This is a genomic window from Halosolutus sp. DAT137 (assembly GCF_059736405.1).
This window is the reverse complement of record NZ_JCAQID010000007.1, coordinates 339,462-394,299: the sequence shown is the minus strand read 5'-3', so window position 1 is coordinate 394,299 and position 54,838 is coordinate 339,462. Positions and strand designations below refer to the sequence as shown.

The window sequence follows — 54,838 nt, the reverse complement described above, 5'->3', positions numbered from 1 at the left end:
TGAGCGTGACGGGCGGACGATCGTCGAACACTACGGCCGCCCGGAGCGAGCCCACCGCGCCGTTCGAAACGGCGTCGGTCTGATCGAGGCGGCCTACGGCGTGCTCGTCGTCGAGGGGGACGATCGCGTCGAGTACGTCGACAACGTCGTCTCGAACCGAGTTCCCGACGAGGACGGCCAGGGCTGCTACGCGCTCGTGCTCGACCCGCAAGGCGGGATCGAACTCGAACTCTACGTCTACAACGCCGGCGAGCGACTGCTTCTCTTTACGCCGCCGGCCGAAGCCGAGGACCTCGCCGAGGAGTGGTCGGAGAAAGTCTTTATTCAGGACGTCGATATCCGCGTCGCGACGGACGAGTACGCGATCTTCGGCATTCACGGCCCGACAGCCACCGAGAAGGTCGCGAGCGTCCTCAACAAGGCCGGTTCACCCGATCGACGCTACTCGTTCGTCCGCGGGTCGATGGGCGACGAGGGCGTCACCGTCATCCGCACCGACGCGCTCACCGGCGAGGAGAGCTACGAAGTGATCTGTGCGATCGACGACGCCGAGGCCGTCTACGACACCCTGCTCAATCACGGCCTCAACGCCGCCCCCTTCGGCTACCGGACCTGGGACACGCTCTGTCTCGAGGCCGGATCGCCGCTCTTTCACACCGAACTCGAGGGAACCATCCCGAACGTGCTCGGCCTGCGCAACGCCCTCGACTTCGAGAAGGGCTGTTACGTCGGCCAGGAGGTCGTCGCACGGGTCGAAAACGTTGGACAGCCGAGTCGACGGCTCGTCGGCCTGACGATCGACCGCGATGGTGACGACGATGCCGACGACTCGCACGTTCCCGACGCCGGTGCGGCGGTCTTCGATGGTGACGCCTCCGTCGGCGAGGTGACGCGGGCCGACAGTAGCCCGCTGCTCGAGACGCCGATCGCGCTCGCGATCGTCGAGTACGATCTCGAGAGCGACGATGTGGCGGTCCGGGTCGATGGCAAGGAGGTGCCCGCGACGGTGACCGATCTCCCGTTCGTCGAGGGGTCGGACCGGTCCGACCGGCTTCCCGAGTACTGAGCGGCCTGCCGGTCGAACGATCGGATGGATCGTCTATCGACACTGCGAGAGAAGTCATCTGCCGACACGAATGTAAGAAGAGATGATTCTCTCGAATAGATATATTTTCAACAGTTCAGCCCGACAGTACTGTATGTTCGAACCCCTATCCATACTACTCTCGCTCGTTCTCGCAGTCGCCGGACCGCTGGGCGCACTCAACGGCTATCGACTCTACACGACCGACCAGCGAGAGCGCGAAAAGCGCCTCTGGACGGGCTACGTCGTCGGCTCGCTGCTCGAAGGGGTCGTCGGACTCTGCAGTCTGGTCTGGATACTGACGTGGGGGCTCCCGTCTGTGTGGCTCTTCGCGGCCCTCACGTGCGTTCCGCTCCCCGTCGTCCTCGTGCAGTGGCGTATGCACGAACGAATGGGGCACACCGGCTGGCTGGACGGGTGGCTCGCTGATCGAACGTCCTGAACGGTAGTCCCGCACGGTCCGCGTCACATCGCGGATACCGGAACTGGCCGACCGTCCGCGGTCGTAGATTGAACCAGTACCGCGTTCCGGCGCATCGTCTGCCAGTCATGTCTGTGTCATTGATAGTCGTGTCCCGTAGCTGACTGCTTTATCATCGCTGCGAGCGTACCTGAGTCATGGTAACAATCGGCAGAACGCCCGGCGAGAAGACGATCGACGAACTTCCAGCGGACGCCCTCGCGTCGTTCGAATCTGCCTTCCGCGGCGACATCATCGTCCCGTCGGACGAGACGTACGACGCGGCCCGCGAGATTTGGAACGGCATGATCGATCGGTATCCGGCGATCGTCGCCCGCTGTTCGGGCACCGCCGACGTCGTCGCGGCGGTAGCTTTCGCCCGCGAGCAAGATCTCGAGGTCGCGGTTCGCGGCGGCGGCCACAACGTCTCCGGAACGGCCGTCTGTGACGGCGGACTCGTCGTCGATCTCTCCGCAATGACCGGTGTCAGGGTCGATCGCGAGGCCCGGACGGTTCGCGTCGAAGGCGGGGCGACGCTTGGCGAGGTCGATCGCGAAACGCAGCTGTTCGGGCTCGCGACACCGCTCGGGGCCGTCTCGCAGACGGGCGTCGCGGGACTGACGCTCAACGGCGGCTACGGCCACCTGAGCCGGGAGTACGGGCTGGCGCTCGACGCCCTGCGAAGCGTCGACGTCGTGACCGCAGACGGCGCGGTCCACACCGCGAGCGCCGACCGAAACGCGGACCTGTTCTGGGGGCTTCGCGGCGGGGGCGGGACGCTCGGGATCGTCACCTCCTTCGAGTTCGACCTCCACGAGGTCGGTCCCGAAGTGTACGCCTTCTTCCCGTGGTTTCACGCCGACGACGGGGCGGCACTGATGGCCCGGTTCCGCGAGTGGACCGAGACCGCGCCGCGAACGGCGGGTGCACTCGCCGTCGCCGCACACGTCCCCGAACTGGAGGAGTTCCCCGAAGAGCGGTGGGGCGACCCCGCTATCGCCATGCTCGGCTCCGCTCGGGGCGACCCCGACGAGGCTGCCGACGTTTTCCGCCCGTTCTACGAGATCGCGACGCCGATCGCGGATCTCAGCGGACGGATGAACTACGTCGACCTGCAGTCGATGCTCGACGAGGACTACCCCGACGGCCTCCGGTACTACTGGAAATCGATCTACCTCGAGGCGGTGACCGAGGACGTGATCGACGTCATGTTCCGATACACCGAGTCGGCACCGTCACCGCTCTCGACGATCGATCTCTGGCACCTCGGAGACGCAGTGAGCGAGGTTCCACAGGACGAGACCGCCTTCTGGCACCGCGACAAGCCCTACATGCTCACGGTCGAGGCGAACTGGGAAGAGTCGAGCGAGGACGAGGCGAACGTGCGGTGGAGCCGCGAGGCGATCGACGAACTCGCCGCACTGTCGATCGCATCCGGCAGCTACGGCAACTTTCCGGGACTGCACGAAGACCCCGTGAAACGACGCTTTGGCGACAACTACGATCGACTGGTGGATCTCAAAACCGAGTACGACCCGACCAACCTGTTCGGCGGGGACGGGACGATCGAACCGCGATCGACCGCAGAGTGAGCGCGGGCGGCGAGGATTACGAGGTGAGACGCACACTCCTCGATCGGCGGCGGCAAGCCGTCGATCAAAGCTGGGTCGCTTCGATCGCGGCGAGTCCGTCGTTCTGTTCGACCTCCCAGACCCGGAGTACGAGATGAGCCTTGCAGTAGTACTCGACCGTTCTGTTTCCGGTTTCGAGGTTCCTGAGGACGAGCTGGCAGTGCTCGTCGCTCGTACAGTCTGGGGAGAGTTCACACATGGTCGATATACATCCTACAGTTCTTGCCGATAAGTCTCTGTTGGTCACCGTAATCGATACCGACGCGGTCCGGCCCCGCTGGGTCCAGAAACGCCGTTTTTGCCGTCTTGCCCCGACTCGCTGGCCGAGAAGTCCCCGATTCGAGTCGGCGGACGGTCGGATCGCGTTCACCTCCGCGAGAGTAGTGCCTTCAGGTGCTCGGTCGAGACCAGCGATGTCGGTCGGTCCATGTGAACGCCGATCTCGCCCGAGAGCGCGCCGAGGCCGACGCGCTGGATCGGTTCTGGAACCGAGTACGCCCGGCGAAGCCAGTGACCCAGCGCCTGCTCGCGTTTCAAGTCCTCGCGCCAGGCGTCCTCGTAAGCGGCCAGCGTCGCAGGCCGATCGGGTTCGATCGTCCGGGCGGCGTGGTCGGCGCTTGTCATACCGTAGAGGATGCCGCCGCCGGTGAAGGGCTTGGTCTGGGCGGCCGCATCACCGATCAGAAAACCCCGGCTGCTCGTCACCCGGTCGGCCGGCCCGATCGGGATCGCCCCCGAGCATCGGTGGGAAACGTCGATTTCGTAGCCGTCTATCAGCTCCTCGAAGTGTTTGGTCACCGCGACGCCCGGCGGTGCGGCGAGTCCGTACTCCACGCCGGTCCCACCGCGCGGGATGCGCCACGCGAAGAACGTCGGCGCGGTGAGGTGGACGTCGACGAAGTTCTGGTGGTCGTCTTCCTCGGAAAACGCCAGCACGCCGTGGAGTAACTCGTCGGGTTCGGGCAACCCGAGTCCGTCGCGGACTCGCGACCGGGGGCCGTCACAGCCGGCGACCATCTTCGCTTCGAACTCGACGGTGCCGTCGGGACCGTTCGCGACCACCTCGACGCGATCGCGACGCTCGATCACTTCTGTGACAGTATGTCCTTCACGCACGTCCGCTCCCGCCTCGCGGGCGAGATCGGCCAGGTGGCGATCGAGACCGACCCGATCGATGACGTTCGAGGCGACCTCGCGCTTGTAGAAGGGGTAGGCGTCGCTGTGTGGCCCCCCGACGTGGAATCGCGCGCCGTAGATTTCGTTCTGGAACAGCGCCTCGCGAGCACCCTCGCCCGTAAACTCCCAGATGTCCGTACTGACGTGGCCCGAGCAGGCCAGCGGCGTGCCGACGGTTCCCTTCTCGAGGGCGAGCACGTCGCGCCCGTTCTCGGCGGCCCGGCGGGAAAACCGCGCGCCGGCGGGACCGACGCCCACGACCACGAAATCGTACATGTCCGCTACTGGAACGCGGGCGGGCAAATATACTGCGGAGAGTTCCGGTCCGTGAGGCGACATCGGTCTCGATCATCCTCGGGATCCGGAACTCCTCGTTCGAACGCCCCTGTTGGGCGATCCAGGCGATCGCTTCCGGTGCCCGAGCCGTTTTTCCGACCGCACCGATAGGAGCGGTATGCTCCTGTTCTGGCACCGGCGCGATCGGCGCACGGTCGACAATCGCGGGCTCGCCGCCGCGGCCGGAGCCGGCGACGGTCCCGTACTCCCGGTGTCCGTCTTCGACCCGGCCGTCACCGAGGACCTCGGGGAACGAAAGCGCGCGTTCGTCGGCCGGACCGTCGAGGCGCTCCGCGAGCGCTACCGTGCTCTCGGTAGCGACCTCGTCGTTCGGTCGGGTTCCGCAGCCGAGATACTCGCCGGGCTCTGTACCGAGTACGACGTCGATCGAGTGGTCACGAGCGCGTGTTACGAACGGAACCGGCGAGCACAGACGGCAGCGGTCGAGGCCGCGATCGACGTTCCACTCGAGTCCCACGTCGATACGGTGCTGGTCGATCCAGCCAGCCTCGAGCCCTCCTATCCCACCCACAGTCAGTTCGCCAACGACTGGCGCGATCGACCGAAGCCCGACCCCGCACCGGAGCCGGACGCCGACGCCCTCGCGTCCGTCACCGACGACGGCTCGATTCCGATCACCGAGACCGATATCGACCTTCCGGAGCCGGGCTACGAGGCCGCCCGCGATCGACTCGACGCTTTCTGCGAGTCGGGACTCCGAAGCTACCGTGACACCCGCGACGATCTCGCGCTCGCGGTCGAGCAGCCGACGACGGCCGTCTCGCGGCTCTCCCCGTATCTCGCCGTCGGCGCGATCGGCATTCGCGACGTCTGGGCTGCGGTCACCACGATCCGCGAGGTCGCAGACGGGCAGGAACGGGCGAACGCCGACAAGTACGCCGACGAACTCGCCTGGCGGGAGGGAAACTACCACTTGCTGTACTACAACCCCGATCTCGCGAGGACGAACTACAAAACGATCCCCAACGACATTCCCTGGCGGACCGACGAGACGGCGCTCGCGGCGTGGAAACGCGGCGAGACAGGCTACCCGCTCGTCGACGCCGGCATGCGCCAACTCGAACGCGAGGGGTACGTGCACAACCGCCCGCGCCAGGTCGTCGCGAGTTTCCTGACGAAACACCTGCTGATCGACTGGCGGATTGGGGCGGCTCACTTCCGCGATCGACTGATCGACCACGATCCGGCCACGAACGCCGGGAACTGGCAGTGGATCGCGTCGACGGGAACCGACTCCGTCGACGTTCGAATCTTCGACCCGGTCGCCCAGGCCGCGAAGTACGATTCGGAGGCGGCGTTCGTCCGCGAGTACGTCCCCGAACTCGCCGCCCCCTCGATTCCCGCCGAGCGGATCGTCGAGTGGCCGACGCTCTCGGCCGGCGTTCGTCAGGAACTCGCACCCGACTATCCGGGGCCGATCGTCGACCGAGACGGGGCCTACCGGCGCGCACAACGGGTGTTCGAGACGGCGCTCGGAAAACGAGAGGGGTGAACGCGATCGCTGAGACGGAGGGTGGATGGACCACTGAGACGAAGGATAGACGCAACCGCTGAAACGGTGAGAGTCGATACCCCAGAGACGCTCAGTCCCGATCGAGCAGTGCCCAGAACCGATCGGAATCGCCCTCGAACCGATCGAGTAACGCCCGAATCTCCGATCGGTGGTCGTCGGACACTCGCACGTGAACCATCCCCTCGTCGGGCTGGCCGTAGACGACGCTCGCTCCCTCGGGTGCGGCGACGATCGCCGGCAGCACGAGCAGGTCCTCTTCACCGTCGATCAGGATCGTCGTCGGCTCCCTGCGAGCGATCGCTTCGAGCAGCGCCGCCAGTGCGTCCGCGGAAATCTCGGCGGGCGGGTTGACGGCCTCGAGGTGGGTCTCCTCGGTGACGGTCTCGCGAATCCCCTCGTCGACAGCGTCTCGTTTGGTTCGCTCGTCGACGATCGCGACGTCCGGCTGGCGGCCAGCCTGCAGAAGGTGATAGGTGACGACATCGCCGACCGCGATCAGCGAGCCGTCGACCTCCGCGAGCAGGGTTTCGGCGTCGGTCTCGACCGGCCCGATCGGTGTTTTGAGCTCTGCTCGTAACTCGTCGGGAAGAACTAGCAACTGCTTGTCGGCGTCGGTAGCAGGGTCGGCGTTGCCAGCCGTCTCGGTGTCGGCTCCCGTGTCGATGTCTTCGGACGACTGGTGTGGCTCGTCGTCGCCGGTCACGGTTACCGAACTTTGAGCGCGTATGCGCCCGCCTCGGTGACCTGCATCTCGGTTGCGATCTGGCTGTCTTCGGGGTGGGCGATGACGACGTAGCCGGCCCAGTCCTCGGTCAGCGACGAGGAGTTACAGCTCTCGCAGGTGTCCGCGTCCGCGTCGTTGACCCGGTGGCACTCTCGACAGACGAGACGATCGGCCGCCATCGTTACTCACCCGCGGCCGCTTGGCGCTTTTCGAACTCTTCTTTGAGCCAGCCGTGTTTGCCGAGGCCGGGCTGTTTCGCGGTGAGTCCGATCTTGGAGTCACGTGGGTTGCGCTCGTCGATACTCTTGGTGACGATGCGGGCCCGGACGGCGTCGTCGACGCCGAGGGCCCGGTTCGACTCGTTCGAGGCGAGTTGCTGGTTTTCGCCGTCGAAAGCGAGGTACTCGTCGCTGATCTGGGAGACGTGGAGCAACCCGTCGACGGGACCGATCCCGACGAACGCGCCGAACTCCACGACTTCGACGATCGTGCCGTCGACGACTTCCTGCATCTGCGGATCGAACGTCACGGCGTCGAACTCCGCCTCGTAGTAGACGCCCGGTCGGTTCGGGAGGACGGCTCCCTCACCGATGTCGTGGACCTCCGTAACGGAGACGACGCTGCCGACCTCCTCGTCCATGCGCCCTTCCAGTTTGTCCTGTAGCAGTCGCTTCACGAGATCCGGCGACACGTCGCCGAGCTCTTTCGGTGGTACTTCGACCGTGTCCGTTAGTGTAACCCGTTTGTACATCTATGGTTGAGTGATTGCCAACTTGTTTCTCCCGCGTAATGCAAGTACCGGTATACTCGCTTCGAGCACCCGGTCGCGAAGCGGGAGATCGTTCGTGACGACGTACTCGACTGCCCCCTCGCGGGCGAGTTCGACGAGTGCGTCGTCGGCGTACGATGCGTCCGTGTCGACGACGAGACAGCGTTCGGTCGCCAGATCGTGTCCGACGCTTGCGGCCGTCCCCTCCGTCCCGCCCTTCTCGGAAAGTCGCCGCAATTCTTCGATGACAGGCTGTGGCGTCATCAGTTCGTACTCGCCTGTTCGCGGCCCACCGTCGCTCGCTGATTCCGGTGGGCCACGCCCACCGCCGAGCAACCGATCGAGTTCGTCGAACAGGCGGACATCGAGTTCGACCGGCATCATCAACGCGCTCGTATCGATGGCGACCCGCGTACGCATACTCGTTGTCCTCGTGTCCTCGTCTCTCGGCTATTCCTGTAACGTTCCGAGGCCGATCAGCCGCCAGCGCGCGCCGATACGGCGGTTGATTGCGATCTTCGCCCCGGGTTCGGCACAGACCGGGCGCTTGAGCGTGACCTCACACTCGCCCTGACGAGCGCTAGTGACCGCGCCGACGGTCGTCGACGTGCCGACGGTCATCATCAGCGGTTCGCCCGTGTTGATCTCGTCGATCTCGCCGCCGTCGGTCCCGACGATGCGATCGAGGAGGTCGACGTCCATGGTGAATTCGTTCCACGTCTTGGGTAGCGTCCCCGGCGGGCCGGCCAGTCGACCAGCCAGTGCGTCACCTTTCGTCAGTGCGGGATCGAGACCGGTGCCGACGCCGAGCAATCCGCCCGGTGTGACGGTCTCTGCGCTCTGGCCGCCAGCCTGGAGCGATCGAACCGTGGTCTCGATCGGGACGTACTCGGTCTGGCCGCCCTCTTCGACCTCGCGTCCGGGTTTAATTTCGATTTCGTCGTCGATCTCGAGTTCACCCTGGACGAGGCTGCCGCCGAGAACGCCGCCGGAGAGGTTTGCCGCGGTCGTTCCCGGCTTGTTGATGTCGAAACTGCGGGCGACGTGCATCCGGGCATCGGCGTCGGGATCCCGATCGGGGGTGGGGATCTCTTCTTCGATCGCCTGGATCAGCAGGTCCATATTGACCTCCTGGCCTGCAGAGACGGGGACGACGGGGGCGTCTTCGGCAACGGTTCCCTCGACGAACGCCTGGATCTCTTCGTAGTTCGATCGGGCCTGATCAGTGCTGACGAGGTCGACCTTGTTCTGGGCGATGACGATGTTCTCGATCCCGATGATGTCGAGTGCCATCAGGTGCTCTTCGGTCTGGGGCTGTGGGACGGGTTCGTTCGCGCTGACGACCAGCACGGCGCCGTCCATCAGCGAGGCACCCGACAGCATCGTCGCCATCAGGGTCTCGTGACCAGGGGCGTCGACGAACGACACGGTCCGCAGCGGCTCGCTTGCCGAGCCGTCCGAACACTCCTCCTCGACGGTGTAACACGCGGGTTCGTCGACCCCTTCGCAGTAGCGGAAAGTCGCGTCTGCGTAACCGAGTCTGATGGAGATACCGCGTTTCATCTCCTCGCTGTGCTGGTCCGTCCACGAGCCACTGAGGGCTTGCACCAGCGTCGTCTTTCCGTGGTCGACGTGACCGACGAGCCCGATGTTCACCTCCGGTTGTCCATTTCCTACCATAAGACGGTGAGTAATCTTAGCAGTAGCTATCCCCGTGCGCCTGATAAACCTACTGTTCTCGGTACGAACCGCAGGATGAAACCGGTTCGCACTGGTGACTGTTCGGACGCGAACGAACTCGCTCTCTCGCCGGCCGTTCCCGCTCCGATCGATCGGACCTCACCCGATTCGCGGCCGTCGATCGGATCTCACCCGATTCGCAGCCGTCGATCGGTCTCGATCGTCCGCGAGAACTCGCGCACCTGTTCTCTGAACACCGTTTCGGGGGCGTCGGTTTCGACGAACCGATAGCTGTCTCCCAGGACGGCGACGACGGGCTCGTCCTCATCGTATCGCCCGATTTCGTGGGTTCGTGTCGTTTCGATCGCCACGTAGGGACTGTCGAGAACGGTGTCGAGGTCGTGGTAGGCGGCCGGGAGGTCGGTTCGCCTGACGCCGAGCAGCAGGTGCGTCGGCATGAACACGGCCGCGAGGTCGTACTCGAACGGTTCCTGCGAGAGGACGCCCGCCAGCAGATGGGTCCCGTCTTTGCAGTCGCCCACGCCGTCGACGAGCGACTCCTCGACGGTTCGGTGATAGTCGTGGGAGTCTTTCGTGTCCTCGTCGCGCTGGTACTCGAACGACTGGACGAACCGAACCGTCCGATCGAGGAGTTCGCGTTCCGCGTCACCGTCGGACGACCCTCGACGCTCGACCTGCGGCGTCGCACGGGTCGCGATCGACTCGACGAGGTGTCGCGCGTGCGGGTTCGTTCGCGAGCCGAGAAACGTTCGAACGAACCCGTCGGGTTGATTCCGCGCCCGGTGATAGGCGGATTTGGCGACCGCAACGTCGAGCGTCCAGGGCAGGCCCGACGAATCTCGCCACTCGAACGCCAGTTCGTACCGTCCTTCGGCATCGGCTCGGTCGAATCCGTGCCAGTCGGCCGGAAACTCGTCGTCGGGCCGTGCAGGGTCGGCCCCGGAGACGATCGGTACTCGCAGACCACCGCCGATCGGATCCGACTCACAAAGATACCGTCCGGCAGCGTCCGAGTCGGCCGGAGAGCGACACCTGAGTTCGTACTGCCAGGGTCCGACGAGCGCACCGATCGGCGTCCGCTCGAACTCGAACGTAATCGTTCGATCGAGCGGTCCGGACCGTCCGACGCGCGGTCCCACCGCTCGCGCGAACGACGCGCCGCTCGAAAACCGTCGCTTGTGGGCGACCGGGACGAACGGGAAAGCCGCCGAAGCCCGGAATCGAACCGTGACCGACGTGCTCGATCGATCGACGACCGTCGCGTCGATCGACGTCTCGTTGAGCGCGGGACCCTCGGCCCGTATCGTCGATATCGACGTCGGCCACGGGACTCGATCGTCGAGTGTCGGGGTCGCCACCCCGAGGCTGCCGGCGATCGATCCCAGTCCCGCCACTTTCGTAAGCAGTGCCCGACGGTTCGTTGGGCGCAGACGCCGCGATCTTTTCGGCATCGATCGACGGTCGAAACCGCACCCTGTAGTAGCTATCGTAATTGTTATAATTTCCGCACTAGAATCATGGGTACCGCTACATAGGAGACTACAGTGTGCGTTATCTGTGGGTGTCTTCTAGTCACTAATCATATAGCTCGGTATCGCAGGCCAGTGCTCGCGGGTCGATACTTTCCGCGTCGACGGCGAACGCGGTTCGGAACAGCGATCACTCGGACCGGTCGCCGGGAACGCGCCAGTTCTGCGCTCGCGGCGACTGACCGGTATCCAGTCCTCTATAGGTCTCTATGGGAAACATATAAACGACTTATCTCCGCTTCCGCGATGGTTTCGACGAATCACCCGTGACAACCGCTCCAGACCGCTACGACGGGACAGTACCGTTTGACCACCTCCGTCTCGACCTCGATCGCTACGACGACATCTACGTCGTCGGGGACGTCCACGGCTGTCTCGACGCGCTCGAAAAACTGCTCTCGAGGCTCGATCTGGGCGAGACCGATCGCTGTATTTTCGTCGGGGATCTGGTCCGAAAGGGACCTGACAGTGGCGGCGTCCTCGACCGCGTCCGCGAGGACGAGCGCCTGCTGTCGGTCCGGGGCAACAACGAACAGAAACTACTCGACGGCACCGCGTCCGTGGCGGGTCTCGGCCCGGCAGATCACCGCTACATCGAGTCGCTGCCGATCGCGATTTCCTGGGACGGTGGCCTCGTCGTCCACGGCGGCGTCGACCCCGGCCGACCCGTACCGGCCCACACGCCGATCGAACTGCTAAATATGCGATCGCCCAACGGCGACGGCTACGACGGCCCGTTCTGGTTCGACGAACACGAGGGTCCGCCGCGGGTCTTTTTCGGCCACACTGTCCTCGAAGAACCGATCGAACGCGAGTGGGCGATCGGTCTCGATACCGGCTGTGTCTACGGCGGCGAACTCACGGCGTACGACCTCCGCCGATCGGCGTTCGAGACCGTCGACGCGTCCGGATACGTCGACCGGGCCGACGACAAGTTCATCGAGACGAGTCGATCGGTCGAGTAACGAGATGACGGATCGAGACACTCCCGACGACCCGCGCGCTCGCGGCGTTACGACGCGTGACCCCGAGGACGAGAGTGCCGGCGCTGGCGATCGCGAAGCGAATCACGCTACGTGCGAAGACGCGGACACCGTCGAATGCGAACCCGACGGCGGTGAGGCCGGTGCCGCCGAGTACGCGTACGACGACGGGGCATCGAGCGCTGCCGAATCCGAACGCGGCGGCGAGGCCACCGACGACGCCGTTACCACCCACTCCGGCGATTCCACCGACGGCGAACCGACCGCCGCTGGGGATCAGGGCGACGACGACTCGAACCACGCCGACGGGGCGGGACCCGACGTCGATCTCACCGACCCCGCGTACTATCTCAACCGCGAACTCAGCGAACTGGCGTTCCAGCGGCGGGTACTTCACCAAGCGATCGACGAGGACCTGCCGCTGTTCGAGCGCGTGAAGTTCCTCGGCATCCTCACGACGAATCTGGACGAGTTCTTCCGAAAGCGCGTCGGCGGGCTGAAACAGCAGATCGCGGCCGGCGTCACGGAGGAGACGCCCGACGGTCATACCCCCGCCGAGCAGTGGCGAGAGGTGCTCGAAACCGCTCGAACGCTGTTCGAGCGCCAGAGCCGGTGTTATCGGGACTCGATTCGTCCGGCGCTGGCGGACGCCGGCGTCCGAATCGTGGACTACGAGGATCTCACCCGGGGCGATCGGGAGACCCTCCGTGAGGGGTTCGAGAAATCGGTCCTTCCGACGCTGACTCCGCTGACGTTCGACCCCGCCCACCCCTTCCCCTTCATCTCGAACCAGAGCCTGTCGCTCGCCGTGCTGACGCGGCCGTCACCCGACGCGGAGCCGACCTTTTCGCGGGTCAAAATTCCGCGAAACCAGGTTCGGTACGTACCGGTTGGTGACAACCCGCGATACGTTCCGCTCGAGGAGGTGGTACGGGCGAACCTCGACCTGCTGTTCCCTGCCGTCGAACTCGTCGAAACCGCACTGTTTCGAGTCACTCGCAACGCGGAAATTCGGCGCAACGAAGAGGTGGCCGAAGACCTGATCGAGATGACAGAGGAGGTGCTCGAGGAACGGCGATTCGCGACCGCCGTCCGCCTGGAGGTCGAACGCGACGCACCCGATCGGATTCTCGACGTGCTCCGGCGGGAACTCGACCTCGACGAGCGGGAGGTCGTTCACCTCGACGGCCCGCTCGATTATCGCGACCTCACCGAGGTGGTCGACTTCGATCGGGACGACCTCACGCTCCCCGACTGGAGCCCCCAGTCACACCCCCAGTTGCCGGGCCCGGAGGACGATCGAACCGTCTTCGACGCCGTTCGGGACCGAGACGTTCTGGTCCATCACCCCTATCACTCGTTTACGGGGACCGTCCAGCGCTTTCTCGATGAGGCGGCCAACGACCCGGACGTGCTAGCGATCAAGGCGGCGATCTACCGGACGGCGAGTGACTCCCAGGTCATCGAAAGCCTCCTCGAGGCCGCCCGAAACGGCAAACAGGTCGCCGTCATGGTCGAACTCAAGGCGCGGTTCGACGAGAAGAACAACCTCGAGTGGGCGAAGAAACTCGAAGAGGAGGGCATTCACGTCGCTTACGGCACGATCGGGTACAAGGCCCACACGAAGACCTCTCTGGTCGTCCGGAAAGAAGACGATGGGGTCACACTCTACTCGCACGTCGGCACCGGAAACTACCACTCCGGGACGGCAAAACAGTACGACGACCTGGGGCTGTTGACGGCCGGTCGAGATATCGGCCACGACCTCGTCAGGCTGTTCAACTTCTTTACAGGCCACTCTATGCACCGCGAGTACCGGAAACTGCTCATCGCGCCGGGGAACATGCGCGAGCGCTTCGTCGACCACATCCGCGCCGAACGGCGGCGGGCGCTCGACGGCGAGGAGGCCCGGATCGTCGCCAAGATGAATCGGTTAGAAGACCCCGAACTCGTCCGCGAACTGTACCGAGCGTCGATGGCCGGCGTCGACATCGACCTGATCGTCCGGGATATCTGTCGCCTCCGACCGGGCCTCGAAGGGATCAGCGAGACGGTCGACGTCTCCAGCGTCGTCGGCCGGTTCCTCGAACACTCGCGGATCTTCTACTTCCACGCCGGCGGGGACGAACGCTACTACATCGGCTCCGCCGACTGGATGACGCGAAACCTGGACAACCGCGTCGAGGCCGTGGCTCCGATCGACGACCCGCGACTCCAGCGCCGCCTCGACGAGATTCTGGAGACGCTACTGTCGGATACCGAAAACAGGTGGGCGATGAACGCCGACGGGACCTACGAGCCCTGCCGGGCCTCCGAGGACAGGCCAGGTCGAGACGCTCATCGGGCTTTTATGCGTGACGTCAGGGACGGGGACGATCGCCGTCCGAACTAACTCGGTACTCTCCCCCGGCACTGAGTTTTTCGACCCGGATCACTCCTCCGTTCGTGCATCGGTCCGGGGCAGTGCTATATAGCTCACAATAGGCCACTTAGGAACGACTATTCCCCTGCTAGCGCGAGTGGTGGGTATGGCTCCCGAAGGACTCACGCTCGGATTCGTTTGCGTCCAGAACGCCGGCCGAAGCCAGATGTCCGCCGAGTTCGCGGAACGAGAACGATCTCGCCGCGGACTCGAGGACGACGTCGAGATCGTTACCGGCGGCACGCATCCCGCAGACGAGGTCCACCCCGAGGTCGTCGAGGTCATGGACGAACTCGATATCGATCTCTCCGATCGTACGCCACGAGAGGTTTCGGACGAGGAACTCGAAGCCTGTACCGTCGTCGCGACGATGGGCTGTTCGACGCTCGAACTCGACGGGGACGTGACGGTTCGCGACTGGGCGCTTTCCGACCCACACGGCCAGTCCGTCGACGACGTGCGTGCGATCCGTGACGAAATCGAGGGGCGGGTTGCCGACCTCTTCGAGGAGTACGTCGACGACGAGTAACCAGCCAGTTTTTCGACGCGGTTCGTGGCTTCGTCGCCCTGATTAGACGGCTCTGACCAGCGAGTTGTCGATGCTATCGAGCGCTCGATCGACCTGTGCACCCAACTCCGCGATCGCTGCGAGCACCGGATAGGAGTGCTCACACGGTTCGTACAGGTACTCGCCGAACATCTCGATGTCGGCAGCCGCGAGGGTGCGACGCTGTCGGCGAAGCTGCGTCTGCCGTTCGATCGCGAGTTCGTCACACCGGTCTCGAACCGAGGTCAGTCGCGTTCTCGTGAGTTGCAAAGCGTTGAATTCGAGGTGGACGATCGGCTGGGCCAGTAGCGAGTCGACGTCCTCACCGAGAGAAAGCAACTCCCGTTGAAATCGTTCGACGTTCTCGCGCTCGGTTTCGATCGAGTCAATCAGATGATCTCGGCTCGTCACCGCCTGCTGAGACGCGTCGAGGAGGGCCCGCTTCAGCCGGGGGTGGAGCGTCGTCTGTTGGTCGAGGGCCGCCGCGAGCTCCTCGTTGAACTCCCCGGCAATGCTCTCGATCCATGTCTCGTCGTACAGTTCTGTGTAGTGTGAGAGCGCCAGTACGGTCTGTCTGTACGCCGTCTCGACCGCCGCGAGTCCGCTCGATCGCCGCTCGCGAGCGTGGACTGTTCGCCCGGTGAGTTTCGGTTCGGCCGTTTCGAGGCTCGAAAGCCGCTTTGTGAACCGTTCGAACGCCCGCCGCTCGTCGCTCACCTGCCGGTGTTCTCGATCGAGTGCTCGGATCGCCGACTCGAGTGTGATCGACGACTGTGTCGGTGCGCTCATCGAGTGATGGTCCTCCCCCATCCATCCTAAAGCCATCTAGTATCTTTCTCACCGAGTACGATCGTATAAATAGTCGAACGTAATGCTCTATAGCAACCTGGTGGCGGGTCGTTGCCGGACGATGCGCTGTCGTGGGATCGACGTCGAACCACCTCGTACGGCTCCCGGTCGATGGTCCGCGATACGAAACGGTGTGGAGCGCTCCGTATCAGTCAATACACCAATTAGCATCGCCTTTGTCGGTGCGAGGACTGGACACACTTACGGCGTCTTCGCCTCGCTGCGGCGTCGCTACACCAACGCATGACGGGATCTTCACGCGGGTACGAGACCGATGATGTTCGCCACGAGAGCACCGAATTCGAGCGTAGGTCGTCGCCGACGATCGGCCTGAAATCCGTCGTCGTTCGGTACGAAACCAAGGCCGATCGGTGTACGATACTGCCCCGCGAGCCCGCCGATACCAGCCAGCTTACCGCCTGGCTATCCGCGAATGCCGACGTGTTCGTCGACCTCGACGCGAATCGGTGACAGCGTACGATAGTGCTTCATGCGGATCCCCTCCGCCAGTCCCGGCCCAACCACGAGTTCCCTGCGGTTGTATCGGTACGTCAATGAATAAATAAATAAACAGATCGTATCCGCGACCGCCGTCGCGATCCGTTCCCGGTCAGTGTCCGATCGACGGCTCGTCTTTCGTTTCGGCGATATTCGCCCCGTTTTCGGCCGTTCGTCGGATCCGTCGTAGGACCGTCCCGTACAGGTGCGCGTCCGCCTCGCTTCGATCGTACAGGTCGTGTTCGAGCCGCTGCACTGTCTCACGAACGTCGACGATCGCTTCGCGAGCACGTTCGGCGTTTCCCGAAAGCGCCAGTTCGAGGACGGATCGCGCATCGCCACCGATCGCATCGAGCTGTTCAGCGAGTGCCTGGTCCGGCGGCCCCGACTGTCGCGTCGCGACGCCCGCGATCCCTTCGGCGTGATCGGCGACCCGTTCGAGCTGGCGAGCGACGCGATACTGGCGAAACGCACTCGTTCGATCGGTCCCGAGTCGATCGAGTTCGTGGATGTCGTCGAGCCCCCGATGGAAGCCGCGACTGACGAACGCGAACAGCCGATCGACGTCGTCGTCCCGGTCGACCACGCGCCGGGCGAGTTCGACGTTGTCGGTCACCACCGCCTCGATCGCGTCTTCGTGCAGTTCCAGCGCGAGTTGCTGGGCCTGTACGATCGTCTGTGGCAGCGATACCTCGGAACTGTCGAGGAGGTTTCGGATAACTAGCTCGTCGCCGGTGTCCGTGTCGATCGTGGTGCCGATGAGCTGTGTGACCGTCCGCTCAAGTTCGCGGCGGAGCGCCGAGTCCGTCTTCTCGAGTCCGGTCACGGTAATCCGGTCACAGCCCGTCGTGTACGCGAGTTCCACCCGGCGTCGGACGGTCTCCTCGGTCAGAGAACCCGCGTCGACGGTCACGACGCGATCAGCCGTCGAGATCGTATCGGTCGCGGCGACTAATCGATCGTCCTGCGGGTAGAGGTACATCGGCATTCCCGAATCGAGGCCCTGTTCGAGCGCCCAGTCTTTCGGAAGGGAGACGACGAACGTCGAGTTCCCGGCGAGCTGTACCGTCCGTTTGACGGGGTCTGTCGGCCCGTTTGGCACCTCGTTGTGGCTCATCAGTAGATCAGTTCGTCGTCGTTTTCGACCATGTACAGCGTTCTGGCCGCGATGTTCACTGCGTGGTCACCGACTCGTTCGATGTCCCGAATCGTCAGCAACATTCTGGAGACGTCTTCCAACAGATCGTCGTCGCCGGCCGATTCGGTCTCGACGAGGTCACGAACCACGATCCGGCTCGCGCGCTCGCACTGGTCGTCGATCTCGTCGTCCATTGCTGCGATGTCGTGCGTCGCCGCCGTATCGTCGGTGGCGTACGCCCGCATCGCTTCCTCGACCATCGTCACCGTCTCGGTGCCGACGTGCGCAATGTCGACGTCCGGATACCGATCGCGTTCGGCCTGCAGGGTGTACTCGCCGAGGTTGACGGCGAGGTCGCCGATCCGTTCGAGGTCGGTGATAATCTTGAACGAGGCGGCGACGAATCGCAGGTCGCTGGCGACGGGCTGCTGGAGGGCCAGCAGCTCGATACAGTCCTGTTCGAGGTCGAGGTACAGCCGGTTGATCTCGTGATCGCGATCGATAACGCGCCCGGCGAGTGCGTCGTCTTTGGTCTCGTACGCCTCGATCGCCTGTTCGAGGCGCTGACAGACGACGTCGCTCATCTCACAGACGCCCTCTCGGAGCTGTGCGAGCTGGTTCTGGTAGTCGTCTCGTGCCATCGTTACCCGAATTTGCCCGTGATGTAGTCTTCGACGCGATCGTGTTCCGGGTTCTCGAAAATTTTCGCGGTATCGTCGTACTCGACGAGTTCGCCGCCGGTGAGGAAGACGGCGGTCTTATCGGAGATGCGGGCCGCCTGCTGCATGTTGTGGGTGACGATCACGACCGTATACTCCTCGGCGAGGTCGTCGATCAGATCCTCGATCTTCGAGGTCGCGATCGGGTCGAGCGCGCTCGCGGGTTCGTCCATCAGGATGACTTCGGGGTCGGTCGCGATTGCGCGGGCGATACAGAGTCGCTGCTGTTGGCCGCCCGAGAGGTCGAGGGCCGATTTGTCGAGTTGATCGGAAACCTCGTCCCACAGGGCAGCGTCCTTCAGCGCCCGTTCGACGGCCGCGTCGAGATCGATCTCGTCGGCGCGGCCCTGGACTTTCAGCCCGTAGGTGACGTTGTCGTAGATCGACTTCGGGAACGGATTGGGTTGCTGGAAGACCATGCCGATCTTCCGGCGCAAGGCGACGGGATCGACATCGTCGTCGTAGACGTTCTTCCCGTTGAATTCGATCGCTCCCTCGACTCTGGCGACGTCGATGAGATCGTTCATGCGATTGATCGACCGCAGGAACGTCGATTTGCCACAGCCGGAGGGACCGATCAGCGCCGTCACCCGGTTCTCGGGAATAGTCATTTCGACGCTCCGTAGGGCCTGTTCGGTGCCGTAGTAGACGTCGAGATCGCTGGTTTCGATGAGGGGATCGGGGGCAGCCACGGAGGTGGTGCCCTCGTCGACGTCGATCGAGGTGCTGAGCAGGGACGCGTCGTCCGTTTCTGTTGCTGAACCGGGGCGTTCGCGATCGGGACCGTTACCGGTCGATCGCGCGTCCGTACGGGAATCTGTTTCGCTGGTGGTATCGGAGTTCATGCTCGCTCAGTCCTGTCGCTGGTACTTGTTCCGCAAGACGATCGCCGTCCCGTTCATCATCAACATCACGACGAGTAGCGTGACGACGCCCGCCGCGAGGACGCCGTATCGGAACTCGGTGCTGATCTGTGTCGACCAGGAGAAGATCTGTCGGGGCATCGCACTCGACAGGCTGAAAAACGAGTTCGGCGAGACGCGGACGACCGCCGCCATGCCGATCATCAGCAGCGGTGCCGTCTCGCCGATCGCCCGGCCGAGTGCGAGGATCGTCCCGGTGAGGATCCCCGGGGCCGCTCGCGGCAACACGACGTTGCGGACCGTTTGCCACCGCGTCGCGCCCATCCCGTAGGAGGCCTGTCGCAGCGAGTCGGGGACGGCGCGGATCGCCTCCTGGGACGAGACGATGACGATCGGGAGGATCAACAGCGCGACGGTCATCCCGCCGACGATGACGATCCCCGACTGCAGGCCGACGCCGCGGACGAACACTGCGAGACCGAGGACGCCGTACACGACGGACGGAACGCCCGCGAGGTTCGCGATGTTGATCTCGATGAGATCGACGACGTCGCTGAGACGGCCCTGGCTGGGTGCGTACTCCTCGAGGAAGATCGCCGCGCCCACGCCGATCGGGAACGCCGCGACGGCGACGACGATCAGCAGCATTATCGAGCCGACGAGGGCGGGATAGATTCCCGCGTCCTCCGGCGTCGTACTGTGGCTCTCCGTCAGGAAGTTCCAGTTGAGCCAGAGGTCGGGGCCGGCGTAGCCCTGCGCGTTGATAACGACGCCAGCGAGCACCACACCCGCACCGACGACGATCGGGAACGACAGGCCGACGAGCCCCTCTCCGCTGCGGAGAACGGAATCGACGTACAGGACGATCGGTGTGGTAAGGACGGTCGTTACCACGACCCAGGTCGTCGCCGTGGTTCCGACGATCGGTGCGGCGACGAGGCCGCTCGCGGCCACGAGACCGACGAGGCCGGCGACGAGGGCCGCGTCTCGATCGCTCTCGCGCACGCGCCGGATGCGAAGCGCCGCGAAGGCAGCGACCGGGACGGTAAACGCGATCAGCAGCGAGAGCGAGTCCATCGGCAACACCGGCAACGAGAGGATGAGTCCGCGCAGGCTCGGCAGGATGGTCGGGACCGAAGCTGACAAGTGGAATAGCTCCTGTCCGAGCACCGGCGTCGAGATCGTCCGATCGACGCTGAATCCGGGCACGCCGACGATGGCGAGGATCGGTACACCGACCCTGACGGCGAACTCCTCGAGCGCCGAAGCGGATCGGTTTCGGGCGTACAGTGTTACGACGCCGTATGCGACCCCGGCGGCGATAAGCAGTGCGAGCCACTCGTGGGGCGTGACGACGTGTCTGAAGACGATGACCACGCCACCTGCAAGCAGCGTCGAGACGATCGGCAACCCGAACGAGATGTACGCGACTTCACCCGCTCGCGTATCGCGGAAATAAAAGTACGCGGCGAGCAGAAGCGCCGGTAACACGACCGTTACAGCGGCCGTGAGCAGCCAGCCCGACGAGGCCGATGCCGGTCGCACCGCGTCGTTCGTCACGTACAGGAGGAACAGGAACACGAGCGTGAGCGCCAGCAGCGTCGCTCCGAGACAGGAGTACTTGAATATCGTCCCTCGAAGCTGGCTGACCTGTCCGTCCTCCCCGAACCACTGTTGGGGTTGCTCGTCTGCGGTTGCCATCAGCGACACACCTCCGTCAGTATCGCACCCGCCGATGCTGGTGCGGGTCGTTCAGTCGCTATCATTGGTAATCCTCCTTGTAGCGCGCGGCGATTCGATTGCTGACCAGATTCATCGCGAACGTGATGACGAACAGCGTCAGCCCGATCGCGAACATCGCGTAGTACTCCGGCGTGCCACCGACCGCGTCGCTGTTGACGGCGTGGACCATCGCGGCGGTCATCGTCTCTCCCGACTGGAAGATGTGGGCGAAGGGGTTCGACGTGTCGAGCATTCGTGCGCTCATTCCCCCCGCCATCACGACGACCATCGTTTCACCGATCGCCCGCGAGAGCGCGAGGATGTACGACGAGAAGATACCCGAGATGGCGGCCGGAACGACGATCCCGGTCGAAACCTCGTATTTGGTGGCCCCGAGGCCGTACCCCGCCTGCCGGAGTTCGTCCGGGACGGCGCTCATCGCGTCTTCCGACAGCGACGAAACCATCGGGATGATCAGGATACCCACCATAATCGAGGCACTGAGCAGGTTCTGAAAGTTCAGCGGCGCACCGGCCGTCCGGAGCCAGGGCGTGAGATAGACCAGCGCCAGGTAGCCGTAGACGACGGTCGGAATCCCCGCGAGGACCTCGAGGGCAGGTTTGAGCACCGAACGCATCCGCTCGCTCGCGTACTCGCTCAGGTAGACTGCGGCGGCCGTCCCGATCGGGATCGCGACCATCGCCGAGACGACCGTCACGGTGAGCGTCGCCGTCACGAGCGGCAGGACGCCGTACTCCTCGCGACTCGAGGGTTTCCAGCTCGTTCCGGCGAGGAACTCGACGATGCCGACGTCCTCGAAGAACTTGACGGCGTCGGCGGTCAGCGTGAGGATGATCGCGACCGTCACGAACACCGTCAACGCTGCACAGCCGAACAGCCCCCACTTGTACAGTCGTTCTAACGTTGCCTCACCGCGTCTCGATCGTGTCAGATCGGGAGTTGTCGATTCCGTACTCATAGTACGAATGTTCCGTTTTCATGTGTCATAGTTGCAAAATAATTGAAAGCTGACCGGTAGCGCTTCACCTGATCGAACGATCCGGCTCAGAACTTGCCGAGGTTCTCCTCGACCAGGTCGTCGTTGGCTGGGACGTACCCGACCTCGTCGGCGATCCAGTCGGCAGAGGTGTTCTCGATGTAGAACTCCACGAACGCGCTGACTTCCTCGCGCTCGAGAGCCTCTTCGGCGGGGTAAATGAACAGCGGTCGGGCCATCGGGTAGGTGCCATCGCTCGCGGCCTGAAGGCTCGGTGAGCCGCAGTCGTCGTCTTCGCTTTCTCTGATATCGAGGGCCTTGACTGCGTCCTGGTTCTCCTGATAGTAGGCGTATCCGAAGTAGCCCATCGCGTACGGGTTCTGCTGGAGGGCTTCGAGAATGAGGTTGTCGTCCTCGGTTCCTTCGTGTTCGTCCGTGTGACCGCCGCCGTTGACGTTCTCACTGAACCAGTCGTAGGTTCCGGAGGTCGTGTCGGGACCGTAGAGGTCGAAGGGTTCGTCCGGCCACTCGTCGCGAACGTCCGACCACAGTTCCGCACCGTTCTCGCCCCAGATCTGGGCCATCTCGTCGAAGCTGATGCAGTCGACCCAGTCGTTCTCGGTGCTGACGGCCATCGTGAGCGCGTCGCCGGCAACCTGCATCTCGATCGGGGTGACGCCGTTTTCGTCACACTGGCTCATCTCCTCGTCCTTGATCTGTCGAGATGCCCCGTTGATATCGGAGTCGCCGGGACAGAAGTGGTTCTGGAACCCGCCGCCGCTGCCAGTCGAGTCGACGGTGACGTTCACGTTCGGGTTCTCGTCCATGAACCGTTCGGCCATCGCGTCCGAGACCGGGAACACGGTGCTCGAACCAGTGATACGGACCTCGCCGGAAAGGTCGCCACCGCCGCCGCCGTTGCCGCCGTTGCCGCCACCGTTACCGCCGTTGTTCGAATCGGTTTCGGAACAGCCGGCGATCGCGACCGCCCCGACGGAGCCCGCCGCACCGATGAACTTCCGCCTCGAGACACCTTGCATCGAACGCCCGGACTGGTTGTCAGCCATCACGTGATCGGTTCGGGAGACGGTACAAATACGATGCTATGTCATCTATATATCTGCCAGTAGCTACATATACCGATATAGAAGATATACTAAGACACGATATATGTTATCAATTCAACTATAAATCTTTAGAAAAATAGGTTTACAGCGAGTCTCGTGCCGGCATAGGTCTGGGCGGCGATCAGGTGTGGCATTCGAGGTGCAGTACGAAAGGCAAACGGCACGATACGGTTCCGAATTTGGGACCTCGATCTTCGTGGCATTCGAACTGAGGATTCGATCGATTCGGGCCGCTGGTCAGGGATCGTCCGTCGCCTAGAGGGTATTACTCTTGAATCCATTCAGTCGGCCCTCTCACGATCGGTTCTCGGGCGTGGTCGACGTCTCGTCGCTCGACCCAAATATAAATAGCACTATATAGTATAATGAATTGCGCTGTATGAGTACGTTCTTCTGTGGTCGATATCGAGCAGAATATTGGTTTATAACCACGAACGACCCAATTCTCTGGGCTTCTCTATAGATCCAGATAGATTTATGGTCTGCCCGTAGCAACCCCATTGCATGGAGACGCGCAAGGTCCAGGTGACCGGGGGATCGACGTACACCGTCTCGCTTCCAAAGACGTGGGCTACGGCAAACGAGATCAGTAGCGGGTCGACGGTCGAAATCTACTCACACGACGACACGCTGATTCTCACGCCACAGAGCGAAACGACCCACCAGGAAGGATCGCTCGAGATCGCGAATCTCGAAACGGAGCAGCTGAAACGAGCCGTGCTGACGATGTACGTCAGCGGGTTCGACGTGATCCGCCTCGAAGCGCCCCAGATCACGACGGAGCAGCGCAGCGCGATTCGGACCGCGATCCAGGGACTCATCGGCGTCGAAATCGTCGACGAAGGGACCGACTGCGTCGTCATCCAGGACCTGCTCGATTCGGCCGAACTGTCGATCGTCAACGCCGTCACCCGGATGCGCCTGATCGCCACCTCGATGCTCGAGGACGCGATGACGGCGCTCGTCGAAAACGACGACGAGGTTGCCCGCGCCGTCATCGATCGCGACGACGACGTCGACCGGCTCTTCCTCGTCGTCTCGCGAATCTTCCGGGCGACGCTCCGATCGCCCCGCGCCGCGGAGGAACTCGGCGTTCCCCGCGAGGACTGTTTCGACTTCCACTCGAGCGCCCGGCAACTCGAACGCGTCGCCGACCACGCCGTCAAGATCAGCCGACTCGCGCTGAAACTCGAGGAGATTCCCGAAGCGGTGGCCGACGGGTTACTCGAGTTACACGAGGACGCCTCGGACATTCTCGATAAATCGATGGACGCCCTGTTTACCGACGACGGCGAGGAGGCGAGCGACCTCGGCCACGACGCGCTCGAATCCGTCCTCGAAATCGACGAACACACCCGCCAGATCGACGATATGCTCCGCGAACTCGACCCAATCCAGGCCCAGTCCCTCGGTCTCATCCTCGACTCGCTGTCCCGAAGCGCCGACTACGGCGGCAACATTGCGGAAACGGCGTTACAAAAGGCCGCCCCGCGCCCGTGACCGCGGCGGCCGTCGTGCGCTGATCGGTACTCGCTGATTCGATGCCGGTGATCGCAGCCCCGGTCGAGCGATCGCCGGCAACGCGGTATACCGATCCGTATGAGGAGCGCGTTCGCACCACACGATTTTTCTGGACCGGAGCCCTCCGTTTTCCCGTGTCGGAGTTCGCCTTCGAACTCGCGCTGTGTGCCGATCTCGAGCAGCGACGCGACGGGATCGTCGCTCGCCAACTCGGCGCGAGCGTCGCCGACCCCGGCGGTCGAATCCTCGACGTCGTCTGCGTCGAACCCGGTCCCGAGTTCGCCGATCGAGTCGCGCTCACCGCAGAACCGATCCCCGACGCTGCGATCGAATCGAGCGTCGGTCCCGGACGGGCGCGCTACTGGAAGGACGCCTTCGACTGCCACCCCGATCGAGCGCGGCGGGCGACCGAGCGAGCCCTCGAAATCGGATTTTTCGAGCGCGAACGCCACAACGGCCGGGAGTACGTGCGTCAAGTCGCCCGCTATCCCGACTGGATCGATCGACTCGTCGGGATCGAGAACAAGCCGGATCTCGGCCGGCCGGGCGATCTCGAAACCCAGCTGCGGACGGACGTCAGCCTCGCGCTGGTCGACGAGGTAATTCTCGCAACGGAGAGCTACGTCACGGGCGCGCACCTGAATCGCATCCCCGAGGAGGTCGGCGTCTGGCGGGTCCACCGCGACGATCGCCTGGCGAATCGCGATCGCGAACGTGGTGATCGATCGAGTGGTGGTACCGCCCTGGAAATCGAAGTCGTCCGCGAGCCAACGCCGCTGGCCGTCGATCGGCCGGGAATCGAACTCCTCGAGTCGCATCCGGGGCGGACCGACGTCGCCACCGTTTCGCCCGCGGCGAAGGCCCGAACGCGACGCCGCCTCGCGGAGCGAGCCTACGGGAAAGGGTGGCGGACGTACGAGATTCCCGCCTGCCAGTCCTGTGTGCCGTCGACCGCGACCGGTGCAACGGTGCCACACTGTGCGTGGGCCGGCCGAATCGTCGACGCCCGATCGGAGTGTGGTCCCTCCTGTCCCGGCTACGAGGCGGCGTCGGCTCCGAACGTGGATCTCGACGCCGAGCGCGATCGAAACACGCCGTGGCGGGCGGAGCCGGATGGGAAACGGCGACGACAGTCGGGACTCGATCGGTTCGGCTGATCGTCAGCCGATCGTCGTCGACCCGACGGGGGGCGCTGTTCGATCCGTACCGACGCCTGCCGACTACTGGGCTGGGGGTTCGGTCTGTTCCTCCGTTTGGTCGGTCTCGGAACGTCCCATGAGGCGTTCGCGAAGGGTGCGCTTTTTCGGACGTTCCGCCAGTAACACGGAGCTATCGAGTTCGTCGACGACCTCGAACACGAGCGAGTCCCCGAGCAGCCGTGAGAGCAGGCCGCGCCCGGTCGCACCGATCAGGACGAGCGTGTGATCGGTCGCCGCATCCGCGATGGCTCCCTGTACGTCACCGCCGGATTCGACGAGCAGGTTCGCATCACCGAGACCGTGATCGTCGGCCCACTCTCCGAGGAAGCTCATGCCTTTCGCCCGCTGGGTTCGTTCGTCGACGACGTTGAGCACGGAGACCTCGGAGCCGTGGACGTCGCGGAACGCTTTGGCGACTTCCGCACTCAGGTCCGAGTCGGGACCGCCAGCGGTCGGCAGCAGAATACGCGAGGGGTCGAAGCCTCGATCCTTGAATACGAGGAAGTCACAGGGCAAGTTCATCGTCAGTTCGTCCAACGCGGTTCCGGTTCGGCCGCTCGACCACGCGCGATCGGGCCCCCAGCCGAGGATCACGCTGTCGGCGTTCAGCCGCTTTGCGGAGTCGAAAATTTCCTCGAAGGAGCGGTGGGAGACGACGGTGTGCGTTTCGATCTCGGCTCCGTACTTGGCGGCCGTCTCTCGAGCGTTCTCCAGTAACTGCTCGGAGTGTGGATCGATTCGATCGAGCTGATCGGAGACGTGTTCGAGCGAGGTCTGGTCGGGGACCTGGACGATGTGCACCGCGTGAACGACGCCGTCGCGTTGATTCGCGAGCGTGCTCCCGATGGAGATCAGTTCGGTTTCCGTCCGGGGGTTCGAGATGGGGACCATCACGCTGTACGGCTCGGTCGCCTCGGGCGAGGCCGCCTCCGCGGCGGAGACGGCGATGTCGGGCATCTCGTCCGGTCGCTCGCGCACGTACTCACCGAGTGCGCCCTCGATCGGCGTCTTTCGTCGCGCGTAGAGGCCGTACCAGCCCACGGCACCGAGCACGAACAGGACGGCCAGCGCCTGAGCCGCCGGATTCATGAAGTATATCAGTCCCAGCGAGAGGACGATGCCGAGAATCGGGACCACCGGATACAGCGGCACCCGGAAGTCGGGATCGTACCCAGGGTGGTCGGTCTCGCGGAAGACGATCAACGCGGCGTTCAACAGCGCGTACACGATGAGGTGGAGGACGCTCGCCGCTTCCGCGAGGACCGCGATGTCGGTTCCCAGCAGCGCGACGAAGCCGACGATCAGGACGCCCGTCACGGCGATCGATCGGTAGGGCGTCGAAAAGCGGGGATGAATCTCGTTGAGCCAGTCGGTGACGATCTTGTCCCGACCCATCGCGAAGTTGATCCGGGCCGACGCCAGGATCGAGGCGTTCGCCGACGACGCCGTCGCCAGCAGTGCGCCGAGCGTCATGATCGTCGCGGCGATACCGGCGAGACCGCCGGGGAAGGACAGTTCGGCCGCCTGCGCGACGGGCGCGTCGAGGTCGAGGTCCGGCCACGGGACGATGCCGAGCATGATCGTCACGAGGATCCCGTAAATGACGGTGACGATCGCGACGCTCCCGACGACGGCGATCGGCAGGTTCCGGCCGGGATTTTTCATCTCCTCGCCGACGGTGGCGATCTTCGCGTATCCCAGAAACGAGACGAAGACGAGCCCTGTGGCGGGCAGAATCTCGGACGTACCGAGCGGTGCCCAGCCGCCAGATCCCGTCACCGTTGCCCAATCGAAAGAGAACCAGCCGGCGAGCGCGAAGACGCTAAGAATCGCGAGCAGGATCGCCACGATCACCGTCTGGATGCCACCGGTTTCTTTCGCACCGGCGTAGTTGACGCCGACGAAGAGAACGCCGGCGAGGATCGCACCGACCTGGACGCTGTTGAGAAAAAGGACCGACGGCAACTCGAGGAGTTCGCCCAGATACTGCCCGAAGCCGATCGTGTAAAATGCCGAGGCGAAGGCGAGTCCCAGCCAGTCACCGAGTCCGGATATCGAGCCGAACACCGGCCCGAGCGCGCGGTTGACGTAGTAGTACGCCCCGCCGGCTTTCGGCATGGCGGTCCCCAGTTCCGACACCGACAGCGCGTTCACCATCGCGATCATCCCGCCGATGAGAAACGAGAGGACGACGATCGGCCCAGCCTCTTGGGCGGCGACGCCCGGGAGCACGAAGATCCCCGCACCGATCATCGTCCCCATCCCGATCGTCATCGCGGAGACGAGTCCGAGATCTTTGGCGAGTTCCTCGTCGTCGCCGCTCATGATTCGTCCCGCTCCGGAAGTGCGAGTACCGGTCGATCGGTTCGCGTGACCAGTTTGAGCGCGCGATCGCCGGAGAGAAACATCGTGAGCCGACTGCCGCCACGCGGCTGGAAGGCAATCGCGCTCGCGTCGATGTCGTCGGCAACGTCGAAAATCGCTCCCACGACATCACGCGCGTACGCTTTCTGTTCGCCGGCATCGGGAAACACCGTTCTCACGGCTGCGAACGAGTCGGCGGCTACGTCTTCGGACTGCTCGACGGGCGTCTTGTCCGGAACGCCCTCCCCTTTTTCGATCACGTGAAGCGCCGTTACGCGGTTCGGCTGGTACGGTTCGAGCGCGCGCGCCGTCTTGCGAGCGTCAGTCTCGTTGGCGACGGGAAGAAGAACGTTCGCCAATAGTTCCCGGTTTCTGTGTTCCATACGCCACGATATTCTCGAAGAGCAAATAATGTTGCGCATTTCTTTTGTATCAATAACTAATCTGGGTTTATTTTCGCATTCGTTTGGAAGGTGGTAACGAGGTCGAGGATGGGTCTTTCGGGGGAATAATCAGCGACAGTGAGGGCTGTGTGGCCGGATCGGTTCAGAATATGACTGAATACCAAAAATTGACCCATTAGTATTTACGATTCGATCGAATCGTATAAATATGGGAATTCGAATCGACGAGGTCGACGAACGAATCATCTACCGGCTAACCGAAAACGCCCGCCACACGTCAGCGCCGGATATCGCCGACGAGGTCGACGTGTCACCGCCGACGATCCGAAACCGGATCCGTCGTCTCGAGGATGCGGGCGTTATCGAAGGGTACCACGCTCAAATCGACTACGAGAAACTCGACGGCCGGTTGACCAACCTGTTTCTCTGTACGGCAGTGGCGACCGATCGCAAGCGGTTCGCCCAGCGGATACTGGACATCCAGGGCGTTATCGGCGTCCGGGAGGTGATGACGGGCGGGCAGAACCTCCACGTGACGGTGGTCGGGTCGAACACCGGCGATATCAGACGGATTGCCCAGGAGATGGCGGCACTCGGAATCGACATCGACGACGAAGGGCTGTTCCACCGGGAACGCATCCAGCCTTACACGCCGTTCGGTCCCGACGAACTGGAACGGACGCCGCTGGTGACCGGAATCGCGGATCTCAGCGACGATGCGGACGTGGTCGAGATTCCCGTTGCCGACGACGCCCCGATCGCCGGAACGACGCTGCAGGCGGCAACTGAGGAGGGGTTCATTACCGAAGACCTGCTGGTGGTCTCGATCGACCGAGAAGACAGAGACCAGGCCGTAACTCCCGGCGGGAACACGGTTCTCCGACCGGGAGACGTCGCCACGCTCTTCTCTCGGACGGGAATTGCAGACGAGACGCTTCGTGCGTTTACCGAAGACTGGAGCGAAGAGTAGGGTTCGAGGCCCTTTCGCCGTCACATTCCACCATCCATTCCGCCGTCATCGTCGCTCGCCTCAGTGTCCTCGTCGCCCATCCCGTCGTCGCCGCTCGCCTCAGTGTCCTCGTCACCTGTTCCGTCCCCGTCGTCGTCCGCCGCCTCGCCGATCACTCGAAACGCTCCGACGAACTCCTCGCCGTTCGCATCGCGACTGCCGTAGATATACGCGCCCTCCGCCCAGAAGAGGCGATCCCAGCTATCGCCGTCGGTAAACTCCCCGCCCCGGCCGCGCCACTCGCAGGGTTCCGGGATCGCGATCGGATAGATGTCCTCGCTGTCGCCCGTCCAGTTCCACTCGATGACGGTCGAGGATTCGATCGCGATGCCGGCGGGATCGAACCCCTCGCCGTCGGGATCGACCGTAATTTCGACGGGATCCTCGCCTGTGTGATCTTCGAGGTCGTACGCCTCGATCCGCTCTTGGGCTTCTGCCGCCCGTTCTGTCGGGTCCCAGTCGATGACCGCGTCCTCAGCGTTCATCGCGTCGCCGGTCTCACCATCGAGTTCGGAATCGTCGCCTCCCTCGTCTGCTCCGTCGCCGTCGTCGCCGAGACAGCCCGCGAGTGCCGCTGCGGCGATCGTCGCGCCGACAACCTCACGTCTGTACCAGTTCATACGCGTTCGCTAGGGCTCGACCATCTTGAGTATCCCGTGATCCGACGACCGTCCCGAGTCGGCGGGCTATTCGAGGACGTACTGCTCCCCATCGAGTGCGAGGGGCTCCTCGAACGCCTCGTCGGCGGGGTAGTAGTGAGCGATGTGGACCAGCCGCGTGCGATCGGCCTCGAGTTCGTCGGCCAGCGCGAGCGCGCCCTCTCGAGTCATGTGTTTCGTCCCGAACGTCCGCGGGACGCCGTCTGGGCCTTCGTGTCTGCCGCCGATCGGGTGGTACTCACAGAGGTGGGCCGGGACGATGCCGTCTGCGAGCAACAGGTCCGGATTCGCGAGCACCTCACGGGATCGATCGGGTATCTCGTAACTCGTATCGCCCGTGATCGACAGCTTTGCGCCCGTCTCGGGGTCCTCGACGACGACGCCGTAACAGACCAGCGGCGGGTGGACGACCGGAACGAGCGTCACGTCGAACCCGCAGACGCGAACCCGCTCGTACGGCGTCGTCGGATGAACGTCGATCACCGAGAGGTAGTGGTAGTCCGATCGAACCGTTTCGGCGACGCTCTGTCCGGTTTCGGGGTCGGTTTCGTCGGCCGCGTAGACCTCCAGCGAGTCCACGACGCGAAAGACGTTCCCCAGCCCGTCGAGGTGGTCGAAGTGGATGTGGGTGACGACCGCGGCGTCGGGCAGGGACACCCCCTCGCGGAGGAACTGGTAGCGAAAGTCGGGGCTGAAATCGATAAGCAGCGCCTCGTCGGTTCGCTCGTTCTCGACGTGGACGGAAAATCGGGTGCGCTCGATGCCGCGTTCGCGCGCCCGCTCGCAGGTCTCGCAGTCGCAGCCGACGGTCGGCGTGCCGGTCGTGTCGCCGGTTCCGAGGAGCGTGACGTGCATCGTGGTCTACTTACTCCCTGGTGTCGAAGCCGTCGTCAGTTTCACTCTCGGCTCGGCCGATCGCCTCGCCGTCGTACTCGTACTCGCGGAGCGTATCCGGTTCGACATCCCGCAGCACCGCCTCGTGGGTCGCTTCGAGTACGACCGGCGGCGCGCGGTCGGCCTCGACGGCCTTGAGCCAGCGATCGAGACAGAGACACCACCGATCGCCCGGTTCGAGCCCCGGAAACTCGAACTCCGGACGGGGTGTGACGAGGTCGTTTCCCTGCGCCTTACTGAAGGTCAGAAACTCCTCGGTCACGACGGCACAGAGTTCGTGGCGACCCCGGTCGCCCTCGACGCGACGACAGCAGCCGTCCCGAAGGTAGCCGGTCGTCGGCTCGGTGCTACAGGGTTCGAGTTCCGTCCCGAACACGTTCCGGTCGGTGGCCATACCTCGTTATTGGGTGGTGGGTGGAAAAGCGTAGCGTCGGTCGAAACGCGCCCGTCAGTTCCGGCGAGTCGTCCCGCGGGAATCGATCGGTGGGAGCGAACGGGCCGGCGCGACCGTGGAATCCGTGACTGAATCAGTGATCGTGGGAATGATCGTGGTCGTGATCGTGACTCTCGTCCGGCTCGCCGCCGTCGCTGGCTTTTCCGAGGTCGCCGCCGGCGACCAGCGCGTCGTGATCGCCGTCCATCATGTCCATGTTTTTCAGGGTGTCGCGTTCCTCGAACTCTTCGACCGCCTCGAGCAGATCCTGCTGGGTCAGCGTCGTTCGATCCTCGGTCAGGGCCTCGAGCACCGCCTCGCGCATGACCATCCGGAGGTCGCTGCCGGTCAGTCCCTCGGTCGCGTCGGCAATGACTCCCGGATCGAACTCGGTGATGTCCATGGTTCGCGTGATGAGTCGGAGGATGTCTGCGCGCATCCCGTAGTCGGGCTTGGGGAAGTTGATGATCTCGTCGAACCGCCGCCAGGCCGCGTCGTCTAACTGGTCGGGGTGGTTGGTAGCCCCGATGAGCAAGACGTCGTCCTCGATGAGCGAGATGTTGTCGATGCTCTTTAGGAGGGTGTTGACCGCGCGCTTCAGCGCGGCGTGTTCGTCGCTGCTTCGGGTCTTGGCGACGAAGTCGAACTCGTCGATGAACAGAATACACGGCGAGAGTCGCTTTGCGACCTCGAAGGTCTTGTCGACGTTTTTCGCCGTCTCACCGAGATACTGCGAGGTGATCATCGAGAGTTTGACCTCGACGAACGGCAGATCCATGTCCTGGGCCAGCGCCTGGGCCGTCGACGTCTTTCCGGTCCCCGGCGGCCCGACGAACAGCAACTTGCCGATCTCTCGCAACCCGATATCCGCGAGGTAGTCGCGGTGTTCGATCGCCTTCGAGATCTTGTGCAGTTCGTTCTCCTGGTCGGCGGTCAACACGAGGTCGTCGAGGGACATGTCGACCTCCTCGGGCGCGCGCACGTCCACGAGATCTAACATCTCCTCGTCCTCCTCCTCGTCGAAGTACTGGTCTAACAGGCCGTCGATCCAGACGCGGTCGGCCTGAATGGGCCGGTTTCGCTCGCGTGCCTCCTCGTAGTCGACGTCGACGTCGTACTCGTCGTCCTCCCCGAAATGTCTCGCGAGGGTCGGGTTTTCGAGCAGTCGCTTCTCGTCGGTTCGATCGACGTACCACTGTTCGGCCAGCGTCCGGTCAGCGAGCGTAATCGTCCCCGAGAACTCGTCGCGCTCGGTGAACATCAGCTCCGAGACGGCCGACCACGGCTGGTCGATCCCGGTGACCTCTCGCGCGGTAGTGTTCGTTACCGAGAGCGGACGACTGATTCCGGCGGGTCTGTGACGGTCACCGGCGCTATCGTTCTCGTCGTCATCGACACCCCCCGTCCAGTACACCTGGCGGTACGACGGAGGAAGATCGTTCTCGTCAAGTCGTCTGTCGTCCGAATACACGCTCGTCGTGAGCAGGAACTCGACGACATCGAGCGCCGCATCACTCATTCCGTCATCGTATTCACCACATACTCTTAACGCCGTCGTCATCCGCGTCGCGTACGACGAAACTCGCTGACGACGTACTCGGCACCGACTGATTCTCCCACCTGCACGGGGGTGTCCGTCCCCCCGTTCTCGGGTACGACCGCTTCGGACCGCCGTCGTTCGATCCGTCGCGTTTCGTACCGGTCGATCGGGAAGCGGCACAACGGTTTTCCTGCCGTAGCGCAACGCCTAGATATGAACGTGTTGTTGGGCCTCGCTGGAAGCGACGAATCGGTCACCGCGCTCACTCGGACGATCGAGCGCACGGCCGAGACCGACGACGAACTCACCGTCGCCGTCGTGGACAAACCCGAGGCCGACCGATCGCAGGACGAAATGCATCGACAGGCCGAGGAGCTGCTCTCCGAAACCGGCGTCGAGGCGAAGATCGAACGACTCGGGGGCGATCCCGGCAGTGCACTCGTCAACTACGCCGAAGCCGGCGAGTTCGACCAACTGGTCATCGGTGGCGGAACGCTAAGCCCGATGGGGAAGATCCGGCTCGGCCCGGTCACCGAGTTCGTCCTGTTGAACTCCCCGATTACGGTCACGTTGATCCGATAATCATGGCAGGTCCGCGCCCGTACCCAGACAAGCCCGCAGGCCCGTTCCCCTCGCCACCGACTACCTTCGACGACGGCGACGGCCGACCGATCGAGATTCGCGGCGTCGACAGGTTCGAAGAGACGCTCGAGGACGTCGTCGACATGTACGCCCAGTTCGACCCGGCAGACCGTGCACAGGGCATTCCGCCGACCGGCGACCACCGCATTCGAAGCTGGCTCGACGCGATCGGCGAGTACAGCGTCAACGTCTACGCGCGCCACGGCGAGGACGTGGTCGCCCACGCCATGCTCGTTCCCGACGCCGACGATCCGTCCACGATCGACGCCAAAAGCGACATCGAATGGGAACTCGCTATCTTCGTCTTACAGACCTACCAACGCGCCGGGATCGGAACGGTGCTCCTCGAGAACCTGCTCGGCCACGCGGGCGACCTCGGCATCGATCGCGTCTGGCTCACCGTCGAGCGCTGGAACAACCCGGCGATCGCCCTCTACGAGCGCGTCGGATTCGAATCGACCGGCACCGAGAGCTTCGAACAGGAGATGGCAATCCGGCTCGAGTGAACACTTTCCGGTCGAGACACCGTTACACGGAAAGAACCGGCTGACTCGCGTACGAGAGAACGTACTCGGCGGCCTTTTCGAGAACCTCCGTCGACGCCCCCGTCATCGGTTCGCGCGGCAGGACGATGAAATCGGCGTCGATCGCGTCGGCGGTGTCGAGGACTACGTTGCCGGGGTGGAGCGTCTTCCGCGTCTGAGAGAACCCGTCGTCGACGGCGGTCGACAGCGGGACGTCCCGCTCCGCTGCGATCGTTCCGATCTCGTCGAAAAAGTCCTGCGTGTTCTCTGCGACGGCCCCTTCGTCGACCGTGCCGGCGTCTAAGCCGCGCATGACGCCGCGACCGAGCACGTACAGCGCGTACACGGAGGCGTCGTAGCGGTCGGCGACGGCGATGGCGTACTCGACGGCGGTGGCGGACTCGTCGCTTCCGTCGACCGGTGCGAGAACGGTGTCGACGGTAAACGGCTCGCTGGCGTCCATAGTGGGGAGTGTGTGTTCCGGTTTCAAAAAGGCTCCCCACGCTCCCTGTCACCGGTTCCCCCCACCGATCGCCGCCGTCGACGGGTGAGTTTAAGCGGGTCCGTGCGCAATCCTCGGTTATGTTCGATACGGTCGTCGTCGCGACTGATGGGTCAGAGAGCGTCAAGCGAGCCGTCGACGTCGCGTTCGACCTTGCGAGCCGCTTCGACGCCGAGGTACACGCCCTGTCGGTCGTCGACGCGAGCGAAGTCGACGCCTCCCCCGAGCAGCTTCGCGACGAACTCCAGACCGCACTCGAGACCACTGCCGACGCCGCACTCGCGACCGTCGAGAACCGAACCGATCGAGCGGTGACGACCGCCGTTCGCGAGGGCCGACCCGCGTCCGAGATCTGTGAGTACGCCCGAGAGATCGATGCGGACCTGATCGCAACTGGCACGCGCGGGCGTCACGGCGAGAACCGACTCCTGCTGGGCAGCGTCGCCGAACGGGTCGTCCGAACGTCCCCAGTGCCCGTCTTGACTGTCCGACAGCTCGATCCCGCGAGCGACGAGGCCGGTGACGAGTCGGCGGCAAACGCCTGATTTCGGCCCAGAGACTCGTTCCACTTCCTGGTTCCCAGCATACCTGCAGACGGGCTGTGCCGGCGCGACAACCGGCGGTTACTTCCCCGACCGGCCCACAGACCATGTCATGTACGAGGAACTCATCGACAGCGGCGATATGCCGATCGCCCGCAAATCGGTCCTGCCGGGAACCGGCTTCTTCCTCCCGGATTCTCTCGAAGCGGATCTCGAAGACGAACAGACCGCAGCAGCACTCGAGGGTGCGGACGTCGCGGTCATCGCTGACGCCGACGCGGACGGGCTGGCGTGTGTCGCGCTGATCCGTGAGGCCTACGACGACGTACAGACCGTGCCGGAGCCGGACGGCAACGAGGGAGATGACGTGGATGTGCCCGCCCACGCGGCAAGCGACGACGAACTCTCGACTGCCGACGACGACCCACTCGACGACCCCGACCCGACGCCACACGGGGTCGCGCTCGTCCCCGCCAGTCCACACGACGTCGAGGATGCGCTGGCTCGCGTTGCCGAGTACGGCGACGACGGGATCGAGATTTTCGTCTGCGACCTCGCGCCCGATCGGTACGAGTACGTCGAGGACGAACTCGCGGCGGCCCTCGAGACCGCCTCGCGGGTCGCGTGGTACGACCACCACCAGTGGGACGACGCCGTCGCTGCGGCGGTCCGCGATGCCGGCGCGGACCTCGTCGTCGGCGACTCCGAGGAAGAGTGCAGCGCCGACGTCGTCTACCGATCGCTCGAATACGAGTTCGGGCCGATGTACGAGGAGTTGGCTGCTGTGACGCGGGATCACGACCTCTGGCTGCGCGAGGACCCGCGCAGCGACGACCTGGCGGATTACGCCTACTGGACCGACCCCGCCGAGTACGTCGAGGTCGTCCGCGAGTACGGCGTCGACCTCCCCGACTGGGTGCAGGCGTTTCTCGAAGAACGCCGCATCGAAAAGGAAGCGCTCATCGATCGCGCCGTCGGTCGATCCGAACTCCGCGAAATCGGCGGCTACACCGTCGGGATCACCTACGGTCGCTGTTCACAGAACGAGGTCGCCGAAGCGATGCGCGAACAGGGTGCCGACGCCTCGGTGATCGTCAAACCCGCCGGTTCGGCCTCGATTCGTGGCACCGACGAATTCGATCGGTGCCACGAGGTTGCGGGGAAGGTCAACGGCGGCGGGCATCCTAAAGCCGCAGGCTGCAAGCCGGACATCTACGACGATATGCTCGACTACGCGACTCACTGGACCTCGCGTGGGTCGGTGACGAAACAGGTAATCCTCGACGCGTTCCGGGCGGTCGTCGAAGAGGAATCGGACGATTCGACGGCCGACGAGGAGTAAGGGGCGCGATTTCGTTACTGCCGCGAGGCCATGTACCGCATCACGAGCTGCAACACGTGAACGAACACACCAGCGACGGCGATGTAGACGCCGATCGTCTGCAGCCCGATCGAGGCGTTACGATGGTCCCGGACCTGCCAGATTTCGTAGCCCAGGCGGAGCAGGAAGCCGAGGAAGATCAGGACGAACCCGACCAGGAGCAACACGTCCAGCACGAACGTCCCGACGAGGATCACGCCGATCCCGCCGAGGAACGCGTAGTTCGCGAACCGGCCCCAGTGTTCGAACGTCGTCGATCGCGCGTAGACGTACCCCGAAATCGCGGCGGTCATGAGGGCGGTGACGATCGCCGTCACGCCGAGGATCGTCAGCTGTGCGCTCTGGGGCGCGATGCTCAGGACGCCCGCGCCGAAGACGCCGAAGGCCAGTTGCAAGATGACCATCCCGACGAACGCGATACCCATATCGTCGCCCGTAACGCCCTTTTCGGCGATGATCTCGCCGCCCATGATCGCCGCACCGTAGACGAGGACGCCCACGATCGGGGCGGCGAACAGATAGTCGTTGACGACTGCAAGCGGCGTCATCGCGAAGACGTACATCAGCCCGACGGTGATCGCCATCAGGCCGCTCGCGCCGCCGATCACCTGTACCTCCCGACTCGACAGTCCGAAGCCGCGATCGGTTTCGTGTGGGGTCTCGAATGAACTCACTGAGCCAGTGTAGCCGTTCTGATCGCAAAAGGGTGGTCCTTCGTCTCGCAACGTATCGTCGACGTAAGCGTGTAGCTAATCCGTGTTCATACGGTCCGTCTCAGTCGTCGATCGCGTTCCACCGATCGGAGTACGCCGTTCCGCACGCACACTGCGCGTAGGCGTGGATGACGTCGCCGTCGGCGTAGATGCCGCCCACGTCTTCGTTCCGTTCCTCCGCGAAGGCGAAGATGAACTCCGGGCTGTGGTCCGCGTCGTCGGCCCCGGCGTCGGGGCAGGTCCCATCCGTCAGATCGTCCGCGATCGGGCTCTCGGTTCCCATCGCCGACTTCGCGAACGCCATCGCGCCGGTTCCCGTCGCCGCCTGAAAGGCCCCGCGGCCGCGATCGCCGTCGACGACGATCAGGACCCCGCCTTCGACCGGGTCGCCAAACTGTTCGAGCCGATCGTCCGAGACGAACGAATCCGCGAGAAACAACGCCACGTCGTCGGGGCGCTCTCCGGCGAGAAACTGCGTGCGTGAGTCGGTCATGGGTTCCGATCGTCGCTCGACGGGGAAAAAGGACGCGTCATCGTATCATCGCACGCTGAAAAATAATGCGCCGCACGTCCCTGTTCGATTCGCTGCGTGTTGCGACGACCGTCGGGAAAATCAGACCTCGAGATCGGATGCGGCCAGCATGATCTGCAACGCGTCTTCTGGCGACATGTCGTCGTCGAGCTGGTCCGCGTACCACGTCAGGAGGTCCACGAACACCTCGCGAACGTCGGTCGACGTCGCGTAGTGGTGTGCGACTTCTCCGTCGGTCTTCAGCGTGATGTCGACCCCGTGCGGGTCGGCCGCCGCGGCGAGATCCTGAGGGTCGCGCGCCTGCGGCGTGTCCGCGATCGCGCGATCGGACGCCGCCGACTCGTGCGTGAGGTGGGTCGAGTCGATCGCGTCCGTCCCAGCGTCGCCGGTCCCAACGGCCGGCGTCTCGCTCGCGGCGTTCGCCCCGTCCGATCGGACCAGATAGCGATTCTCACCGAGTTCGGCAACCCGATCGTCTTCGAGTCGCAACTCGTCGGGGGTGAGAACGCCGTCGTCGTGCGTCGGTTGGGGGGTCATGGTGTGTCAGGTGAGTGGTGTGGTTAGACCTCGACGACGTCCTTGTCACCGAAGGTCGACGGCACGCTCACACCGTAACTGAACTGGGCACCGGACTGATCGATGAGTTTAATAGTTGCACTGTCTCCGCCCTCGAGCCCGTTGCCTCCGTTAATTGTTGCGACGTCGATCGAGAGTTTCACACGGTCTTCCGTGCTGAGTAGCTCACTATCGTCACCTGGTCCAGTTATATCTGCAGTTGCGAATTCAGTATCACTTGCGAGGTCAGCCGGGGTTGCCGTATCGTTGTATGTCAGCGTCACGTCGTCTGAGTCACTGGTGTACTGAACGGTCATCGACGACAGGTCAATCGCACCGGAACCAGCGGATTTCATAATCGTTAGATTGACTTTATCGACGTATACTGTGCTGACGGTCCCGCTGGCGTGGACGACCTCGATCTGATTCGCGACGGCTTCCTGTGTCTCGGAACCGGTGTCAGAGGCCTGACTCTGTAGTGTTCCTGCGGTATTGATCAGTACGCCTGCCGCGATCGCTGCGACCAGGACCATCGCGATGAAGACGATGAGCGTCCCGATCCCGACCTGTCCGCGGTCTTCGTTATCGGTTAGTTGTTCAAACATTGGTATCAGACACTCACTACTTCCTTGTCACCGAAGGTCGACGGAACGCTCACACCGTAACTGAACTGGGCACCGGACTGATCGATGAGCTTAACAGTCGCACTATCTCCGCCCTCGAGTCCGCCAGTCTCGATCGCTGCGACATCGATAGTCAGCTTCACGCGATCGTCCGTGTTGAGGAGTTCTGTGCTATCTCCGGAACCGGTAATATTTTCTGTCGCGAATTCCGAATCAGTCGCTCCACTTCCGCCATCATGTACAAGTGTAACATCAGAACTGTCACTGGTGTACTGGACGGTCATCGATGAGAGGTCGATCGCGTTGGAACCTGCGGACTTCATGATAGTCAGATTGACTATATCGATGTTGTCTGCAGTGACATTTCCGCTAGCGTGGACGACCTCGACCTGATTCGCCACTGCTTCTTGTGTTTCGGAACCGGTATCGGATGCCTGACTTTGCAGCACCCCTGCCGTGTTGATCAATACGCCTGCTGCAATCGCTGCGACCAGCACCATCGCGATGAAAACGATGAGCGTGCCGATCCCGACCTGACCGCGATCGGATTCGTCTCGTGTATGTGTCCCTATCATATGCGTACACCCTGTGTACCAGCATCGCCCGATCGGCACTGGCGGAGAGTCGCTCCCCGAGTATGGCCGCTGACGGTCACACGACCGTCGAGCTCCGGGTCGACGGGCGAGGCCCGTCGCTCCCGCGGTGGGTGTGGCGACGGGACGATCGCAGTGTCCCGTCGACGTCCGGAGTGTGGCGAGTCCGTTGGCATCACAGTATCTGGGGATGCACCCCGGTCGACATATTCGATAGACGGACTATCAACCTCCGTACCAGTTCACGCCGCGTTTCGAGACTCGACTCACGGTTCGAAACGCGGGGCGAACTCGGAGGTAGACCTTTAGGAGTGGTGTGATTAGTCGGGGGTAGATCGAAATGACTGTGGGACGTGTCGCTGGGGAGACGCCGCCCGCGATCGGCGTACGCGCGCAGTCGCGCACATCCGCGCAGTAATCATATATGAATCTCGGACTCGACAATCTTCGCGAACTCCTCGAAGACTTCCTCGGGGACAGCGGTGGCCGCCGCGGTCGCGAGCGCGAACGCCGCCGACAGCAGGCCGATGACGACACCGCTGGGGCCGATGCATCAGCTGACGCCGACGACTCGGAGTCGGGGGCCGACGAGGAGTCGGACTCGGATGCTGACGCAGACGCAGACTCGGACGGCGGCGGCTCCGGCGGCCTGTTCGGTCGGGGCGGCGGCGCGGTCGAAGAGGACCCCGAGGACCTCCAGTATCGTATCGAGGAACTCGAGGAGGAACTCGAAGACAAGGAGTCCGAACTCGGCGCGGTTCGAGAATCCCAGCGGCAGGTCTCGGACCAGGTCGAGGAGATGAACGACACGGTTCGACGGCTCCTCGGAATCTACGATCAACTCACCGACGACGTCAACCCCTTTACCGGCGCGGGCGAGGAAGAGGGCGGGTTCGGCGTCTTCGGTGACGACGATCGGGCCGACGCGTCGGCGGGAGCCGGATTCGACCTCGAATCCGAGGCAGCCGGCGACGGCGAAACCGTCTCGTTCGACGATCTGAAGGGCGTGATCGAGGATGCGGCGCAGGCACACGCCGACAGGCAGGCCGAAGAGACCGCCGGCGAGACCATCACGTTCGAGGAACGCGAGATTCCGTCGGCCGAACGAGCCGACGACGTCGACGACGATACGCACGTCGAAGTGCAGGCGACCGAGAGCGTCGACCAGCCCGAATCGGACGCTCCCGGCACCGACGCGGAGGATGATGCCGAAAGCAGCGACGGGACGCTCGAGACGCTCGCGGACACGTACGCGACGGATATTATCGTTTTCGAGTGGCTGACCCACCTGGTCCGGACGGGTGGCCCGGCGGCGACCTTGCGTGCGATCTCCTACTACGCGGAGATCGGCTGGATCGACGAGGAGGTGCGCGGACAGCTCGAAGCCGTGCTCAGCGGCCCGGATCTCGACATTCACGTCGATCCGGGCCAACCGCCGGACGAGCTGACCGCCGAGGATCACGCCGACAGCTACACCTACATTATGAAGTTACAGGAGATTCACGAGACCAAACGGGAAGTCGACGTCTAATACGGGGTGAACCAGGGTGGGATTCAGTACGAGTGGTTCGGTCGCAATTCTGTTCGTCGGGATGCTCGTCGCCGTCGGCATCGCCTACCCCGTGGTCCAGTCTGCACACGACGATCGATCGACGGCGATCGACGAGCGAGACGATCGCGCACTCGATCTTCGGAACACGGCGATCGACGACGCGGAAGCGAGGTACGATACGGGGACGAACGAGGTGACGGTGAACGTGACAAACACCGGGTCGACGACGCTGTCGGTATCGCAGACGGACCTGCTGGTCGACGGGGTGTATCGGTCGCCGGCGGCGTGGGACGGCACGGTCGATGGGATGGACGATGCGGATCGCGATCTGTGGCAACCCGGCGAACGCCTGACGATCGAACTGGCGGCCGACGAGGAACCCGATAGGGTGAAACTCGTCACCGAACACGGGGTCGCGGTGACGATTACGGAACTCGAGGTGTCCTGACCGATGTCGAGTGAATCCATCTCGAGTCTGATCCTGTTTGTCGCCGCGATGCTCGTCGCCGCGGGCGTCGCCGGCACGCTGGTGACCAACGTCAACGACATCAGCAACTCGATCGACACCTACAGCGGCGACGTGAGCGACCAGATCGATACCGACATCGAGATCATCAGCGATCCAGGAAGCGGGGCGGTCTACAACGAAAGCCAGGAGACGATCACGCTGCTCGTCAAAAATACGGGCCAGAAGACGCTCGCCGGCGACGGGTCCGACGTCGATATCCTCGTCAACGGCGAGTTCGTGACGAACGACGCGGTGACAGCGACGGTTCCGGCCGACGGAACCGGTGACGAGCCATGGCGTGGTGGCGTCGTCGCCGAACTCACTATTGATCACGCACTCGCCACCGGTGACGAACACCGGATCGTCATCGACGCCCACGGCGACAGGGAGGTGTTCGAATTCTACGTCCCATGACAGAGTACTTATCGATCGGACTGACCGGACAGGATCGCGTGAACAACGCCATCGGCGGCGGCATCCCCGAGGGAAGCGTCGTTCTCGTCGAGGGCGAAGACGGGGCGGGCAAGAGCGCGATCTGTCAGCGCTTTTCGTACGGAATGGCCACCGAAGACGCCTACGTCACCTACATTTCGACGGAACTGGAGTCCTGGGAGTTCGTCCAGCAGATGCACTCGCTGTCCTACGACGTGGTCGATCTGCTCCTGGGAGAGCAACTGCTGTTCTTGCACGCGAACGTCGATACGCACAACGACGGTCCGAAACGCCAGCTGCTGGCACGCTTTGCCGGCGCGGAGACGGTCTGGAAGGCCGACGTCGTCTTCGTCGATACGCTCTCTGCGCTCTTGCGAAACGACCCGAACTACGAGGCCGTAAGCGGCGAGGGCGACGAAGACCACGTCATCCAGCGCCTCGTAACGTTCCTCCGACAGGTGACGATGCAGGACAAGACGGTCGTGTTGACGGTCGATCCGACGAGCGTCGACGACGACGCGTTGCGACCGCTTCGCAACGTCGCGGACGTCTACTTCCAGATCGAGACGACGCAGGTCGGCCAGGAGATCAGGCGGAACATCCTCGTCCGGCGCTTCCAGAACATGAAAACCCCGGTCGACGACTCGATCGGGTTCAACGTCCAGCAGGGGCGTGGCATCTCGATCGTGAGCAGGACGGTGGCCTGAGATGTCCGACTTCGGCACTCCGAACCTCGGGAGCGACCTCGCGGCGCTGGCCGAGGAGTACCCCCACCTCGACGACCACCTCGAATGGTTCTACGAGGAGTACGGCGAGTATCCGTCGCTCATCGACGAACCGGACGACGAGTGGGAGTCCGATCGCCCGAACGTAATCTACATGGCCGAGGAGCCGATTCTGTGTCACGTCCACGGCGACCTCGGGATCAGCACCACTTACTACTGCGTCGAGCCGACGCTCGAGGATCAGGACAAGGAACTCTACAACCGGATTCGACAGCGGATTCTGGACAAGAGCGTCACCCGGCCGGCTCCGGGCGACAACGAGCAGTTCGAAGAGCACTTAGACGAACTGTTAGACGAGGTCGTCGAGATCACCTCGGGGATCACGGGCCAGTCGATCGGGCGGCTCAAGTCGCTCGGAACGAGCAAAATCTCCGTCACACAGAACCAGTTCGATCGACTACGATACCAGCTACAGCGCGATATCGTCGGGCTGGGACCGCTAGAACCGGTGATGACCGACCCGGAGAACGAGGACATTCACGTGATCGGTCCCAAGCAGTGTTATCTCGATCACGGGACCTACGGGATGATCTCGGCGACGGTCGACTTCGGGACGCCCGAGGAGTTCGAGCAGTGGTTGCGCAACATGGGCGAACGGATGAACCACCCGGTGAGCGACTCCGATCCGGTGATCGACGCGACGCTGCCCGACGGCTCGCGTATCAACATCATCTACTCCGACGACGTCTCCGTCCAGGGACCGTCGCTGACCATCCGACAGGGTGAGGAGATTCCGCTGTCGGTGTTCCAGATCACGAAGTGGGGAACCCTGAGCCCCGAACTCGGGGCGTACCTCTGGCTATGTCTCGAAAACGAGCAGACGGTGTTCGTCGTCGGGGAAACGGCATCCGGAAAGACGACGACGCTCAACGCCGCCCTCTCGTTTATTCCGCGGGACGCGAAGATTTACACCGCCGAGGACACCGCCGAAGTCATCCCGCCACACGACACCTGGCAGCAACTGCTCACGCGGGAGGGATCGGGCGACGAGAGCGCCGACGTGGATATGTTTGACCTGGTCGCTGCCGCACTGCGATCGCGTCCCGACTACATCATCGTGGGTGAGGTTCGCGGTGCGGAGGGGCAGATGGCGTTCCAGGCAGCACAGACCGGCCACCCCGTGATGTTGACCTTCCACGCGAGCGACATCGTCTCGATGATCCAGCGGTTTACCGGGGCCCCGATCAACGTGCCGGAGACGTTCATGGACAACTGCGACGTCGCGCTGTTCCAGAACCGGGTCAAACAGGGCGACAACGTGCTCCGCCGGGTGACGTCGGTTCAGGAAATCGAAGGCTACTCCGACTACGAGGGCGGCGTCGTCACCCGGCAGGCGTTCAAGTGGGACCCGCGCGACGACGAGGTCGCTTTTACCGGGCGGAACAACTCCTACGTCCTCGAAGAGCAGATCGCGACGCTCCTTGGCTATCAGGACACTCGCGAAATCTACGACGAACTCGATCGCCGCGCGGAGATTATTCGCCAGTTGATCGACGCCGACGTGCTTGGCTACCACGAGGTCAACGATGCGATCGCGGGATACCAGCGCGACGGCCTGCAGGGCCTGCCGATCCGGATCAGCGGTCTCGATCAGTTTGCCTGAGCATGTCCACACAGCAAGCACCCGATATGAGTGCCCGCTCGCTGGCGAAGGCACTCCTCAGGGCGTACGCGAACATGGAGACCTCCGTCGAGCGGTACCTCCTGCTCGTCATCGCTCCGTCGATCGTCTTCTTCTTCGCTGCGATCGCCGTGCCGATCGCGCTGGGGTTGCCGCTGACCGTCATTGCCCCCGCGATGTTGCTCGGGCTGTTGGCGATCGTCGTCGCGGTGATCTACCCGAAACTCGCCCAGGATCGCAAGCGAAAACAGATTCGCCAGCGCTTTCACCTCTTTTTGACCCACATTACCGTCCTTTCGATGACGAACATCAACCGCGTCGAGATCTTTCGGACGCTCGCGGAGGAAGACGAGTACGACGCCCTGGCCGAGGAGATGGGCCATCTCGTCGGACTGGTCGACACCTGGAACCAGAGTCTCGACGACGCCTGTCGGCTACGGGCCAAACAGACGACGAGTCCGCTTCTGACGGACTTTCTCGAACGCCTCGCGTACACCGTCGGTGGCGGCCAGCAGATCAGCGAGTTCCTGATCGACGAGCAGGATACGATCATCCAGCAGTTCGTCACCCGCTACGAGTCGGACCTGGCGAAACTCGACGTGATGAAGGAACTCTACATGTCGATGATGCTGTCGGTGGCGTTCATCCTCGTCTTCGCGATCGTGCTCCCGATCCTGATCGGGACCAGTCCGACGCTGCTGATCGCCGGAACGATCGTCCTCTTTGCGATCGCGCAGGCGGGATTCGTCTACGCCATCCACGTCGTCTCGCCGTACGATCCAATCTGGTACATCGAGGAAACCGCGGGCGTCGGTCCGCTCTCGCGGATTCCGCGGGCGCTCGCGATCGGCTGTGGAGCGAGTCTCGTCCTCGGAGTCGTCGTCTTGCTCGTCATCCTCGGACTGTTGCCGATCGCGCCCGATCGGATTCCGCTGCCGATCCTCGCGGCGATTCCCGTGACGCCGTTGTTGTTACCCGGGTGGCGTATGCGACAGGAAGAGAACCGCGTCAAAGTCCGGGACAGCGAGTTCCCCAGTTTCATCCGCGCGCTCGGGACCGTCGAGAGCGTCAAACAGACGTCGACGGGAAGCGTCCTCGAGAGTCTGCGACGGAAAGACTTCGGCGCGCTGACGCCGAACGTCGATTCGCTCTACAAGCGGCTCAACATGCGTATCGACAACGTCCGATCGTGGCGGCTGTTCGCCGCGGAGACCGGGTCGTACCTCATCCAGAAGTTCGGGGACATGTACGTCGTCGGCCGCCAGATGGGGGGTGACCCGCAGGTGCTCGGTCAGGTCATCAGCAAGAACCAGAACGAAGTGCTCAAAGTTCGCGAGCAACGTCAGCAAGCGACGACGACCCTGATCGGCGTCCTCTACGGTATCACGGCGTCGTCGGTCTTTGCGTTCTTTATTGGACTCGAAATCGTCGAAATCATGATGGACGTGACCGCCGAGATGGACCTCGATCAGGGCACCGATATCGCGGGCGGTTTCCTGCACACCGAACAGTACAACCTCCCCATGATCGAGTACCTGCTGATCATGACCATCCTCATCAACGCGATGCTCTCGTCGATCATGATCCGGTTGACCGATCGCGGACACATGATCAGCGGACTGGTTCACTTCGTGTTCATGACCTGGCTTGGGGCCGTTATCGCTGTCATCACTCAGTACGTGGTTAATTTCGTCATCAGCGTGTGATTCATCCAAGTTACGAATGGGCCGCGTTCGGATTCGAGACGCCCCCTGGTACGACTCACGGTTCGTAATGACGCGAGCCTTCTTGGTGGTCGGAGAACAGACATTCGGTAGACCGGAACCTCCGGCGTCGATCCATGTCAACCACGAAGCCCTATCTCGAGACACTCGAACAGGCGGCCGGACGAACCGACGCGACCATCCAGTGGGCCCGCTTTCTCGGCGAAACCTTCGGAACCACGGGTGCACTGAACTGTCTACGGTACTACGAGGATCTCGGCTGGATCAGTCCGCTCGTTCGAGAGCAGATGACGTCGTATCTGCGTGGCCTGTCACTCGGTGAAATCCACAACAAACGGTACGACGAACCGACGACCCTCGAGTATCCCCTCGAATCGCTCAGCGGAACGCTGTTTAGCGCACACGCCCAGAGTTTGTCGTATCTCGCACGAATCAGGGGAGACGACCTGGAAGAACACGTGATGATCGCTCGAATGGCCGAACGACGCGTCGAACGACAGATCGACGACGAGGACGACACCGACGACCCCGACGAAATGGTGAGCATCATCCGCGACCGACCGTCGACTCACTGACCACACATCCGGCAGTCGGCCACAATACTTTTCATATCGGTTGGAATGTGGACAAAATTGATCAGTTGTAATTCTCAATGGGAGTTTTATGGCTAATTTCTCCTATCTATATTAAATTCCCAAAAACTATCGAACAACTCCAAAATAGTACAATTTTTGTGAAAGTTGGGCGTGTTAAATTATCGAGTTTTTTGCCGGTCAATTCCATGTCGTTTAATACGTGACAGTCCAAGAAACCGAGTAGTCGTGGATGGCATCGAATAGCAAATACCCGCCGGTAGTGCGTGATCGTCGGGGACGAAACGCTGCCAACCGCGAACACCCCCCAACGGTGATTGTCAATGCGTGAGGACATCTCAAACACCGAGTCCGTGCTCGACGAACTGTCGAGGGCGGCGACTGCAGACACACAGTCGGAATCGTACGACATCTCCCTCGGAACGACCGAGGACTCGAGCAGAGACGTCGAACGCGAACTCGACGAGTTGATGGCGCAGGTCAACGGTGCGCTCCCAACTGACGAGGTGCAGTTCGACGACGCGATCATCAAGGAGAACCTCGACGAGATTCTTCTGATGCTCATCTCACTTCACGAGGAAACCCACGGCAAGGAGTTGCTCTCGGATCTGACCCATCTCTTCGACGCCCAGCTCAGCCCCGGTACGGTGTACCCGAGCTTGCACAGGCTCGAAGAAGACGACGTGCTTTCGATGCACGCCAAAGTTCGGACCAAAGAGTACTCCATCGCGGACGACGCCCACGTCCGTGGGACCGTCGAACGGACGATGATCCAGCATCTGGCCTTCGGCCTGTTGCTGTACGCGTTCCTGCCGCAACTGGACTGAAGACGAACGCAATTTTGTTCGAGTAGCGGATTCGAGAGACCGATAGCGCCGGCTGTGTCGATCGATAGCCGGTCGCCAACCGATCGCCGTCGCGCCGTTGCCGCCCGTTACTGATCCTCGAGATCGGCCGCGATCGAGGAGAGGCTGTCACTCGGCGGTTCGCGGGCGTCGTAGTACGCCGATTCGCCGGGTGCACGGAGACCATAGAGGAACCCCGGTTCGACGATGTCAATCAGCACCGAGCCGCCGGTCGGAATGGCCGTGTCGTCGATCCACGCCGCCAGCCGGTCCCTCCCGCCGCTCGGGTCGCGAGCGTGGTTCGGCGTCTCGTAGACGCCCGGGATCGAGAGGTCGTCCCCCGCGAGCGCTCGCCTGATGTCTGCGAACAGTTCGTCGCCGTCGATGACGACGCGGACGACCTCCCCGGTCGGGAACGCGTCGCGATCGTCGGCCGGAATCTCTACGCGGTGGCCGGTCGCGGTCTGTGCACACGTGGCTCGAACCGTCTGAACCGACGGATGGTCGCTCGAAATGCGGTCTGCCATAGTACAACAAAAACGGGCGCTGTGGTTATTCGTCGTCGCCGTCGCCGAGCAGTTCGTCGATGTCGGTACTGCCACGGTCGACGATCGCGGCGTTGATCTGTGCGACGGCGTCGGAGATTTCACTGCCACGGACCGTGATCCGGCGGCGCTCGCCGTCACGGGACGGGCGGTAGCCAGTTTGTCGGCCGGTCATGAGCACTTCTGTCAGGTTTCGTCCGGGAACGTCCGGGTTGAGCGGTCGGCCGGCGTCGTCGGAGCCGCCGGTGATCTCGAGCGTGTAGCCGTCGAGTCCGACCGCAGAGCCGTCGACCGATTCTCCGATCGATCGGCCGATGAATCGATTCGCGTCCTGTTCCTCCGCATCGAGCTGGTAGGCCGACCCGGATTCGGGGTCGCCGACGACGACAGTGAAACTTGCCATGCACGGGAGAAAACGGCCAGTGCCCAAAAACACATCGAAACGAGAGCCGCAGGTGACCGTCAGTGACTGTCATAGCCCGACCGGTACGGCCGTCTTGCTCGATCTGTCCTGCCGACTCATCGATCGTTTCAGGTACTGCCGGATCCTGCTGACGGTGCTATTTCGATACCGACCGGCTTACGGTCCCGGACAGCCGCCTCGCGCGACAGTGCCGGTTATCGAGTCGCTCGTTCGGCTCGTCCGTCGCTCGAGACGGCGGAAACGACAGTACTTCAATTTTCGATTCATAACACTTCAATAGTCGATGCGTGTTCGACAGGATCGACGACCCGGTCTCGATGTCTGCCCGACCAGAGTAATCGCGCCGGTATCGGGTCTCTGCCGGTGGAATTTTGGGCGCGCGCGCTGTCCGATCGCGTATGGCCATCGATCCGGGGCGACTGGAGATTCGACTCCGCGACGAGTTCGGCGGGACGATCGGTCAGTCTCGCGTCGTCGTCCGGCAGGCGGTCGACCTCGCTGACTCGGGCCGGTATCAGGAGGACGCCGGATTCGAGTTGACCAACGACATCGTCATCGACGAACTGTCCGACGCTCGGGAGGGGACCCCGCCCGATCGGTGGAACTGGTGGATCGGGTCGCTCGAGGTCGCCTACGGCGGCTACGGCCGATTTGGGATTCGTCGGTATCAGCGATGATCGAGTCGATTCTCGGGTTCTCCAGTATCGTCCGCGACTGGTTTGATACGGATTCGTGTCCGTCGTTACCGCCGACCGGCGAACCGTCTCGGCCGGTCGGCGGTAATCGATGACACGAATTCGTATGAGAGCGTCCGTCTAGTCCTCGGTATAGGGTCCCTCGTTGAGGGCAACGGGGTTTCTCGCTGAGGGCAACGGGGTTTCTCGCTGAGGGCAACACCGATTGTGCTGGACTGCCAAGGGACACCCAATGCGCGAACTGACCCGTCCACTCTGGCCGGCGTACCTGCTGACGGTCCTCGTCGCGGGGCTCGGGCACTGCTATCTCGGGCAGCTGAAACGTGGGGCAGCCTGGTTCGGTCTGTACGTCCTCGCACTCGGGTTTCTGAGCGCTCGAACCCTGTCGAATGCGCTCGATCCGGGCGAGCCGTTCGTCGTGACGGCACTCCAGTTCGACGCGGTCAGCTACACCGATGTGGCCGTCCCGCTCGCCGTGTTAATCGTCTGTCTGCTCGACGTCTATCTGATCGGGCTGACGCGCCACCGGGCGGGACCAACAAACGGGACGCCGGCACGATCTAACGGCCCGTCGTAAGCTGGGAATCGAACCCGAGTTGCGAGACGAATTCGAGTTGTAGAACTGACAGGAGTGTCGTTTTTGGTTCCGCCGATCGTAAGGGTTCGTATGAGTCGGTTCGCCACTCCCCTCCTGAAAGGCGTCGGCGTCTTGGTGCTCGCCGTCCTCGTCCTCTCGGCGGTCGCGACGATCGTCGGCCTCGCGCTGTCGATCGTGGCGACGGTACTCTCGATCGTCGTCAGCCTCGTCGTTCTCGGGCTCTTCGTGCTGGCGCTGGTCGGCCTCTGGTCGGTTCTCGGCGGCGACGGGGACGATCGTGAGACGGTGGGGCAGGCAGATAGAAAGCGCTCGGCCACCGTGGACGATCGCGACGCGGAAACGCGGCTTCGAGAGCGGTACGTCGCGGGCGAGATCGACGACGACGAGTTCGAGCGCCAACTCGACCTGTTGCTCGAGACGGAGGAGACGGCGGCGAAACTGGATCGACTCGAGCGCGACCGATCGCGAAACAGCGAGTCAGTCTGGGCGCGGCTTCGCGACCGGTAACGCGTGCCCACGTTTCGTACACCCAGAGAGCCCGCAGAACGTCCAAGGAAAACGGTATGTTCGTCCCCTGTGACGATACTGTCATGACCGAGTCCGACCGCGTGACGTTCGACGTCTCGATGGCCGTTGGGGTCTTGCTGGCATTGATCGGTGTGACCGCGTACGTGGCCACGGAGTTTGCGAGTGCCACCGCGCTCATCCCGTCGATTTTCGGAATCGCGATCGTCACACTCGCCTCGCTCGGCCGCAATACGGATCGACAGCGGCTGGCGATTTACGGTCTCGGGCTGTTCGCAGCGCTCGGCGTCGCGGGCAGCCTTCGAGGAGTTCCGGACATCCTGACGCTCGCGACCGGGGGCACCGTCGACAGTCCGATCGCCGCGGGATCCCAGGCCGCAATGATCGGGCTGTGTCTCGTGGTGCTCGGACTCGTCGGGAGGTCGTTGCTCGACCAGCGGTGAGCGCGGAGCCGCAGGCGGGTGGTCGACGCCCGCGCGGAAACGGTCGCAGACGGATACGTTGGTTCGGTCGTAGGCGAACCCTCTCGTTTCGGTCGCGACGAACCAACGGAGGCAAGCGTCTCCAGTCCCGACACAGTCACGATGGACGTCCAGTTTCTGGGTGGCGCTCGCGAGATCGGTCGGAGCGCGATCCTGATCGACGATCGGCTCCTGCTCGATTTCGGGATGGACTCGGGGAATCCGCCGGCGTTCCCGATCAGCGACGTCGATCCCGAGGCGGTCGTCGTCAGTCACGGCCACCTCGATCACGTCGGCTCGATTCCGACGCTCGTCTCGGGCGACTCGCGGCCGTCGGTCCACTGGACGCCGCCGACGTACGATCTCACGATGGTCCTCGCCCGAGATACGATCAAGCTTCACGGGGGGACCTACGACTGTCCGTTCACCGAAGCCGAGGTGGCACGGCTCACGGAGGTTTCGGAAACCCACGGCTACCGCGACCCCTTCAACGCTGCGGGGTACGAGATCACCTTTTACGATGCGGGCCACGTTCCCGGCAGCGCACACGTGCTGATCGACGACGGGGAGACGCGACTGCTGTACACCGGCGACTTTCATACGGAGGGACAGCAACTCCTCGCCGGGACGACGGCCAGACCCGACGCCGACACCGTCATCTGTGAGAGCACGTACGCGGACACGATGCGACCGCCCAGACCCGAGATCGAACGCGAGTTCGCCGAAAGCCTTCGGACGACGATCTGGGAGGGCGGCACCGTCGTCGTTCCCGCGTTCGCGATCGGGCGGACCCAGGAAGTGCTGTGCATCTGCGAGCAACACGACCTCGAGTGTTACGTCGACGGGATGGGCAAACGAGTTACCGAACTCTTCTTGCGGCCGCGAAATCGCGAGTTCCTGCGCGACCCCGACCTGCTTCGCCGGGCGAAGGGAAACGCCCGGTTCGTCGACGGGAGAGACGGGCAGCGAAAGCGAATTGCCGAGCAAAACACCGTCATCGTCACCACCAGCGGGATGCTCCACGGCGGGCCGGCGATGACGTACGTTCCCGCGATCAGCTCTCACCCGACCAACAAGATCACCATGACGGGCTATCAGGTCGAGGGGACACCGGGTCGCGATCTGCTGGACACCGGCAGCGCCGAACTCGACGGGCGGGTCCAGCGGGTCAGCGCACAGGTCGAGCAGTACGACTTTTCGGCCCACGCCGATCGAACCGGGTTGCTCGCCGTTCTCGACGAGTACCGCGACAGCGAGGTGCTGGTAGTCCACGGCGATCGCTGCGAGGCGTTCGCCAGCGAACTTCGCACGGACGGGTTCGACGCGAGCGCGCCGGAACTCGGGGCGACGGTCTCGGTCGGTTCGGAGTGATCGACGGCGGACTGCGCGACAGGGAGCGCAACTTGATCGTCTCGGAGGACGAACGACGAGTATGCGTCTCACGAGACCACCGTTACCGTCGCACGCCGCCACCCCGTTTCGCGTCGCGTCCGATCGAGGTGAGCGGTAGTGGCCCGCGTCCTCGTCGCCTACGGCTCGAACGAGGGGCAGACGGCGACGATCGCCGGACGGATGGGTGACGCGATCGCGGGCGACGGCCACGACGTGACACTCGCCCACCTGAAGCACCCGCCCGCCGGTCTCGAACCGGGAACGTACGACGGCATAATCGTCGGGGCCTCTATCCATACCGGGACACACCAGCGATACGTCACCGAGTTCGTCCGCACCCATCGATCGACGCTGTGTCGACTGCCGTCGGCGTTCTTTTCCGTCAGCCTTTCGACTGCGTCGGCCGATCCCGAGACGCGATCGGCGGCCGAGGACCTTCTCGAGACGTTTCTCGAGGAGACCGAGTGGGATCCCGACGGGACGCTCGCGGTCGCGGGCGCGTTGAAGTACAGCGAGTACGGACTACTCAAACGGTTCGTGATGCGCCGAATCGCGGGGAAGGAAGGCGGCGACACCGATACGTCGCGGGATTACGAGTACACCGACTGGGACGCAGTCGAAACGTTTGCGGCCGAGTTCGCGACGCTCGTCTCCTGAAGATTTCGGTACCGCCTGCGATCGATCCGGATAGAACCGTGGTCCGCCCGGTGAGCCAAGCGGAACCGGAACCCGTTGCCGGGCCTGAAACCTCTTTTGAGCGGGTCGTGGTCGAGAACGGTCCATGACGACCGATCCCGACGACCTCGAGTTGACCGACGCCGAACGGGAGGCCCTCCACGACATGCAACTCGGGATGGAGTACGTCCACCGCGCGTACGGAAACCTACTGACGTTTCATCACCAACTCGGCCACGCGATGGACCGGATGGGCGACGCCGAGGACAGCCTTCGGGAGGCCGGCCACGACGAGTGGGCCGACGCCCTCCGCGACGAGCACCTGCCGGCCGGCGCGATCAGCGATCAGTGGACCTTCGAACTCGTCGAGGAGTTCTCGACGGAGTTTCTCGAGGAAGTCGACGCTTTCGAGACGGACATCAGGGACGAACTGGCCGACGGCGTCGATCACGTAACCGAACGCCGGCAAAAGCGCCACGTTCGCGAACGGAGCGAGGAGTGATTGACTCGATCGCCCGTCAGTTGACAAAAAGCTGCAGTCTCCGGTCGAACGGGTGTGCCCCGGTTATTCAGCGACAAGCTGGATTCCGCCGCTAATCGCGACGTTCCCTCGACCGCGGGTGTCGATCTCGAACGTGAGATCCCAGGACTCTCCGGGACGTAGCGGATCGCCTTTCGTGACGTCCGCTGGCGTCTGATTGAGATTCCCACCGACGATACTCCCCTGTCGGTCCTCGTCGATCAGGACGTCGAGCGGTCCCCAATTATCGTAGCCACTTCCCCAGATCGGGTCCTCTCCCGATTCACCGGCGTTGACATCGACGTAGACGTAACAGTCCCGGCTTCCGTTGTTTGTGACGGTAACGAGGTCCTCGAACCTCGTCACCGCGTTCCGGTTGACGGACTCGAACTTCAATTCGAGCGTCCCATCACTGATCTGGACGAACTCGGTTTCATCACCGACGTACTCCTCGTTTTTCGACAACCCGAGGAGCGCACCCGAGTCGTCGTCTGCGGTCTCGATCGTGACGCTGCGCTCTGCGGTAACGCTCGAAAACGCTCCCGTTCCGATCGCCAGCCCGGAACCCGAGACGAGTGCACCCAGTCCGAAGACGATAGTCCGTCGTTGCATGCGTGGTAGTCGCGTTTGCGTCTCCCGGCAGCAGCTCCTGGGGCACCGATCGGCCGCAGCCGATCGATTCCTGTCAGATCAATCCCGCCGAACGCATCCGTGGGCTAAATTACGGCGACGATGACTAATGCGTTTCGACTGGTTTGGATCGGAATGTACGGGCATTCCGAACTAGGGACACCATCGCCTATCGAGACTGGCGGCGATAAAAAAATGAAACTCGAGGGTCGATCAGTCGTCGGCGGGGGTCGCGCCGCCTGCGCCCTCGGCCTGTTCTCTCGTCCAGGCGAGTTTGCCACCGGCCGCGAGGATTGCGCGTTCGCGTTCGGAGGCGTCGAGCGTCGCGGTGTACTCCTCGTCACCGACGCGGACCGTAAACTCTTCTTGTCCGCTGGTGACGGCCTCGTAGACGTCGTCGACGATCTCGATCTCGTCGCCCTGATCGATCGACTCGTAGGTGTCCTCGTCGATCGTCAGCGGGACGATACCGAAGTTAAACAGGTTCGCGCGGTGGATGCGAGCGAAGCTCTGTGCGAGGACGCCCTCGATGCCGAGGTACATCGGACAGAGGGCGGCGTGTTCGCGCGAGGATCCCTGCCCGTAGTTCTCGCCGGCGACGAGGAAGCCGCCGTCGGCGTCGAGAGCGCGCTGGGCGAAGGTCTCGTCGACGCGGGAGAGCGTGAACTCGCTCAGTTTGGGGACGTTCGACCGGTACATCAGGATGTCCTGCGTTGCAGGGATGATGTGGTCGGTCGTGATGTTGTCTGCCATCTTGAGCAGGGCTTCACCGGATATGTTCGAGCCGAGCTGGTCCCGGATCGGGACGTCACCGATGTTCGGACCCTTGATGAGCTCGTCGTCGACGGCTTCGTCGGGGCTGATGAGGTCCGTC

At 63.3% G+C, this 54,838-nt stretch carries 61 protein-coding genes (2 of these 61 only partly in view); 30 read left to right on the top strand and 31 right to left on the bottom strand.

The features are described 5' to 3' along the window. The 3 genes from ygfZ to AC6I6L_RS11570 form a co-directional block, all read left to right on the top strand. Positions 1 to 1,066, top strand: the 3' portion of a protein-coding gene (ygfZ, locus tag AC6I6L_RS11580; RefSeq protein ID WP_497917919.1) for a CAF17-like 4Fe-4S cluster assembly/insertion protein YgfZ. The gene continues 47 nt to the left of window position 1, outside the view; only the last 1,066 of its 1,113 coding nucleotides appear in the window; the start codon falls outside the window, past its left edge; it ends in the stop codon at positions 1,064 to 1,066. Between the two features lie 133 nt (positions 1,067 to 1,199). Further along, positions 1,200 to 1,526, top strand: coding sequence for a hypothetical protein (locus tag AC6I6L_RS11575; protein ID WP_497917918.1), 327 nt, complete (start codon positions 1,200 to 1,202; stop codon positions 1,524 to 1,526). 176 nt (positions 1,527 to 1,702) lie between these two features. Next, on the top strand, positions 1,703 to 3,136 hold the full coding sequence (locus tag AC6I6L_RS11570; RefSeq protein ID WP_497917917.1) for an FAD-binding oxidoreductase: 1,434 nt from the start codon (positions 1,703 to 1,705) through the stop codon (positions 3,134 to 3,136). A 64-nt stretch (positions 3,137 to 3,200) separates the two neighbouring features. Here AC6I6L_RS11570 and AC6I6L_RS11565 read toward each other — a convergent pair whose 3' ends face one another. Together AC6I6L_RS11565 and AC6I6L_RS11560 are read right to left on the bottom strand one after the other, a co-directional pair. Continuing rightward, positions 3,201 to 3,374: a hypothetical protein gene (locus AC6I6L_RS11565; RefSeq protein ID WP_497917916.1), complete on the bottom strand. Its 174-nt coding sequence runs from the start codon at positions 3,372 to 3,374 to the stop codon at positions 3,201 to 3,203. 167 nt (positions 3,375 to 3,541) lie between these two features. After that, entirely contained in the window at positions 3,542 to 4,627 is a 1,086-nt protein-coding gene (locus tag AC6I6L_RS11560) for a geranylgeranyl reductase family protein (RefSeq protein WP_497917915.1), read from the bottom strand. Positions 4,628 to 4,805: 178 nt separating this feature from the next. Here AC6I6L_RS11560 and AC6I6L_RS11555 point away from each other — a divergent pair, with 178 nt between their 5' ends. Beyond that, positions 4,806 to 6,200, top strand: a complete 1,395-nt coding sequence (locus tag AC6I6L_RS11555; RefSeq protein WP_497917914.1) for a cryptochrome/photolyase family protein — start codon at positions 4,806 to 4,808, stop codon at positions 6,198 to 6,200. Positions 6,201 to 6,291: 91 nt separating this feature from the next. On the opposite strand, the gene AC6I6L_RS11550 is transcribed toward AC6I6L_RS11555, so the two are convergent. The 6 genes from AC6I6L_RS11550 to AC6I6L_RS11525 all read right to left on the bottom strand — a co-directional run bounded on the left by AC6I6L_RS11550 (position 6,292) and on the right by AC6I6L_RS11525 (position 10,809). Further along, positions 6,292 to 6,885, bottom strand: a complete 594-nt coding sequence (locus tag AC6I6L_RS11550; protein WP_497918202.1) for a GTP-dependent dephospho-CoA kinase family protein — start codon at positions 6,883 to 6,885, stop codon at positions 6,292 to 6,294. A gap of 41 nt (positions 6,886 to 6,926) precedes the next feature. Beyond that, a complete protein-coding gene (gene spt4 / locus AC6I6L_RS11545) occupies positions 6,927 to 7,124 on the bottom strand; it encodes a transcription elongation factor subunit Spt4 (protein WP_497917913.1) in 198 nt (65 codons plus the stop codon). 2 nt (positions 7,125 to 7,126) lie between these two features. After that, the gene (locus AC6I6L_RS11540; RefSeq protein WP_497917912.1) at positions 7,127 to 7,696 is read right to left on the bottom strand and encodes a DNA-directed RNA polymerase; all 570 of its coding nucleotides are present in this window, start codon (positions 7,694 to 7,696) and stop codon (positions 7,127 to 7,129) included. Then, the gene (locus AC6I6L_RS11535; RefSeq protein ID WP_497917911.1) at positions 7,697 to 8,134 is read right to left on the bottom strand and encodes a type II toxin-antitoxin system VapC family toxin; all 438 of its coding nucleotides are present in this window, start codon (positions 8,132 to 8,134) and stop codon (positions 7,697 to 7,699) included. Positions 8,135 to 8,164: 30 nt separating this feature from the next. Beyond that, entirely contained in the window at positions 8,165 to 9,394 is a 1,230-nt protein-coding gene (locus AC6I6L_RS11530; RefSeq protein ID WP_497917910.1) for a translation initiation factor IF-2 subunit gamma, read from the bottom strand. A gap of 188 nt (positions 9,395 to 9,582) precedes the next feature. Next, a complete protein-coding gene (locus tag AC6I6L_RS11525) occupies positions 9,583 to 10,809 on the bottom strand; it encodes a hypothetical protein (RefSeq protein WP_497917909.1) in 1,227 nt (408 codons plus the stop codon). 401 nt (positions 10,810 to 11,210) lie between these two features. Between AC6I6L_RS11525 and AC6I6L_RS11520 the strand changes: the two genes are divergently transcribed. The 3 genes from AC6I6L_RS11520 (at position 11,211) to AC6I6L_RS11510 (ending at position 14,878) form a co-directional block, all read left to right on the top strand. Then, complete coding sequence (locus AC6I6L_RS11520) at positions 11,211 to 11,909, top strand: metallophosphoesterase family protein (protein ID WP_497917908.1); 699 nt, start codon at positions 11,211 to 11,213, stop codon at positions 11,907 to 11,909. Positions 11,910 to 11,913: 4 nt separating this feature from the next. After that, positions 11,914 to 14,319, top strand: coding sequence for a polyphosphate kinase 1 (gene ppk1, locus AC6I6L_RS11515; RefSeq protein WP_497917907.1), 2,406 nt, complete (start codon positions 11,914 to 11,916; stop codon positions 14,317 to 14,319). Between the two features lie 136 nt (positions 14,320 to 14,455). Further along, a complete protein-coding gene (locus AC6I6L_RS11510; protein ID WP_497917906.1) occupies positions 14,456 to 14,878 on the top strand; it encodes an arsenate-mycothiol transferase ArsC in 423 nt (140 codons plus the stop codon). A 42-nt stretch (positions 14,879 to 14,920) separates the two neighbouring features. Here AC6I6L_RS11510 and AC6I6L_RS11505 read toward each other — a convergent pair whose 3' ends face one another. Then, entirely contained in the window at positions 14,921 to 15,685 is a 765-nt protein-coding gene (locus AC6I6L_RS11505; protein WP_497917905.1) for a DUF7260 family protein, read from the bottom strand. 303 nt (positions 15,686 to 15,988) lie between these two features. On the opposite strand from AC6I6L_RS11505, the gene AC6I6L_RS11500 reads away from it, so the two are divergent. Continuing rightward, positions 15,989 to 16,216 (top strand): DUF7511 domain-containing protein, encoded by a 228-nt coding sequence (locus AC6I6L_RS11500; protein WP_497917904.1) that lies wholly within the window; start codon positions 15,989 to 15,991, stop codon positions 16,214 to 16,216. Positions 16,217 to 16,355: 139 nt separating this feature from the next. Here AC6I6L_RS11500 and AC6I6L_RS11495 read toward each other — a convergent pair whose 3' ends face one another. The 6 genes from AC6I6L_RS11495 to AC6I6L_RS11470 all read right to left on the bottom strand — a co-directional run bounded on the left by AC6I6L_RS11495 (position 16,356) and on the right by AC6I6L_RS11470 (position 22,749). After that, entirely contained in the window at positions 16,356 to 17,360 is a 1,005-nt protein-coding gene (locus AC6I6L_RS11495; protein ID WP_497917903.1) for a PhoU domain-containing protein, read from the bottom strand. Next, on the bottom strand, positions 17,360 to 18,022 hold the full coding sequence (phoU, locus tag AC6I6L_RS11490; RefSeq protein WP_497917902.1) for a phosphate signaling complex protein PhoU: 663 nt from the start codon (positions 18,020 to 18,022) through the stop codon (positions 17,360 to 17,362). Before phoU ends, AC6I6L_RS11495 begins: the two co-directional genes overlap by 1 nt. 2 nt (positions 18,023 to 18,024) lie before the next feature. Continuing rightward, on the bottom strand, positions 18,025 to 18,945 hold the full coding sequence (pstB, locus tag AC6I6L_RS11485) for a phosphate ABC transporter ATP-binding protein PstB (protein WP_497917901.1): 921 nt from the start codon (positions 18,943 to 18,945) through the stop codon (positions 18,025 to 18,027). Positions 18,946 to 18,951: 6 nt separating this feature from the next. Further along, the gene (gene pstA / locus AC6I6L_RS11480) at positions 18,952 to 20,664 is read right to left on the bottom strand and encodes a phosphate ABC transporter permease PstA (RefSeq protein ID WP_497917900.1); all 1,713 of its coding nucleotides are present in this window, start codon (positions 20,662 to 20,664) and stop codon (positions 18,952 to 18,954) included. Between the two features lie 61 nt (positions 20,665 to 20,725). After that, the gene (gene pstC, locus AC6I6L_RS11475) at positions 20,726 to 21,664 is read right to left on the bottom strand and encodes a phosphate ABC transporter permease subunit PstC (protein ID WP_497917899.1); all 939 of its coding nucleotides are present in this window, start codon (positions 21,662 to 21,664) and stop codon (positions 20,726 to 20,728) included. A gap of 86 nt (positions 21,665 to 21,750) precedes the next feature. Next, a complete protein-coding gene (locus AC6I6L_RS11470) occupies positions 21,751 to 22,749 on the bottom strand; it encodes a PstS family phosphate ABC transporter substrate-binding protein (RefSeq protein WP_497917898.1) in 999 nt (332 codons plus the stop codon). 564 nt (positions 22,750 to 23,313) lie between these two features. Here AC6I6L_RS11470 and AC6I6L_RS11465 point away from each other — a divergent pair. Then, positions 23,314 to 24,309, top strand: coding sequence for an AbrB/MazE/SpoVT family DNA-binding domain-containing protein (locus AC6I6L_RS11465; protein WP_497917897.1), 996 nt, complete (start codon positions 23,314 to 23,316; stop codon positions 24,307 to 24,309). Positions 24,310 to 24,464: 155 nt separating this feature from the next. Next, positions 24,465 to 25,487 (top strand): DUF5787 family protein, encoded by a 1,023-nt coding sequence (locus AC6I6L_RS11460; RefSeq protein WP_497917896.1) that lies wholly within the window; start codon positions 24,465 to 24,467, stop codon positions 25,485 to 25,487. 63 nt (positions 25,488 to 25,550) lie between these two features. Here the strand turns inward: AC6I6L_RS11460 and AC6I6L_RS11455 are convergent, their stop codons facing one another. Beyond that, entirely contained in the window at positions 25,551 to 27,854 is a 2,304-nt protein-coding gene (locus AC6I6L_RS11455; RefSeq protein ID WP_497917895.1) for an amino acid permease, read from the bottom strand. Continuing rightward, entirely contained in the window at positions 27,851 to 28,276 is a 426-nt protein-coding gene (locus tag AC6I6L_RS11450; RefSeq protein WP_497917894.1) for a universal stress protein, read from the bottom strand. The genes AC6I6L_RS11455 and AC6I6L_RS11450 overlap by 4 nt, the downstream gene beginning before the upstream one ends. Before the next feature lie 229 nt (positions 28,277 to 28,505). Between AC6I6L_RS11450 and AC6I6L_RS11445 the strand changes: the two genes are divergently transcribed. Next, positions 28,506 to 29,267, top strand: coding sequence for an Lrp/AsnC family transcriptional regulator (locus tag AC6I6L_RS11445; protein WP_497917893.1), 762 nt, complete (start codon positions 28,506 to 28,508; stop codon positions 29,265 to 29,267). A gap of 20 nt (positions 29,268 to 29,287) precedes the next feature. On the opposite strand, the gene AC6I6L_RS11440 is transcribed toward AC6I6L_RS11445, so the two are convergent. From AC6I6L_RS11440 to AC6I6L_RS11425, 4 genes are all read right to left on the bottom strand, one after another. Further along, complete coding sequence (locus AC6I6L_RS11440; protein ID WP_497917892.1) at positions 29,288 to 29,926, bottom strand: hypothetical protein; 639 nt, start codon at positions 29,924 to 29,926, stop codon at positions 29,288 to 29,290. Positions 29,927 to 29,992: 66 nt separating this feature from the next. Further along, the gene (locus AC6I6L_RS11435; RefSeq protein ID WP_497917891.1) at positions 29,993 to 30,820 is read right to left on the bottom strand and encodes an MBL fold metallo-hydrolase; all 828 of its coding nucleotides are present in this window, start codon (positions 30,818 to 30,820) and stop codon (positions 29,993 to 29,995) included. Between the two features lie 10 nt (positions 30,821 to 30,830). Further along, the gene (locus tag AC6I6L_RS11430) at positions 30,831 to 31,253 is read right to left on the bottom strand and encodes a DUF2237 family protein (protein ID WP_497917890.1); all 423 of its coding nucleotides are present in this window, start codon (positions 31,251 to 31,253) and stop codon (positions 30,831 to 30,833) included. 133 nt (positions 31,254 to 31,386) lie between these two features. After that, positions 31,387 to 32,811: an ATP-binding protein gene (locus AC6I6L_RS11425; RefSeq protein ID WP_497917889.1), complete on the bottom strand. Its 1,425-nt coding sequence runs from the start codon at positions 32,809 to 32,811 to the stop codon at positions 31,387 to 31,389. A gap of 234 nt (positions 32,812 to 33,045) precedes the next feature. Between AC6I6L_RS11425 and AC6I6L_RS11420 the strand changes: the two genes are divergently transcribed. Together AC6I6L_RS11420 and AC6I6L_RS11415 are read left to right on the top strand one after the other, a co-directional pair. Then, positions 33,046 to 33,414: a universal stress protein gene (locus AC6I6L_RS11420; RefSeq protein WP_497917888.1), complete on the top strand. Its 369-nt coding sequence runs from the start codon at positions 33,046 to 33,048 to the stop codon at positions 33,412 to 33,414. 2 nt (positions 33,415 to 33,416) lie between these two features. Beyond that, positions 33,417 to 33,980 (top strand): GNAT family N-acetyltransferase, encoded by a 564-nt coding sequence (locus AC6I6L_RS11415; RefSeq protein ID WP_497917887.1) that lies wholly within the window; start codon positions 33,417 to 33,419, stop codon positions 33,978 to 33,980. A 22-nt stretch (positions 33,981 to 34,002) separates the two neighbouring features. On the opposite strand, the gene AC6I6L_RS11410 is transcribed toward AC6I6L_RS11415, so the two are convergent. After that, positions 34,003 to 34,461: a universal stress protein gene (locus AC6I6L_RS11410; RefSeq protein WP_497917886.1), complete on the bottom strand. Its 459-nt coding sequence runs from the start codon at positions 34,459 to 34,461 to the stop codon at positions 34,003 to 34,005. A 119-nt stretch (positions 34,462 to 34,580) separates the two neighbouring features. Between AC6I6L_RS11410 and AC6I6L_RS11405 the strand changes: the two genes are divergently transcribed. Beyond that, on the top strand, positions 34,581 to 35,045 hold the full coding sequence (locus AC6I6L_RS11405; protein ID WP_497917885.1) for a universal stress protein: 465 nt from the start codon (positions 34,581 to 34,583) through the stop codon (positions 35,043 to 35,045). 109 nt (positions 35,046 to 35,154) lie between these two features. Further along, positions 35,155 to 36,384: a DHH family phosphoesterase gene (locus AC6I6L_RS11400; protein WP_497917884.1), complete on the top strand. Its 1,230-nt coding sequence runs from the start codon at positions 35,155 to 35,157 to the stop codon at positions 36,382 to 36,384. A 14-nt stretch (positions 36,385 to 36,398) separates the two neighbouring features. Here AC6I6L_RS11400 and AC6I6L_RS11395 read toward each other — a convergent pair whose 3' ends face one another. The 5 genes from AC6I6L_RS11395 to AC6I6L_RS11375 form a co-directional block, all read right to left on the bottom strand. Then, the gene (locus tag AC6I6L_RS11395; protein WP_497917883.1) at positions 36,399 to 37,097 is read right to left on the bottom strand and encodes a hypothetical protein; all 699 of its coding nucleotides are present in this window, start codon (positions 37,095 to 37,097) and stop codon (positions 36,399 to 36,401) included. A 100-nt stretch (positions 37,098 to 37,197) separates the two neighbouring features. Further along, a complete protein-coding gene (locus AC6I6L_RS11390) occupies positions 37,198 to 37,629 on the bottom strand; it encodes a DUF5807 family protein (protein WP_497917882.1) in 432 nt (143 codons plus the stop codon). Between the two features lie 120 nt (positions 37,630 to 37,749). Beyond that, positions 37,750 to 38,205, bottom strand: a complete 456-nt coding sequence (locus tag AC6I6L_RS11385) for a DUF7500 family protein (protein WP_497917881.1) — start codon at positions 38,203 to 38,205, stop codon at positions 37,750 to 37,752. Positions 38,206 to 38,228: 23 nt separating this feature from the next. Continuing rightward, entirely contained in the window at positions 38,229 to 38,828 is a 600-nt protein-coding gene (locus AC6I6L_RS11380; protein WP_497917880.1) for a flagellin, read from the bottom strand. Between the two features lie 5 nt (positions 38,829 to 38,833). Next, on the bottom strand, positions 38,834 to 39,421 hold the full coding sequence (locus tag AC6I6L_RS11375; protein ID WP_497918201.1) for a flagellin: 588 nt from the start codon (positions 39,419 to 39,421) through the stop codon (positions 38,834 to 38,836). A gap of 442 nt (positions 39,422 to 39,863) precedes the next feature. Here AC6I6L_RS11375 and AC6I6L_RS11370 point away from each other — a divergent pair, with 442 nt between their 5' ends. The 8 genes from AC6I6L_RS11370 to AC6I6L_RS11335 all read left to right on the top strand — a co-directional run bounded on the left by AC6I6L_RS11370 (position 39,864) and on the right by AC6I6L_RS11335 (position 47,481). Beyond that, positions 39,864 to 40,970, top strand: coding sequence for a FlaD/FlaE family flagellar protein (locus AC6I6L_RS11370; protein WP_497917879.1), 1,107 nt, complete (start codon positions 39,864 to 39,866; stop codon positions 40,968 to 40,970). A 16-nt stretch (positions 40,971 to 40,986) separates the two neighbouring features. Further along, positions 40,987 to 41,439 (top strand): archaellum stator protein ArlF, encoded by a 453-nt coding sequence (gene arlF / locus AC6I6L_RS11365; RefSeq protein ID WP_497917878.1) that lies wholly within the window; start codon positions 40,987 to 40,989, stop codon positions 41,437 to 41,439. 3 nt (positions 41,440 to 41,442) lie between these two features. Then, positions 41,443 to 41,913, top strand: a complete 471-nt coding sequence (gene arlG, locus AC6I6L_RS11360) for an archaellum stator protein ArlG (RefSeq protein ID WP_497917877.1) — start codon at positions 41,443 to 41,445, stop codon at positions 41,911 to 41,913. Then, entirely contained in the window at positions 41,910 to 42,638 is a 729-nt protein-coding gene (gene arlH / locus AC6I6L_RS11355; protein WP_497917876.1) for an archaellum protein ArlH, read from the top strand. Before arlG ends, arlH begins: the two co-directional genes overlap by 4 nt. Position 42,639: 1 nt before the next feature. Beyond that, positions 42,640 to 44,319: an archaellum flagellar ATPase motor FlaI gene (flaI, locus tag AC6I6L_RS11350; RefSeq protein WP_497917875.1), complete on the top strand. Its 1,680-nt coding sequence runs from the start codon at positions 42,640 to 42,642 to the stop codon at positions 44,317 to 44,319. Further along, entirely contained in the window at positions 44,316 to 46,043 is a 1,728-nt protein-coding gene (gene arlJ, locus AC6I6L_RS11345; protein ID WP_497918200.1) for an archaellar assembly protein ArlJ/FlaJ, read from the top strand. The genes flaI and arlJ overlap by 4 nt, the downstream gene beginning before the upstream one ends. A gap of 134 nt (positions 46,044 to 46,177) precedes the next feature. After that, on the top strand, positions 46,178 to 46,636 hold the full coding sequence (locus AC6I6L_RS11340) for a FlaD/FlaE family flagellar protein (RefSeq protein WP_497917874.1): 459 nt from the start codon (positions 46,178 to 46,180) through the stop codon (positions 46,634 to 46,636). Between the two features lie 341 nt (positions 46,637 to 46,977). Continuing rightward, the gene (locus AC6I6L_RS11335) at positions 46,978 to 47,481 is read left to right on the top strand and encodes a helix-turn-helix transcriptional regulator (RefSeq protein ID WP_497917873.1); all 504 of its coding nucleotides are present in this window, start codon (positions 46,978 to 46,980) and stop codon (positions 47,479 to 47,481) included. 107 nt (positions 47,482 to 47,588) lie between these two features. Here AC6I6L_RS11335 and AC6I6L_RS11330 read toward each other — a convergent pair whose 3' ends face one another. Both AC6I6L_RS11330 and AC6I6L_RS11325 read right to left on the bottom strand, forming a co-directional pair. Then, complete coding sequence (locus AC6I6L_RS11330; RefSeq protein ID WP_497917872.1) at positions 47,589 to 48,026, bottom strand: DUF7112 family protein; 438 nt, start codon at positions 48,024 to 48,026, stop codon at positions 47,589 to 47,591. A gap of 25 nt (positions 48,027 to 48,051) precedes the next feature. Continuing rightward, positions 48,052 to 48,447 carry a 30S ribosomal protein S6e gene (locus AC6I6L_RS11325; RefSeq protein WP_497917871.1) on the bottom strand — a complete coding sequence of 132 codons (396 nt, stop codon included), beginning with the start codon at positions 48,445 to 48,447 and terminating at the stop codon, positions 48,052 to 48,054. A 419-nt stretch (positions 48,448 to 48,866) separates the two neighbouring features. Here AC6I6L_RS11325 and AC6I6L_RS11320 point away from each other — a divergent pair, with 419 nt between their 5' ends. From AC6I6L_RS11320 to AC6I6L_RS11290, 7 genes are all read left to right on the top strand, one after another. Next, entirely contained in the window at positions 48,867 to 49,145 is a 279-nt protein-coding gene (locus tag AC6I6L_RS11320) for a WNWW family protein (RefSeq protein WP_497917870.1), read from the top strand. 250 nt (positions 49,146 to 49,395) lie between these two features. Next, positions 49,396 to 49,740 (top strand): hypothetical protein, encoded by a 345-nt coding sequence (locus tag AC6I6L_RS11315; protein ID WP_497917869.1) that lies wholly within the window; start codon positions 49,396 to 49,398, stop codon positions 49,738 to 49,740. Between the two features lie 90 nt (positions 49,741 to 49,830). Next, positions 49,831 to 50,268, top strand: coding sequence for an SHOCT domain-containing protein (locus AC6I6L_RS11310; RefSeq protein WP_497917868.1), 438 nt, complete (start codon positions 49,831 to 49,833; stop codon positions 50,266 to 50,268). An 83-nt stretch (positions 50,269 to 50,351) separates the two neighbouring features. Further along, positions 50,352 to 50,729: a hypothetical protein gene (locus AC6I6L_RS11305; protein ID WP_497917867.1), complete on the top strand. Its 378-nt coding sequence runs from the start codon at positions 50,352 to 50,354 to the stop codon at positions 50,727 to 50,729. Between the two features lie 141 nt (positions 50,730 to 50,870). After that, positions 50,871 to 52,118: an MBL fold metallo-hydrolase gene (locus AC6I6L_RS11300; RefSeq protein ID WP_497917866.1), complete on the top strand. Its 1,248-nt coding sequence runs from the start codon at positions 50,871 to 50,873 to the stop codon at positions 52,116 to 52,118. A 138-nt stretch (positions 52,119 to 52,256) separates the two neighbouring features. After that, the gene (locus AC6I6L_RS11295) at positions 52,257 to 52,796 is read left to right on the top strand and encodes a flavodoxin domain-containing protein (protein WP_497917865.1); all 540 of its coding nucleotides are present in this window, start codon (positions 52,257 to 52,259) and stop codon (positions 52,794 to 52,796) included. A 124-nt stretch (positions 52,797 to 52,920) separates the two neighbouring features. Further along, a complete protein-coding gene (locus AC6I6L_RS11290; RefSeq protein ID WP_497917864.1) occupies positions 52,921 to 53,316 on the top strand; it encodes a hypothetical protein in 396 nt (131 codons plus the stop codon). A 63-nt stretch (positions 53,317 to 53,379) separates the two neighbouring features. Here AC6I6L_RS11290 and AC6I6L_RS11285 read toward each other — a convergent pair whose 3' ends face one another. Further along, positions 53,380 to 53,946, bottom strand: a complete 567-nt coding sequence (locus AC6I6L_RS11285; protein WP_497917863.1) for a hypothetical protein — start codon at positions 53,944 to 53,946, stop codon at positions 53,380 to 53,382. Positions 53,947 to 54,177: 231 nt separating this feature from the next. Then, positions 54,178 to 54,838, bottom strand: the 3' portion of a protein-coding gene (locus tag AC6I6L_RS11280) for an aconitate hydratase (protein WP_497917862.1). The gene runs 1,310 nt beyond the window's last position; the window shows 661 of its 1,971 coding nt (coding positions 1,311-1,971); its start codon lies beyond the right edge, outside the window — the gene reads right to left on this strand; the stop codon is at positions 54,178 to 54,180.

What these genes read in the sequence shown, in the direction of transcription:
- AC6I6L_RS11300 (WP_497917866.1), top strand. Translation starts at nt 50,871, where the DNA reads ATGGACGTCCAGTTTCTGGGTGGCGCTCGCGAGATCGGTCGGAGCGCG.
- AC6I6L_RS11435 (WP_497917891.1), bottom strand. Translation starts at nt 30,820, where the DNA reads ATGCACGTCACGCTCCTCGGAACCGGCGACACGACCGGCACGCCGACC.
- AC6I6L_RS11465 (WP_497917897.1), top strand. Translation starts at nt 23,314, where the DNA reads ATGGAGACGCGCAAGGTCCAGGTGACCGGGGGATCGACGTACACCGTC.
- AC6I6L_RS11390 (WP_497917882.1), bottom strand. Translation starts at nt 37,629, where the DNA reads ATGACCGACTCACGCACGCAGTTTCTCGCCGGAGAGCGCCCCGACGAC.
- flaI (WP_497917875.1), top strand. Translation starts at nt 42,640, where the DNA reads ATGTCCGACTTCGGCACTCCGAACCTCGGGAGCGACCTCGCGGCGCTG.
- AC6I6L_RS11370 (WP_497917879.1), top strand. Translation starts at nt 39,864, where the DNA reads ATGAATCTCGGACTCGACAATCTTCGCGAACTCCTCGAAGACTTCCTC.
- AC6I6L_RS11575 (WP_497917918.1), top strand. Translation starts at nt 1,200, where the DNA reads ATGTTCGAACCCCTATCCATACTACTCTCGCTCGTTCTCGCAGTCGCC.
- pstA (WP_497917900.1), bottom strand. Translation starts at nt 20,664, where the DNA reads ATGGCAACCGCAGACGAGCAACCCCAACAGTGGTTCGGGGAGGACGGA.
- AC6I6L_RS11380 (WP_497917880.1), bottom strand. Translation starts at nt 38,828, where the DNA reads ATGTTTGAACAACTAACCGATAACGAAGACCGCGGACAGGTCGGGATC.
- AC6I6L_RS11560 (WP_497917915.1), bottom strand. Translation starts at nt 4,627, where the DNA reads ATGTACGATTTCGTGGTCGTGGGCGTCGGTCCCGCCGGCGCGCGGTTT.
- arlG (WP_497917877.1), top strand. Translation starts at nt 41,443, where the DNA reads ATGTCGAGTGAATCCATCTCGAGTCTGATCCTGTTTGTCGCCGCGATG.
- AC6I6L_RS11315 (WP_497917869.1), top strand. Translation starts at nt 49,396, where the DNA reads ATGCGCGAACTGACCCGTCCACTCTGGCCGGCGTACCTGCTGACGGTC.
- AC6I6L_RS11285 (WP_497917863.1), bottom strand. Translation starts at nt 53,946, where the DNA reads ATGCAACGACGGACTATCGTCTTCGGACTGGGTGCACTCGTCTCGGGT.
- AC6I6L_RS11430 (WP_497917890.1), bottom strand. Translation starts at nt 31,253, where the DNA reads ATGGCCACCGACCGGAACGTGTTCGGGACGGAACTCGAACCCTGTAGC.
- AC6I6L_RS11405 (WP_497917885.1), top strand. Translation starts at nt 34,581, where the DNA reads ATGTTCGATACGGTCGTCGTCGCGACTGATGGGTCAGAGAGCGTCAAG.
- pstC (WP_497917899.1), bottom strand. Translation starts at nt 21,664, where the DNA reads ATGAGTACGGAATCGACAACTCCCGATCTGACACGATCGAGACGCGGT.
- AC6I6L_RS11440 (WP_497917892.1), bottom strand. Translation starts at nt 29,926, where the DNA reads ATGAACTGGTACAGACGTGAGGTTGTCGGCGCGACGATCGCCGCAGCG.
- AC6I6L_RS11340 (WP_497917874.1), top strand. Translation starts at nt 46,178, where the DNA reads ATGTCAACCACGAAGCCCTATCTCGAGACACTCGAACAGGCGGCCGGA.
- AC6I6L_RS11290 (WP_497917864.1), top strand. Translation starts at nt 52,921, where the DNA reads ATGACGACCGATCCCGACGACCTCGAGTTGACCGACGCCGAACGGGAG.
- AC6I6L_RS11410 (WP_497917886.1), bottom strand. Translation starts at nt 34,461, where the DNA reads ATGGACGCCAGCGAGCCGTTTACCGTCGACACCGTTCTCGCACCGGTC.
- AC6I6L_RS11330 (WP_497917872.1), bottom strand. Translation starts at nt 48,026, where the DNA reads ATGGCAGACCGCATTTCGAGCGACCATCCGTCGGTTCAGACGGTTCGA.
- AC6I6L_RS11445 (WP_497917893.1), top strand. Translation starts at nt 28,506, where the DNA reads ATGGGAATTCGAATCGACGAGGTCGACGAACGAATCATCTACCGGCTA.
- AC6I6L_RS11305 (WP_497917867.1), top strand. Translation starts at nt 50,352, where the DNA reads ATGACCGAGTCCGACCGCGTGACGTTCGACGTCTCGATGGCCGTTGGG.
- AC6I6L_RS11495 (WP_497917903.1), bottom strand. Translation starts at nt 17,360, where the DNA reads ATGAGCCACAACGAGGTGCCAAACGGGCCGACAGACCCCGTCAAACGG.
- AC6I6L_RS11470 (WP_497917898.1), bottom strand. Translation starts at nt 22,749, where the DNA reads ATGGCTGACAACCAGTCCGGGCGTTCGATGCAAGGTGTCTCGAGGCGG.
- spt4 (WP_497917913.1), bottom strand. Translation starts at nt 7,124, where the DNA reads ATGGCGGCCGATCGTCTCGTCTGTCGAGAGTGCCACCGGGTCAACGAC.
- AC6I6L_RS11425 (WP_497917889.1), bottom strand. Translation starts at nt 32,811, where the DNA reads ATGAGTGATGCGGCGCTCGATGTCGTCGAGTTCCTGCTCACGACGAGC.
- AC6I6L_RS11570 (WP_497917917.1), top strand. Translation starts at nt 1,703, where the DNA reads ATGGTAACAATCGGCAGAACGCCCGGCGAGAAGACGATCGACGAACTT.
- AC6I6L_RS11375 (WP_497918201.1), bottom strand. Translation starts at nt 39,421, where the DNA reads ATGATAGGGACACATACACGAGACGAATCCGATCGCGGTCAGGTCGGG.
- pstB (WP_497917901.1), bottom strand. Translation starts at nt 18,945, where the DNA reads ATGAACTCCGATACCACCAGCGAAACAGATTCCCGTACGGACGCGCGA.
- AC6I6L_RS11555 (WP_497917914.1), top strand. Translation starts at nt 4,806, where the DNA reads ATGCTCCTGTTCTGGCACCGGCGCGATCGGCGCACGGTCGACAATCGC.
- AC6I6L_RS11500 (WP_497917904.1), top strand. Translation starts at nt 15,989, where the DNA reads ATGACGGGATCTTCACGCGGGTACGAGACCGATGATGTTCGCCACGAG.
- AC6I6L_RS11510 (WP_497917906.1), top strand. Translation starts at nt 14,456, where the DNA reads ATGGCTCCCGAAGGACTCACGCTCGGATTCGTTTGCGTCCAGAACGCC.
- AC6I6L_RS11450 (WP_497917894.1), bottom strand. Translation starts at nt 28,276, where the DNA reads ATGGAACACAGAAACCGGGAACTATTGGCGAACGTTCTTCTTCCCGTC.
- AC6I6L_RS11505 (WP_497917905.1), bottom strand. Translation starts at nt 15,685, where the DNA reads ATGAGCGCACCGACACAGTCGTCGATCACACTCGAGTCGGCGATCCGA.
- AC6I6L_RS11400 (WP_497917884.1), top strand. Translation starts at nt 35,155, where the DNA reads ATGTACGAGGAACTCATCGACAGCGGCGATATGCCGATCGCCCGCAAA.
- AC6I6L_RS11455 (WP_497917895.1), bottom strand. Translation starts at nt 27,854, where the DNA reads ATGAGCGGCGACGACGAGGAACTCGCCAAAGATCTCGGACTCGTCTCC.
- AC6I6L_RS11385 (WP_497917881.1), bottom strand. Translation starts at nt 38,205, where the DNA reads ATGACCCCCCAACCGACGCACGACGACGGCGTTCTCACCCCCGACGAG.
- AC6I6L_RS11320 (WP_497917870.1), top strand. Translation starts at nt 48,867, where the DNA reads ATGGCCATCGATCCGGGGCGACTGGAGATTCGACTCCGCGACGAGTTC.
- AC6I6L_RS11335 (WP_497917873.1), top strand. Translation starts at nt 46,978, where the DNA reads ATGCGTGAGGACATCTCAAACACCGAGTCCGTGCTCGACGAACTGTCG.
- arlH (WP_497917876.1), top strand. Translation starts at nt 41,910, where the DNA reads ATGACAGAGTACTTATCGATCGGACTGACCGGACAGGATCGCGTGAAC.
- AC6I6L_RS11540 (WP_497917912.1), bottom strand. Translation starts at nt 7,696, where the DNA reads ATGTACAAACGGGTTACACTAACGGACACGGTCGAAGTACCACCGAAA.
- ppk1 (WP_497917907.1), top strand. Translation starts at nt 11,914, where the DNA reads ATGACGGATCGAGACACTCCCGACGACCCGCGCGCTCGCGGCGTTACG.
- AC6I6L_RS11565 (WP_497917916.1), bottom strand. Translation starts at nt 3,374, where the DNA reads ATGTGTGAACTCTCCCCAGACTGTACGAGCGACGAGCACTGCCAGCTC.
- phoU (WP_497917902.1), bottom strand. Translation starts at nt 18,022, where the DNA reads ATGGCACGAGACGACTACCAGAACCAGCTCGCACAGCTCCGAGAGGGC.
- AC6I6L_RS11530 (WP_497917910.1), bottom strand. Translation starts at nt 9,394, where the DNA reads ATGGTAGGAAATGGACAACCGGAGGTGAACATCGGGCTCGTCGGTCAC.
- AC6I6L_RS11325 (WP_497917871.1), bottom strand. Translation starts at nt 48,447, where the DNA reads ATGGCAAGTTTCACTGTCGTCGTCGGCGACCCCGAATCCGGGTCGGCC.
- AC6I6L_RS11420 (WP_497917888.1), top strand. Translation starts at nt 33,046, where the DNA reads ATGAACGTGTTGTTGGGCCTCGCTGGAAGCGACGAATCGGTCACCGCG.
- AC6I6L_RS11310 (WP_497917868.1), top strand. Translation starts at nt 49,831, where the DNA reads ATGAGTCGGTTCGCCACTCCCCTCCTGAAAGGCGTCGGCGTCTTGGTG.
- AC6I6L_RS11535 (WP_497917911.1), bottom strand. Translation starts at nt 8,134, where the DNA reads ATGCGTACGCGGGTCGCCATCGATACGAGCGCGTTGATGATGCCGGTC.
- AC6I6L_RS11415 (WP_497917887.1), top strand. Translation starts at nt 33,417, where the DNA reads ATGGCAGGTCCGCGCCCGTACCCAGACAAGCCCGCAGGCCCGTTCCCC.